This window comes from Gordonia aichiensis NBRC 108223 (genome assembly GCF_000332975.1).
Classification (GTDB): Bacteria; Actinomycetota; Actinomycetes; order Mycobacteriales; family Mycobacteriaceae; genus Gordonia; species Gordonia aichiensis.
Genome location: NZ_BANR01000001.1, coordinates 171801 through 229272 on the forward strand (window position 1 = coordinate 171801; position 57472 = coordinate 229272).

Annotated in this window: 56 protein-coding genes and 2 pseudogenes (2 of these 58 only partly in view); 37 read left to right on the forward strand and 21 right to left on the reverse strand. The window is 65.6% G+C overall.

Translation table 11 applies throughout. The features are described 5' to 3' along the window. Positions 1-637 carry the 3' end of an MDR family MFS transporter gene (locus GOACH_RS00775; RefSeq protein WP_005169150.1) on the forward strand. Its footprint begins 1055 nt before the window's first position, so 637 of the gene's 1692 nt are visible here — the last part of the coding sequence; its start codon lies off the left edge, out of view; its stop codon occupies positions 635-637. Between the two features lie 141 nt (positions 638-778). Here GOACH_RS00775 and GOACH_RS00780 read toward each other — a convergent pair whose 3' ends face one another. Beyond that, entirely contained in the window at positions 779-1261 is a 483-nt protein-coding gene (locus GOACH_RS00780) for an inorganic diphosphatase (RefSeq protein WP_005169151.1), read from the reverse strand. 137 nt (positions 1262-1398) lie between these two features. Here GOACH_RS00780 and dacB point away from each other — a divergent pair, with 137 nt between their 5' ends. Genes dacB through tilS form a run of 3 tightly spaced genes read left to right on the forward strand, consistent with a single transcriptional unit; the run spans position 1399 to position 4870 of the window. Continuing rightward, positions 1399-2805: a D-alanyl-D-alanine carboxypeptidase/D-alanyl-D-alanine endopeptidase gene (gene dacB / locus GOACH_RS00785; protein WP_005169153.1), complete on the forward strand. Its 1407-nt coding sequence runs from the start codon at positions 1399-1401 to the stop codon at positions 2803-2805. Further along, positions 2802-3932: an Rv3626c family coenzyme F420 biosynthesis-associated protein gene (locus GOACH_RS00790; protein WP_005169155.1), complete on the forward strand. Its 1131-nt coding sequence runs from the start codon at positions 2802-2804 to the stop codon at positions 3930-3932. Before dacB ends, GOACH_RS00790 begins: the two co-directional genes overlap by 4 nt. After that, positions 3911-4870, forward strand: coding sequence for a tRNA lysidine(34) synthetase TilS (tilS, locus tag GOACH_RS00795; protein WP_005169157.1), 960 nt, complete (start codon positions 3911-3913; stop codon positions 4868-4870). Before GOACH_RS00790 ends, tilS begins: the two co-directional genes overlap by 22 nt. Before the next feature lie 20 nt (positions 4871-4890). Here tilS and GOACH_RS00805 read toward each other — a convergent pair. From GOACH_RS00805 to GOACH_RS00840, 8 genes and pseudogenes are all read right to left on the reverse strand, one after another. Continuing rightward, a pseudogene (locus tag GOACH_RS00805) lies at positions 4891-5565 on the reverse strand (DUF3159 domain-containing protein). A 36-nt stretch (positions 5566-5601) separates the two neighbouring features. Then, on the reverse strand, positions 5602-7257 hold the full coding sequence (locus GOACH_RS00810; protein WP_005169163.1) for an FAD-binding dehydrogenase: 1656 nt from the start codon (positions 7255-7257) through the stop codon (positions 5602-5604). 73 nt (positions 7258-7330) lie between these two features. Then, on the reverse strand, positions 7331-8764 hold the full coding sequence (locus tag GOACH_RS00815) for a sulfatase family protein (RefSeq protein WP_005169165.1): 1434 nt from the start codon (positions 8762-8764) through the stop codon (positions 7331-7333). Positions 8765-8852: 88 nt separating this feature from the next. Further along, the gene (locus GOACH_RS00820; protein WP_005169167.1) at positions 8853-9836 is read right to left on the reverse strand and encodes a formylglycine-generating enzyme family protein; all 984 of its coding nucleotides are present in this window, start codon (positions 9834-9836) and stop codon (positions 8853-8855) included. Positions 9837-9860: 24 nt separating this feature from the next. After that, positions 9861-10181, reverse strand: coding sequence for a hypothetical protein (locus GOACH_RS00825; RefSeq protein WP_005169169.1), 321 nt, complete (start codon positions 10179-10181; stop codon positions 9861-9863). After that, positions 10178-10558 (reverse strand): YidH family protein, encoded by a 381-nt coding sequence (locus GOACH_RS00830; RefSeq protein ID WP_005169171.1) that lies wholly within the window; start codon positions 10556-10558, stop codon positions 10178-10180. Before GOACH_RS00830 ends, GOACH_RS00825 begins: the two co-directional genes overlap by 4 nt. Before the next feature lie 303 nt (positions 10559-10861). Beyond that, entirely contained in the window at positions 10862-11476 is a 615-nt protein-coding gene (locus tag GOACH_RS00835; protein WP_005169173.1) for a TetR/AcrR family transcriptional regulator, read from the reverse strand. Between the two features lie 329 nt (positions 11477-11805). Further along, a complete protein-coding gene (locus tag GOACH_RS00840; protein ID WP_157227419.1) occupies positions 11806-12459 on the reverse strand; it encodes a DUF8020 domain-containing protein in 654 nt (217 codons plus the stop codon). Between the two features lie 326 nt (positions 12460-12785). Between GOACH_RS00840 and hpt the strand changes: the two genes are divergently transcribed. The 23 genes and pseudogenes from hpt (at position 12786) to lysS (ending at position 35642) form a co-directional block, all read left to right on the forward strand. Beyond that, positions 12786-13394 carry a hypoxanthine phosphoribosyltransferase gene (hpt, locus tag GOACH_RS00845; RefSeq protein ID WP_005169180.1) on the forward strand — a complete coding sequence of 203 codons (609 nt, stop codon included), beginning with the start codon at positions 12786-12788 and terminating at the stop codon, positions 13392-13394. Between the two features lie 183 nt (positions 13395-13577). Continuing rightward, a complete protein-coding gene (gene ftsH / locus GOACH_RS00850; protein ID WP_245551767.1) occupies positions 13578-15992 on the forward strand; it encodes an ATP-dependent zinc metalloprotease FtsH in 2415 nt (804 codons plus the stop codon). 11 nt (positions 15993-16003) lie between these two features. Next, on the forward strand, positions 16004-16642 hold the full coding sequence (gene folE, locus GOACH_RS00855; RefSeq protein WP_005169183.1) for a GTP cyclohydrolase I FolE: 639 nt from the start codon (positions 16004-16006) through the stop codon (positions 16640-16642). Between the two features lie 50 nt (positions 16643-16692). Continuing rightward, complete coding sequence (gene folP / locus GOACH_RS00860; RefSeq protein ID WP_005169184.1) at positions 16693-17559, forward strand: dihydropteroate synthase; 867 nt, start codon at positions 16693-16695, stop codon at positions 17557-17559. Beyond that, positions 17552-17932: a dihydroneopterin aldolase gene (gene folB / locus GOACH_RS00865; protein ID WP_005169186.1), complete on the forward strand. Its 381-nt coding sequence runs from the start codon at positions 17552-17554 to the stop codon at positions 17930-17932. The genes folP and folB overlap by 8 nt, the downstream gene beginning before the upstream one ends. Further along, positions 17929-18465, forward strand: a complete 537-nt coding sequence (gene folK, locus GOACH_RS00870; RefSeq protein ID WP_005169188.1) for a 2-amino-4-hydroxy-6-hydroxymethyldihydropteridine diphosphokinase — start codon at positions 17929-17931, stop codon at positions 18463-18465. Before folB ends, folK begins: the two co-directional genes overlap by 4 nt. Then, the gene (locus tag GOACH_RS00875; protein WP_005169190.1) at positions 18462-19004 is read left to right on the forward strand and encodes a DUF3180 domain-containing protein; all 543 of its coding nucleotides are present in this window, start codon (positions 18462-18464) and stop codon (positions 19002-19004) included. Before folK ends, GOACH_RS00875 begins: the two co-directional genes overlap by 4 nt. 88 nt (positions 19005-19092) lie before the next feature. After that, positions 19093-20556 carry a DUF6779 domain-containing protein gene (locus GOACH_RS00880; protein ID WP_040517309.1) on the forward strand — a complete coding sequence of 488 codons (1464 nt, stop codon included), beginning with the start codon at positions 19093-19095 and terminating at the stop codon, positions 20554-20556. Between the two features lie 127 nt (positions 20557-20683). Further along, entirely contained in the window at positions 20684-21712 is a 1029-nt protein-coding gene (locus tag GOACH_RS00885; protein WP_005169194.1) for a Rossmann-like and DUF2520 domain-containing protein, read from the forward strand. A 68-nt stretch (positions 21713-21780) separates the two neighbouring features. Continuing rightward, positions 21781-22695: a pantoate--beta-alanine ligase gene (gene panC / locus GOACH_RS00890; protein WP_005169196.1), complete on the forward strand. Its 915-nt coding sequence runs from the start codon at positions 21781-21783 to the stop codon at positions 22693-22695. 96 nt (positions 22696-22791) lie between these two features. Further along, complete coding sequence (gene panD / locus GOACH_RS00895; RefSeq protein WP_005169199.1) at positions 22792-23244, forward strand: aspartate 1-decarboxylase; 453 nt, start codon at positions 22792-22794, stop codon at positions 23242-23244. Positions 23245-23254: 10 nt separating this feature from the next. Continuing rightward, the gene (locus GOACH_RS00900; protein WP_005169200.1) at positions 23255-24064 is read left to right on the forward strand and encodes a type III pantothenate kinase; all 810 of its coding nucleotides are present in this window, start codon (positions 23255-23257) and stop codon (positions 24062-24064) included. 237 nt (positions 24065-24301) lie between these two features. Next, positions 24302-24748, forward strand: coding sequence for a hypothetical protein (locus tag GOACH_RS00905; RefSeq protein ID WP_005169201.1), 447 nt, complete (start codon positions 24302-24304; stop codon positions 24746-24748). 187 nt (positions 24749-24935) lie between these two features. Continuing rightward, entirely contained in the window at positions 24936-25883 is a 948-nt protein-coding gene (locus GOACH_RS23060) for a helix-turn-helix domain-containing protein (protein WP_052003862.1), read from the forward strand. 186 nt (positions 25884-26069) lie between these two features. Beyond that, on the forward strand, positions 26070-27317 hold the full coding sequence (locus GOACH_RS00915) for an acyl-CoA dehydrogenase family protein (protein WP_005169205.1): 1248 nt from the start codon (positions 26070-26072) through the stop codon (positions 27315-27317). After that, a complete protein-coding gene (locus GOACH_RS00920) occupies positions 27317-28435 on the forward strand; it encodes a zinc-binding dehydrogenase (protein ID WP_005169207.1) in 1119 nt (372 codons plus the stop codon). The genes GOACH_RS00915 and GOACH_RS00920 overlap by 1 nt, the downstream gene beginning before the upstream one ends. Then, complete coding sequence (locus tag GOACH_RS00925; protein ID WP_005169209.1) at positions 28432-29034, forward strand: flavin reductase family protein; 603 nt, start codon at positions 28432-28434, stop codon at positions 29032-29034. Before GOACH_RS00920 ends, GOACH_RS00925 begins: the two co-directional genes overlap by 4 nt. Further along, positions 29031-29885, forward strand: a pseudogene (locus GOACH_RS24580) (alcohol dehydrogenase catalytic domain-containing protein); the annotation flags it as partial. The gene GOACH_RS00925 and the pseudogene GOACH_RS24580, both read left to right, overlap by 4 nt. Before the next feature lie 118 nt (positions 29886-30003). Continuing rightward, a complete protein-coding gene (locus GOACH_RS24145) occupies positions 30004-30177 on the forward strand; it encodes a hypothetical protein (RefSeq protein WP_245551773.1) in 174 nt (57 codons plus the stop codon). A gap of 109 nt (positions 30178-30286) precedes the next feature. Further along, a complete protein-coding gene (locus GOACH_RS00935) occupies positions 30287-32077 on the forward strand; it encodes an FAD-dependent oxidoreductase (protein WP_005169212.1) in 1791 nt (596 codons plus the stop codon). Continuing rightward, positions 32074-33129 (forward strand): maleylacetate reductase, encoded by a 1056-nt coding sequence (locus GOACH_RS00940; RefSeq protein ID WP_005169213.1) that lies wholly within the window; start codon positions 32074-32076, stop codon positions 33127-33129. Before GOACH_RS00935 ends, GOACH_RS00940 begins: the two co-directional genes overlap by 4 nt. Further along, positions 33126-34040 (forward strand): hydroxyquinol 1,2-dioxygenase, encoded by a 915-nt coding sequence (locus GOACH_RS00945; RefSeq protein ID WP_005169214.1) that lies wholly within the window; start codon positions 33126-33128, stop codon positions 34038-34040. Before GOACH_RS00940 ends, GOACH_RS00945 begins: the two co-directional genes overlap by 4 nt. Positions 34041-34103: 63 nt before the next feature. Next, complete coding sequence (gene lysS, locus GOACH_RS00950) at positions 34104-35642, forward strand: lysine--tRNA ligase (protein WP_005169215.1); 1539 nt, start codon at positions 34104-34106, stop codon at positions 35640-35642. A 47-nt stretch (positions 35643-35689) separates the two neighbouring features. Here the strand turns inward: lysS and GOACH_RS00955 are convergent, their stop codons facing one another. Both GOACH_RS00955 and GOACH_RS00960 read right to left on the reverse strand, forming a co-directional pair. Next, positions 35690-37234, reverse strand: coding sequence for a bifunctional aminoglycoside phosphotransferase/ATP-binding protein (locus GOACH_RS00955; protein ID WP_005169216.1), 1545 nt, complete (start codon positions 37232-37234; stop codon positions 35690-35692). Continuing rightward, on the reverse strand, positions 37231-38049 hold the full coding sequence (locus GOACH_RS00960) for a helix-turn-helix domain-containing protein (protein ID WP_005169217.1): 819 nt from the start codon (positions 38047-38049) through the stop codon (positions 37231-37233). The genes GOACH_RS00955 and GOACH_RS00960 overlap by 4 nt, the downstream gene beginning before the upstream one ends. A 66-nt stretch (positions 38050-38115) precedes the next feature. Between GOACH_RS00960 and GOACH_RS00965 the strand changes: the two genes are divergently transcribed. Then, the gene (locus GOACH_RS00965; RefSeq protein ID WP_005169219.1) at positions 38116-38658 is read left to right on the forward strand and encodes a VOC family protein; all 543 of its coding nucleotides are present in this window, start codon (positions 38116-38118) and stop codon (positions 38656-38658) included. A gap of 31 nt (positions 38659-38689) precedes the next feature. Here the strand turns inward: GOACH_RS00965 and GOACH_RS00970 are convergent, their stop codons facing one another. Then, on the reverse strand, positions 38690-40300 hold the full coding sequence (locus tag GOACH_RS00970; protein ID WP_005169221.1) for a FadD3 family acyl-CoA ligase: 1611 nt from the start codon (positions 40298-40300) through the stop codon (positions 38690-38692). Between the two features lie 42 nt (positions 40301-40342). Here GOACH_RS00970 and GOACH_RS00975 point away from each other — a divergent pair, with 42 nt between their 5' ends. From GOACH_RS00975 to GOACH_RS00995, 5 genes are all read left to right on the forward strand, one after another. Then, entirely contained in the window at positions 40343-41638 is a 1296-nt protein-coding gene (locus GOACH_RS00975; protein WP_005169223.1) for an acyl-CoA dehydrogenase family protein, read from the forward strand. A gap of 157 nt (positions 41639-41795) precedes the next feature. Next, positions 41796-42626: an SDR family oxidoreductase gene (locus tag GOACH_RS00980; protein ID WP_005169226.1), complete on the forward strand. Its 831-nt coding sequence runs from the start codon at positions 41796-41798 to the stop codon at positions 42624-42626. A gap of 34 nt (positions 42627-42660) precedes the next feature. Next, positions 42661-43818: an acetyl-CoA C-acetyltransferase gene (locus GOACH_RS00985; protein ID WP_005169227.1), complete on the forward strand. Its 1158-nt coding sequence runs from the start codon at positions 42661-42663 to the stop codon at positions 43816-43818. 131 nt (positions 43819-43949) lie between these two features. Continuing rightward, positions 43950-45470: an aldehyde dehydrogenase family protein gene (locus GOACH_RS00990; RefSeq protein WP_005169230.1), complete on the forward strand. Its 1521-nt coding sequence runs from the start codon at positions 43950-43952 to the stop codon at positions 45468-45470. Between the two features lie 79 nt (positions 45471-45549). After that, the gene (locus GOACH_RS00995; RefSeq protein ID WP_245551775.1) at positions 45550-45951 is read left to right on the forward strand and encodes a DUF7832 domain-containing protein; all 402 of its coding nucleotides are present in this window, start codon (positions 45550-45552) and stop codon (positions 45949-45951) included. Between the two features lie 3 nt (positions 45952-45954). On the opposite strand, the gene GOACH_RS01000 is transcribed toward GOACH_RS00995, so the two are convergent. From GOACH_RS01000 to GOACH_RS01015, 4 genes are read right to left on the reverse strand one after another with little or no spacing between them, the layout of a single operon-like run. Beyond that, positions 45955-46587, reverse strand: a complete 633-nt coding sequence (locus tag GOACH_RS01000) for a response regulator (protein WP_005169236.1) — start codon at positions 46585-46587, stop codon at positions 45955-45957. Next, entirely contained in the window at positions 46584-47891 is a 1308-nt protein-coding gene (locus tag GOACH_RS01005) for a sensor histidine kinase (protein WP_005169237.1), read from the reverse strand. The genes GOACH_RS01000 and GOACH_RS01005 overlap by 4 nt, the downstream gene beginning before the upstream one ends. Then, positions 47882-48619 (reverse strand): ABC transporter permease, encoded by a 738-nt coding sequence (locus GOACH_RS01010; protein WP_005169238.1) that lies wholly within the window; start codon positions 48617-48619, stop codon positions 47882-47884. Before GOACH_RS01010 ends, GOACH_RS01005 begins: the two co-directional genes overlap by 10 nt. Beyond that, positions 48616-49548, reverse strand: coding sequence for an ABC transporter ATP-binding protein (locus tag GOACH_RS01015; protein WP_005169240.1), 933 nt, complete (start codon positions 49546-49548; stop codon positions 48616-48618). The genes GOACH_RS01010 and GOACH_RS01015 overlap by 4 nt, the downstream gene beginning before the upstream one ends. Positions 49549-49660: 112 nt before the next feature. Here GOACH_RS01015 and GOACH_RS01020 point away from each other — a divergent pair, with 112 nt between their 5' ends. Both GOACH_RS01020 and GOACH_RS01025 read left to right on the forward strand, forming a co-directional pair. Then, the gene (locus GOACH_RS01020) at positions 49661-50251 is read left to right on the forward strand and encodes a TetR/AcrR family transcriptional regulator (protein ID WP_052003866.1); all 591 of its coding nucleotides are present in this window, start codon (positions 49661-49663) and stop codon (positions 50249-50251) included. 97 nt (positions 50252-50348) lie between these two features. Continuing rightward, positions 50349-51950, forward strand: a complete 1602-nt coding sequence (locus GOACH_RS01025) for an acyl-CoA synthetase (RefSeq protein WP_005169244.1) — start codon at positions 50349-50351, stop codon at positions 51948-51950. 44 nt (positions 51951-51994) lie between these two features. Here the strand turns inward: GOACH_RS01025 and GOACH_RS01030 are convergent, their stop codons facing one another. From GOACH_RS01030 to GOACH_RS01050, 5 genes are all read right to left on the reverse strand, one after another. Beyond that, entirely contained in the window at positions 51995-52648 is a 654-nt protein-coding gene (locus GOACH_RS01030; protein ID WP_005169246.1) for an NAD(P)-dependent oxidoreductase, read from the reverse strand. 73 nt (positions 52649-52721) lie between these two features. Continuing rightward, entirely contained in the window at positions 52722-53813 is a 1092-nt protein-coding gene (locus GOACH_RS01035; protein ID WP_005169248.1) for an NAD(P)H-dependent flavin oxidoreductase, read from the reverse strand. Next, a complete protein-coding gene (locus tag GOACH_RS01040) occupies positions 53810-54574 on the reverse strand; it encodes a CoA-transferase subunit beta (RefSeq protein WP_005169249.1) in 765 nt (254 codons plus the stop codon). The genes GOACH_RS01035 and GOACH_RS01040 overlap by 4 nt, the downstream gene beginning before the upstream one ends. After that, a complete protein-coding gene (locus GOACH_RS01045) occupies positions 54571-55512 on the reverse strand; it encodes a CoA transferase subunit A (protein WP_005169250.1) in 942 nt (313 codons plus the stop codon). The genes GOACH_RS01040 and GOACH_RS01045 overlap by 4 nt, the downstream gene beginning before the upstream one ends. 1 nt (position 55513) lies before the next feature. Continuing rightward, the gene (locus GOACH_RS01050) at positions 55514-56284 is read right to left on the reverse strand and encodes an enoyl-CoA hydratase family protein (RefSeq protein WP_005169251.1); all 771 of its coding nucleotides are present in this window, start codon (positions 56282-56284) and stop codon (positions 55514-55516) included. A gap of 92 nt (positions 56285-56376) precedes the next feature. Here GOACH_RS01050 and GOACH_RS01055 point away from each other — a divergent pair, with 92 nt between their 5' ends. Further along, a complete protein-coding gene (locus GOACH_RS01055; protein WP_005169252.1) occupies positions 56377-57204 on the forward strand; it encodes an SDR family oxidoreductase in 828 nt (275 codons plus the stop codon). A 55-nt stretch (positions 57205-57259) separates the two neighbouring features. Beyond that, positions 57260-57472, forward strand: partial view of an SDR family oxidoreductase gene (locus GOACH_RS01060; protein ID WP_005169253.1) — the 5' portion only. The gene runs 672 nt beyond the window's last position; 213 of the gene's 885 nt are visible here — the first part of the coding sequence; its start codon is at positions 57260-57262; the stop codon falls past the right edge of the window.

Below are 57472 nucleotides of genomic sequence, written 5' to 3' on the forward strand. Positions count from 1 at the left end.
GGTGTTCACGATCATCGGTGCCGTGCTGATCGCCGTCGCCACGTTCTTGTTGCACCTGGTTTCGACGTCGACGCCGGTGTGGATCGTGATGCTCATGGCGTTCCTGCTCGGCTTCGGACTCGGCAATCTGATGCAGCCGATCACGCTCGCGATGCAGAACATCCTGCCGCCCAAGGACATGGGTCTGTCGACGGGCACCGCGACCTTCTTCCGTCAGATCGGCGCCACACTCGGTGTCGCGGTGTTCTTCTCGCTGCTCTTCAGCCTCATGGGGCCGAACATCAAGGACGAGATGGTGTCGGCCGCAGGTACTCCCGAGTACCGGGCCGCAGTCGTCAAGGCCGCGGGCAGCGACGACCCGCAGGTCAGTGCTTTTGCCAAGAGCCTTATCGCTGCGTCGCAGAATCCCGACGGCGCGGGCGGGTCGTCGGACACGGTGATGAGCGATACGTCGATCATCGAGAAGCTGCCCGCGGAGCTCGGCGACCCGATCAAGGAGGGCTTCGCCCACTCGATGGACTCGGTGTTCTTGACCGTGTCGATCGTGTCGCTGCTCGCGATCATCGGCACCGTCACGTGGAAGGAACTCCCGCTACGACGCGGGCGGCCCGCCGCTGAGCCTGCCGCCGCCGAGTGAGCTGACCGGCTGGACCCGGCTAAGACAAATCCACCTCATCTGTGACGTTTCACCTTCGGCAGTGCCAAAGGTGTCGCGCAACAGATGAGGTGGATTCGTTTCAGGCTGTGAATTCGTTCTGGCTATGGCGCCCGGTGCCGCTCAGTGTCCCGGGAAGCGTTCGACGGCTGCCTGGGCGACCTTCTCGGCCTCGTCTTTGCCGACCCAGCCGCCCGGCGTGACCTCTTTGCCGGGCTCGAGGTCTTTGTAGTGCTCGAAGAAGTGCGAGATGGCGTTGAGCTCGAACTCCGAGACGTCACCGACGTCCTGGATGTGGTCCCAACGCACGTCCTTCGCCGGAACGCACAGCAGTTTGTCGTCGCCGCCTGCCTCATCGGTCATGGTGTACATGGCGACGACGCGCGCCTTGACCACCACACCCGGATACACCGATTCGGGAAGCAGGACCAGCGCGTCGAGCGGGTCGCCGTCCTCGCCGAGAGTGTTGTCGATGTAGCCGTAGTCGGCGGGGTAACCGAACGCGGTGTAGAGGTAGCGGTCGAGGAAGACCTTGCCGGTCTCGTGGTCGACCTCGTACTTGTTGCGACTTCCCTTGGGGATCTCGATGGTCACATCGAATTCCACGGTTCCTCCTTGATCGTGGCGCCTCCGGCGGGAATCGGTGCGCCTTCGGCGGGTGTCGACAGCCGCGGTCCGGCTGTGCGAATCGCCTCAACGATACTGTGGGGCGTCGGAAGAGATCGGTTGAGACCGGAGGTCGAGTGGGCGAGGGGATTCAGGGCGGTCGGTTGCGCGGGCGTCGTCGGGCGGTCGTGTGGACTCTGGTGTCGGTCATCGTGCTGGCCTTGATCGCGTCGAGCGTGCTGTTCGTGGCGTTGCGTGCGAACAGATCCGACGACCTACCCGCCGGGGTGCCGCCGCGACCCGCACCGATCGCGGCCAAGCCCGAGATCAGCCCGGTGGCGGCGAACGCCCCACTACCGACGGCCGACGGCGTGACCAAGCAGATCTCCGCAGCCTCCCGCGCGCCGCAGCTCGGTGAGTTCACCGGGCAGGTGAGCGACTCGCTGACCGGCGCGATCCTGTGGTCGAAGGGACCGAACACGCCGCGCGTGCCCGCGTCGAACACCAAGATCCTGACCGCGGCAGCGGCGCTGCTCGGCCTGCCGCACGACGCCCGCCTGACGACAAGCGTCGTCGTCGGAGCCGACGGCCAGGTGATAGTCAAGGGCGCCGGGGACCCCACCCTGTCCGCGCAACCGAAGCGCTCGCAGACCTTCTACACCGATCCGGGACGGATCGCCGACCTCGCCGACCAGATCCGCAAGTCGGGAGTTCCGGTCACCTCTGTTGCCGTCGACACCAGCGCATACAGCGGTCCGACGATGGACAGCAGCTGGAGCAAGGAGGACATCGCGGGCGGTGACATCGCGCCGATCGAGTCACTGATGACCGACGGTGCCCGCATCGACCGACTCAACGAGTATTCGCCTCGCGTCAACACACCGGCGATCACAGCGGGAGAACAACTCGCCAAGTCGCTCGACGTCGACGCCCCGGTCAGGCAGGCCACCGCCCCCGCAGGCGCACGGACAGTCGCGTCGGTGCGGTCGGCGCCCCTGGTGACGAGGGTCAACGACATGCTCCGCTACTCCGACAACGTGCTCGCCGAGGCCCTCGGTATCGAACTGTCCGTCGCGCACGGCGGCCCCGCGACCCTGGCGGGCGGGACATCGGCCGTCAAACAGACGCTCGCCGACAACAAGTTCGACGTCTCCAACGTGACGTTGCGCGACACGTCGGGGCTCTCGTATCGCAATCTCGTTCCCGCCGCACTCCTCGACAGACTCATGGCCAGCGCGAGTGGACCCACCGGTGGTGACCAGCCCATCGACACGAAGATTCGCCCCATGCTCGACGGTCTGCCGGTCGCCGGAGGCACGGGCACACTCGCCGACCGCTTCACCGTGGGCGAGAATCCCGGCGCGGGTTGGGTCCGCGCGAAGACCGGAACACTGACCGGTGTCAGTTCGTTGACCGGCATAGTTCAAACGGTCGACGGTCGTGTGTTGTCGTTCGCGCTGATCTCGGGGGGAACATCGCCCGCGGATGCGCGTCCGGCACTCGACACCGTCGCGGGCAAGTTGAGGGAGTGCGGGTGCCGATGACCGAACCGACCGACGACGTGAGAAGTGGCCCTGACGAGCTCGAACCGGTACAGGCCCGGCCGGGCGGCGACTCGATCGGTGCGCGTATCGATTGGTCGCTCGCGGCGACGGTCGGCAAGCGACTGGTCCGTCCGGGACCCAAGACGACCGCCTACACCCTCGACGCCGCGCGTGCGGAGCTTGCTGATGCCGCGGTGCGCGCCGAGGCGCCGGTCCGTGAGGTCACCGGGCTTGCCGATGGTCTGCGCGTGCCGAGCGCGCTCGTGGTCGATCGTCGCGGCTGGGTCGACGCCGCGTCACAGTCGATGCGTTCGATGCTCGACGGCGACGGCGAAAGCGAATCCGGCGGAGGGCTGTCGGGGAAGGTCGGCGGCCTGCAGGCGGGGGGCTTGCTCGCCTTCCTGGCGGGAGCAATCCTGGGCCAGTACGACCCGTTCACACCGCATGATCCCGATGATCCCGGCGCCGGGAGCGGAGCGACTGATCCGGGCGTGCTCATGTTGGTCACGCCGAACATCATTGCGGTCGAGCGCAGTCTGCACGTCGTGCCGTCGGATTTTCGTCTCTGGGTATGTCTGCACGAGGTGACGCACCGGGTGCAGTTCTCGGCCAATCCCTGGCTGCGGCAGTACATGCTCGACAACATCGGCGTCCTCACCAGCGATGCGGGCGAGTCGGTGACAGACGTCGTCGCGCGGATCAACGCGGCAGTTCGTGGCGCCGGCGCCAAGCGAGAAAAGGGCATCATCGGGGTGATGCAGCTGTTGCAGACGCCCGAGCAGTACGAGGCGTTCACCCGCCTGATGATGCTCGGCACCCTGCTCGAGGGGCACGCCGATCACGTCATGGATGCCGTTGGCCCGGCGCAGGTTCCGACGGTCGAGCAGATTCGCGCAGCGTTCGACAAACGACGTACCGCGCCGCGAAATCCTGTGCAGCGCATCATCAGAGCGTTGATCGGGATGGATGCCAAACTGGCGCAGTACATCCGGGGTAAGGCTTTCGTCGACGAGGTGGTCTCGACCGTCGGAATGGAGCGGTTCAACACCATCTGGACCGACGCGGAGACCCTGCCCCGGCCCGACGAGATCGACGAGCCGTCGCGATGGATTGCACGCGTGTTGTGACCCGAGCGGTCGCTGATTTCGCGGCCGTCCACCTCGCCGGGCGCACCGAGGTGTGCGTCGGGTTGTCCGGCGGACCCGACTCGCTTGCGCTCACGGCTGCAGCACTCCGGACAGGGCTGACCGTACGCGCACTTGTCGTCGACCATGCGCTGCAGCCCGGATCGGACGCGGTCGCGGCCGAGGCGGCGCGGACCGCTGTGGGCCTCGGTGCATCTGCGCAAGTGCTGCGCGTGAGCGTCGGAACCGACGGCGGTATGGAGGCGGCGGCGCGCGATGCCCGCTACGCGGCGCTCGACGCCGCGCGCGATGGGCTACCGGTATTGCTGGCACACACGATGGACGACCAGGCCGAGACCGTGTTGCTCGGACTCGGGAGGGGCTCGGGCGCGCGCTCGCTCGCGGGGATGAGGGCGTGGCGCGAACCGTGGGGTCGGCCGCTGTTGGGTGTGCGTCGACGGGTGACGGTCGGCACCTGCACCGAGTTGGCACTACCGGCGCACGCCGACCCGCACAATCGTGACCCGCGGTTCACCCGAGTCCGTCTCCGAGCAGAGGTGATCCCGCTGCTCGACGAAGTGCTGCAGGGAGGCGTCGTCGAAGCCCTGGCGCGCACCGCCGCTTCGCTGCAGTCCGACGTCACAGCACTCGACGAGATCGCCGACGAGACCTACTCGAGAGCGTCACGCGAGAACGGAACGACAATCGAGCTCGACGTCTCAGCGGTCACGGGGTCCCCTGATGCCGTGCGAACACGTGTGGTGCTCCGCTGGCTGCGCGAGGTCGGAGCCACGGAGCCGACGACGCGGGTGATCGTGGCCGTCGACGAGGTGGTTCGAGGGCTGCGCGGAGGACAGGTGGCCATCGGGGGCGGGCCTGGTCACCGGCTGGTGGTGGTTCGGGTCGACGACGTCCTGCGGGTCCGCGGCGTCACCCGGTGACCAGGCGGTCAGCGGGCGTTTCAGTGGGTGTTGCCCGAAACAGACGCCGACTTGACACTGGCCCGCACCCAGATTCCGGTACCTGCCACGGCCACGATGAGCGCGGGCTTGTTCAGGACCAGTGCGAGTGCGCCGAGGAGGACGACGTTGTTCGCCAGGTAGACGGGGCCCATGATCAGCACGTGCGCGAGGCAGAACAGCGCCCACACCAGCGTGAGGCGCCGATGAAATCGAACTCGATCGGCGGGGTCGGGTAGTTGGCCGCTCTGCGGCTCGAGTCGGAGCTAGCGGCAGATGGGCAGCGAGAGTGGTGACGGGGTGGCCAGGCTGATACCGAAGACCACGGTCAGGGCTGTGTACAGGATCAGCGGCGGCAAGAAGAAGTCTCTGCCCTCGCCGGTGGTTGCGGCCATGGCTGAGAACACGAGGATCAGGCCCGCTGAGATGGCGACGGTGAGAGGTTTGTCGCCGTGCCAGAGCCGGAGACCGGCGATGATCGCTGCAGTCACGATGGCTGCGACGATTCCGGCAACGATGTTGCCGAGTTGGTAACCGATGATGAAGGCGAGGATGGGTGCGCCACCGTCGATGAGGTGTCGGACGGCGCCCACTTCGCGGATCTTCGTTCGCATCCGACGTAAGACTCCGATGGTCTCATCAGTGGTGTCCGGTGGCGGGCTTGCTGCGGCAGTCATGTTGTGTCCTAACGATTGTGGGGGAGCGGTGATGGTTCACAGTTGTGCGGCGACCCCGCGGCCTGCGGTCCGTCCGGAGAACAGGCATCCGCCGAGGAAGCTGCCTTCCAGAGCGCGGTAACCGTGCATCCCGCCACCGCCGAACCCCGCGACTTCGCCCGCCGCGTACAGGCCACCGATGGGAGTACCGTCCGCTCGTAGTGCCCGCGCGCTGAGATCGGTATGAATGCCGCCAAGGGTCTTGCGGGTCAACAGATTGAGTCGAACCGCGATGAGCGGACCAGCCTTGGGGTCGAGAAGTCGATGTGGCGACGCGACTCGCGTGATCCTGTCAGGAAGGTATCTGCGCGCGTTGGCGATTGCCGCCATCTGGTGGTCCTTGCTGAATCTGTTGTCGAGTTGACGGTCACGGGCGGTGACCTCGGCTCGCACGGTGTCCACGTCGAGCAATGCCGACCCGGTGAGGTCGTTCATCGCCACGACCAGGTCGTCAAGGTTGTCGCGCACCAGGAAGTCGACGCCTCGTTGGGTGAACGCCTCGACAGGTCCGGGCACCCCACCGCGGGCTCGTGTGGTCAGGAGCTTGAGGTCTTTGCCAGTCAGGTCGGGGTTCTGTTCCTGGCCCGAGAGACCGAACTCCTTCTCGATGATCTTCTCGGTGCAGATGAACCAGCTGTAGTCGTGCCCGGTGGCCAGAATGGCCTCGGTGGTGCCGAGGGTGTCCGAGCCGGGGTAGATCGGGGCGGGTAGACGTTTGCCGGTGGCGTCCAACCAGAGTGACGACGGTCCGGGGAGGATTCGTATCCCGTGGTTCGGCCAGACCGGGTCGTAGTTGGTAATGCCTTCGGTGTAATGCCACATGCGGTCCTGATTGACCAGACGTGCACCCGCTGCTCCACTGATCTCGAGCATTCGTCCGTCCACATGAGCGGGAACGCCCGATAGCATCCGCTCGGGGAAGGGTCCGAGTCGTGCGGGCCAGTGTTTCCGGACCAACTCCGGGTTTCCGCCGATGCCTCCCGACGTGACGACGACGGCGTCGGCACGAAACTCGAACTCCGACACAGTGGTCCGGTTGGATGCAACGCCCCGTGCAGTAGGCGAGTCCGCAAGTACCCGGCCTCGAACGCCGGTCACCGCTCCGTCTCGTGTGGTGATCTCGTCGACGCAATGCCTGTGGGCGAAGCGGATTCGTCCGCCTGACGCCGCGACGCGATTGGTGAACGCCTCGACCAGCGCTGGGCCGGTGCCCCAGGTGATGTGAAAACGGGGGACCGAGTTGCCCGGCCCCAGTGCTGTTGCGCCGCCACGCTCGGCCCAGCCCACGACCGGAAAGAACGATATCCCCAACTCGGAGAGCCACTGTCGCTTCTCCTCGGCGGCGAAGTGGACGTAGGCTTCGGCCCAGCGCCTCGGCCACGCGTCCTCGTCGGGCCTGTCGAAACCGGCCGTGGCTTGCCAATCGGTCCACGCGAGGTCGAACGAGTCGTGGATTCCCACGCGGCGTTGTTCGGGGCTGTCGACGAGGAACAAACCGCCGAACGACCAGAATGCCTGGCCCCCGATGTTGGCTGCGTTCTCCTGATCAAGGATCAGAACGGACTTGCCGGTGGCCGCAATCTCGGTGGCGGTGACCAGACCCGCCAGTCCTGCTCCGACGACGAGGACGTCGGCCTCTGGTGAATGTGTCATGGGATCTCTCTAGGTGTGCTCGGTGGTTGTCTGTGTGTGCGAGTCGGAAGGTCGTCGTGCACACGGTGCGGTGTCAGACCGCGGGCGGCGGGGTCTCGCCGGGGGTACCGAGGGTTGCTGCGACAGCGGGGCCACCGAATCGCTCGACGAGTGCGGCCTGGTCGGCTTTGGCCTGTGCGTCTACATCTGTTGGGTTGCAGATGGACTCGATCTCGGCGAGGAGCGCTGCGAGCGTCTCCCGGTAGGCCGGGTCGTGTGCCAGATCCTTCGTTTGGTTCGGATCGGTTGCGACGTCGTAGAGTTCGTCGTCGTACCCTACATAGTGGTGCAGGACGTAGTCGCCCTTGCGCAACAGGAACGCGCCGCTGGCCGCCCCCATCGCGTGGTACTCGCTCATGACGGCACGCTCGGGATCGGGTGACTCGGCGATCTGTAGGAGCGATGTTCCTGGCCGCGGTGCGCCGGTAGCGGCGACTCCGGCGGCGTCGAGGATCGTCGGGTAGAGATCGAGGAGGCTCGTCGGGGTGGAGTTGACCGTGCCTGCTTCGACGCCTGGTCCCGCGATGATCAGCGGCACTCCGGCTGATTCGGTGTAGAGCAACGACTTTCCCCACAGCCCACGGCTCCCGACCATGTCGCCGTGGTCGCTGGTGTAAATGACCAGTGTGTTCTCGGCCTGCCCGCTGGCATCGAGTGCGTCGAGAATGCGTCCGACGTTGTGGTCGAGATAGCTCACCAAACCGTAGTAGGCGGCAGCGGCGCGTCGACGCTCCTCCTCGGTGTTGGCGTCGTCGAGGCCCGGTAGGACTCCTGCGAAGGCCTCGACCCACGGGTGACGGGCGTGACCGTGCTCGGGCCGCATGGTCGGGGTGGGCATGTCGTCGGGGTTGTAGAGTTCGAAGAACTCGGGTGGTGCGAGGTAGGGGAAGTGCGGTGCGAGCAGTCCCGAGTACAGTACCCACGGTTCGTCGTGGTTGTGCTCGTCGGCGAGCCACTCGCACGTGCGGTCGGTGACCGCGGCGTCGTAGCGTGTGTAGTCGGATTCCGCGCCACCGGAGAAGGACACCATGAGTGGGGCATTGTCTCTGCGCGGCAACGGGTCTCGTACTGATCCCCAGATCTGTCCGACACCGTCCTTGAGGTGCATCGGCAGGTGCTGCACGTCGAATCCGGTCGGGTCGGTCTCGTTGCGATAGTGCAGCTTTCCGATCGACTCGACGCGCCGCCCGGCTCTCTGTAACTCGTGTCCCCAACTCTCGACGGCGCCGTCGTATCCCATGGCGTTGTCCCAATACCGCGTCTGATGCGGGTACAGGCCGGTGGCGACCGAGGCGCGGGACGGCACGCAGATGGGACTTGCGCAGTAGGCATCGCTGAATCTCGTTCCGCGCGCGGCGAGGCGGTCCATGTTCGGCGTTGCGACGAGCGGATTGCCTGCCGACCCCATGATCTTGGGATTGTGCTGGTCGGACATGATCAGCAACACGTTCGTTGGGGTAGAGGACATGGTTGTCTCACTTCCTTTTGTGGGGCGTGGATTGCGGGTTTTCAGGTCTTCGGTGGAATGACCGAACGGAAAGAGAAGTGCGTGTGTATCAGAGGGCGATGCGGAAGCCGATGTTCCCGCTGCTGCCGTCGGCGGAGTTCGAGGTGCGCGCGGAGACTCGGTAGCGATTGCAGTAGCTGTCGTGGCACATGTGTGAGCCGCCGCGCATGGCCTTTCGGGACTCCGGCGCTTCATGTGGAGTGCCGGAGTGGTCGACGCGCCATGCGTCGGCCGTCCATTCCCAGACGTTGCCGACCATGTTGTAGAGGCCGAATCCGTTGGGCTCGAACGCTTCTACCGGCGCCGTCGATCGGTATCCGTCGGCGGCGGTGTTGCGAGCCGGGAAGGAGCCCCGCCAGATGTTGCACCGAAAGCTCTCGTCCTCGTCGAGCTCGTCACCCCACGGATAGCGCGCTCTGCTCAGCCCGCCTCGTGCGGCGTACTCCCACTCGGCTTCGGTCGGCAGGCGCACACCGGCCCATCGGCAGAAGGCGCGGGCATCGTTCCATGAGACGTGCACGACGGGATGGTCGGCTCTCTCGCTGACATCGCTGCCCGGACCTTCTGGTGCCCGCCAGGTGGCATCGGTGACCGCGCACCACCACGGGGTGCCCTCGGGTCGGGGCGAGGCGCGTCTTAGTGCTGCGGGAAGAAAACCGGCGAAGACGAAGGACCACCCGAAACGCTCTGCGTCGGTGACGTATTCGCTGCTCGTCACGAACTCGTCGAACTCGGCGTTGGTGACGGCGTGTGCGGAGATGGCGAACGCGTCGACCCTCACAGATCTCACCGGGCCCTCTCCGTCGGCGGCGTGGCTCGATGGTCCGTCGTCTCCCATCCAGAAGTCTGTGGTGGGCAGGCTGATCATCTGGTCGCCCGAGAGCGCTTGGCTGCTCGCTCGAATCTGTTGTGGGGCTTCGCGATCACTTCCGATGCTCGGAGTGGGCAGGCGCTGTGGGGTGCAACAAGCTCGGGCACCGCCGTCCGGGCTGTCGAATGCCGCGCACGCTTCCGCATCGAGTTCATGAGTCATTTCGAATCTCTTCCGTGTGCTGACCTAGCCGACTGCCGCGGCAATGGCGGTACAGATACAGGCAACGGCAACCAGTGCTGTGATGGTGGTGAAGTGGACATGCGTAGGTTCGGAGATGCGCCTTGCCAGCATGTGACTGCGTCGAAGACAAAGAAACGCCAGCGCGACGACGCACGAGCCGGCTGCGGCGACGCAGAACGTTGCAGCGACCGGCGCCCTGACGACTGCGGCATGTGCGAGCAGTGAGACGGTTACCACTGCGGTCAGCGTCGTTCGGCGCCAGGCGAGCGCGGTGCGCTCAATGGCCAAACCGGGATCTGCGGGCCACGGAGACTGTGTGGTCATGACACAACCAATGCCAGAACCGCCGCGAGTCCGATGACGACGACCCCGACGGCCACGAGCGGGACGACCAGATTGCCGGGGAGTTCGCTTCCGCGGCGCATGGCGTGGTTCACCCGTTTCCACTGTCGAAAAGCCAAGCAACACAACGCAAGAGCTAGGCATGCGCAGGTGAGGGCTATCGCGCGTCGGTAGTCGGTTGTCGCGAACTGGGCTGCGAGCGACTGAAGGGCGACTCCGCCGGCGAGTAGCCCGAGCGAGGTACGGATCCACGCAAGGAACGTTCGTTCATTGGCGAGCGTGAAGCGGTAGTCGACCACGCTGTCTGCGGGTGTACCGGCCGACGTGGCGTCGTCACTGTCGCACTGCTGCGCAACCATGGATGACCTCTTCGAAAACAGACTTTGTGTCTTGAAGCAGACTTGCTGTCTGAAAACATACGTCATGTATTGAAAGGGGACAAGAGGTCCGTGTCACGTAAGGCGATCACTATGGGCCACACCACAGGGATTCTCGGGTCAGTCGGTACCGCGTCGCCTCGCGGCGGCAAGAGTGAACACGCGCGCTGTTCCGCTCTGGCCTGCCGGCGAGGGACGGGCGTCGAGTGGGCGGTGTTGCGGATGCGGGTATTGAGGTCCCGGTATAGAGAGGTCGGGGTTCCTTGGCTCGAGTAACCGCTGCGGTCAGGAGGCCGGCGACTGGGAATTCGCTGCGTCGAACCCTGACGCCCAGTACCGACCATGTAGCGAGAGGTTGAGGAGCTGGTTGATGATGTCATCGAGCGGAAGGCGCGTCTCCGATTCGAGCCACCACGCCAGCACCGTCGCTATCTCGCCGACCCACGCGCGCGCCAGGATGTCGGGGTCGATGCGCATCTGCACGCCCTCGGCGTCGGATCGGCGAGTGAAGTACTCGGTGACGCGGGCGACGCGATCGTCGACGAAGCGTCGCAAGCCCAGGCCGTCACCTTCTCCGCGCAGGATCACACGGTAGGTGTCCCGCTCCTGCGCGGCGTGGTGAAACAAGGCGGTGATCGCCTGGCCGCTGAATCCGCGGCCGTCCGCGGCGAACACCGGTTCCAGACGTGTCTGCATGTCCGCGATCACGTCGTCGACTATCTGCTCGAAGAGTGCGTCTTTGTCGGTGTAGTGCGCGTAGAAGGTGGCGCGACCCAGGTCTGCTCGGCTGGTGATGTCCTCGACGGTGATCGATGAGTAACCCTGCTCGAGTACCAGCGAGATGAAGGCTTCCCGGAGTTGCCGACGGGTGCGTGCGGTCCGGCGATCTTGAGACGCCACGCGGCCACCCTTCTGCTGAAGGCCGCAGGTGCCCCGATGTGGACTCGGGGGATCTTGTCCGTGCGGCTGGTCACCTCCGTCGATGAGGCTGTGGCCATACTAGGACCCCGACAAACGGAAGGTGCGGGTGGCTACCTGTAGCCCACCGCACCTTCCGTTTGTCGAATCAGTGATGTTCTCCGACTCGGACCGACAAGTCGAGCGTCTGGAAGTACTCGAGCACTCGACGCCGGTGAGAATCAGCGTCCCTCTGCCAGCGATTGTGCCGGCATCGCGACCGCCGACACCACGTGGCAGGCGTCAGCAGCCCGGACGGTCAGCCCCGGATGTCAGTAGTACTGGGGTTTGAACGGCGAGTTGATCGTCTTGAAGTACTGCTGTGCGGCAATCGCCAGAGTCGGGCCGCCGGCAACGATGGTGCCAACGACACCGCCGACGCCTGCTCCGATCGTCAGACCGGGAAGGCAGGCGAGTGGAAGGCTCACAATGCAGCCGATCGCCGCGCCGATGGCCGTTCCGACGAACCCGCCGATGGCAAAGGCCAGACTGATCTGTTGCCCGAATCGAGCCGCCGCTTCGTCGTCGCGCTGCTGGCGGGTCTGCGGCCCGCGAATCTGCTTATCGATCTCTGCGCGGTATCGCTTGACACTTGCGCGGTCGACTGGCCGGGACGCACTCGCCGCACGCACCGGTGTCAGTGTGATGGTGTTGCCTGCAGTCCGGGCCTTGATAGGAAATTCCCGATCGTCCACACGGTAAGCGAGCGGAAAGGTGTAAACGGACGCACCGGACGAATTCTTGATGCTCACCGAATCGTTGGATTTCTCGATGGAACCGCCGCGTATCGAGACGGATACCGTGCCACCAGATGATGAGACGGTGTACCCGACGGGGGTCGTGGCCGAGGCCGGTGCGGTTGCTACGAAGAGTGGCAAAAACAATGCTGCACAAGAAAGTATGCAGATGGTGGCGCGGCGGGTCACTCGCCTCATTCCGATCGGTCGCAGGGCGTCGCTGCGGCTGGGTTTCATGGTCGTCCTTGCCTGTGTGGTGGGCGCAGGTGACCGCGACCACGTGGTCTATATAGGACGTCGCGGTCGTCGGCCGAGAATCTGCGGAGTGATTGTGTGAGTGGTCGGACAAAAATGTTGCGAAAACGTTTCAGACCATATGTCAAAGAAGTGCATAACAGGTGAGGCGTGCGGAATTTTTGTGACTGGTGTGACGGAGTTCGCTGAAGTGTTGTCTTTCTGTTATGTATTTGTAGTCCGGTCGGGTTACGCCTCTCGGCGCTAAATGGAGGCTGGCGATGGTGTTCACCCGGTGCGGGCATGACAAGCTAGACGCCGTGGCGAATGAGACGGGACATCACTACGGCGACGACATCGAAGCAGTCCTCATCACCGAGGAACAGATCAAGGCGCGAACGGCGGAGCTGGCGCAGTCGGTGGCCGCGCGCTACACCGATCTGCACGACGACCTTGTCCTGATCGGCGTCCTCAAAGGCGCGATCATGTTCATGACCGACTTCGCCCGAGCGCTGCCTATCCCGTCACAGATGGAGTTCATGGCCGTGTCGAGCTACGGGTCGGCAACGTCGTCGTCGGGCGTCGTGCGCATTCTCAAGGATCTCGACCGCGACATCGCCGGCCGCGACGTGCTGATCGTCGAGGACATCATCGACTCGGGACTCACGCTCTCCTGGTTGATGAAGAACCTCGCCACCAGGCAGCCGCGGTCACTTGCGGTGTGCACACTGCTGCGTAAGCCCGAAGCGGTCCGGTCTCCGGTCGAGGTCGCCGACATCGGCTTCGACATTCCCAACGAGTTCGTCGTCGGGTACGGCCTCGACTACGCCGAGCGTTACCGCGACCTGCCCTTCATCGGCCGTCTGCGCCCGTCGGTCTACCAGAAGTAGCGGTGGCCGCAGGCCGCGCCGACAAAACGGGAACGGTTTCACCTGCGTGATCGTTGACCGGTAGCCTCATATGTGTACGACCGAACCCTTGGGTGGCGTTCACATCGTTGTAGAACCGATGGGAAGGACAGTGGTAACGGCGCCGGGCGGCCCCACGCGTGGCCTGGACCTCCACCAATGCGCATGAACCGAAAGACAGTCTTCCGTAATCTCGCAATCCTGGCGGTGATCGTGCTCGCCCTTTGGGGCTGGAGCGCGATGCGCAGCGGCGATCGCGGCTACACCGGGGTCGACACCTCTGTCGCGTTGACTCAGCTCAACACGAAGAACACCAAGTTCATCCAGATCGACGACCGCGAGCAGCAGTTGCGGATCGAGACCAAAGAGCCGGTCAAGGTCGACGGCCAGGACGTCAGCAAGATCTCGACGAAGTATCCGGCTTCCGCGGGTGAGCAGGTCTTCGATTCGGTCAAGTCGACGGGGGCCGGCTATCAAACGAACGTGACAGAGCAGTCGGTGTTCTGGCAGATCATGATCTTCCTGTTGCCGATGCTGTTGCTGTTCGGACTGTTCTTCTTCGTCATGAACCGCATGCAGGGCGGCGGCAAGGGCGGCGTCATGGGCTTCGGCAAGTCGAAGGCCAAGCAGCTGTCCAAGGACATGCCCAAGACGACGTTCGCCGACGTCGCCGGTGCCGACGAGGCCGTCGAAGAGTTGTACGAGATCAAGGACTTCCTGCAGAATCCTACGCGCTACCAGGCACTCGGCGCGAAGATCCCGAAGGGCGTGCTGCTCTACGGGCCCCCCGGCACCGGCAAGACTCTGCTCGCGCGAGCCGTCGCGGGCGAGGCCGGCGTTCCGTTCTTCACCATCTCCGGTTCCGACTTCGTCGAGATGTTCGTCGGTGTCGGTGCCTCGCGCGTGCGCGACCTCTTCGAGCAGGCCAAGAACAACAGTCCGTGCATCATCTTCGTCGACGAGATCGACGCCGTCGGCCGTCAGCGCGGAGCCGGACTAGGCGGCGGACACGACGAACGCGAGCAGACTCTCAACCAGCTACTCGTCGAGATGGACGGATTCGGCGACCGCTCGGGCGTGATCCTCATCGCTGCGACCAACCGCCCAGACATCCTCGACCCGGCGCTGCTGCGTCCCGGCCGTTTCGACAGGCAGATCCCCGTCGGCAATCCCGACATCGCGGGCCGTCGAGCGATCCTGAAGGTGCACGCCAAGGGCAAGCCCATCGCCGAGGACGCCGATCTCGACGGCCTTGCCAAGCGCACTCCGGGAATGTCGGGAGCCGACCTCGCCAACGTCGTGAACGAGGCGGCGTTGCTCGCCGCCCGCGAGAACAAGACCGTCATCACCGCGGAGATGCTCGAGGAGGCGGTCGACCGCGTGATCGGCGGGCCACGTCGCAAGAGTCGGATCATCAGCGAGCACGAGAAGAAGGTCGTGGCCTATCACGAGAGCGGCCACACCCTCGCCGCCTGGGCGATGCCCGATCTCGATCCGATCTACAAGGTCACGATCCTTGCTCGCGGACGCACCGGCGGTCACGCGCTCGCAGTGCCCGAGCAGGACAAAGACCTGATGACCCGGTCGGAGATGATCGCTCGACTCGTCATGGCCATGGGTGGTCGTGCGTCAGAGGAACTCGTCTTCCACGAGCCGACCACGGGCGCATCGTCGGACATCGACCAGGCCACCAAGATCGCGCGCGCGATGGTCACCGAATACGGCATGAGTGCGAAGCTCGGCGCGGTTCGGTACGGCCAGGAGCAGGGCGATCCGTTCCTGGGCCGCAGCATGGGTGCCCAGAGCGACTACTCGGCCGAGGTCGCAAGCGAGATCGACGACGAGGTGCGTCGCCTGATCGAGGCGGCCCACACCGAGGCGTGGGCCATCCTCTCCGAGTACCGCGACACCCTCGACGTGCTGGCAAGCGACCTCCTCGAGAAGGAGACGCTCACCCGCAAGGACCTCGAGCGAATCCTCGCCGATGTCGAGAAGCGTCCCCGGATCACCACCTTCAACGAGTTCGGCGAGCGGACCCCGAGCGACAAGCCGCCGGTGAAGACCCCAGGCGAGTTGGCCATCGAGCGCGGCGAGCCGTGGCCTCCTCCTCCGCCGGAGCCGGTGCGCGAGCCGGTCGGAGCCGGGAGCGCACCCGGCGGCGGTGCCCCGACGGGTTACGCGGGTGGGCAGCAGCCCTACTACGGAGCGCCTCATCCGGGGCAGGGGTATGGCCAGCCATATCCGCAACAGGGTTACCCACAGGGTCCGCAGAGCGGTGGCACACGACCCGATTACGGCGCCCCGCGCGACTGGTCAGCCCCGGGCTGGCCACCCCAGTCGCAGGGATACCAGCCGGGCGTCAATCAGCCGGGGGCGAACCAGCAGCCGGGATATCCGCAGAACGGAAATCCCAACGGCGCGAACGGAAATCAGCCGAACGGTTATGGCTACGGAAACGGTTCCTACGGGGGGCAACGCGGCGCCGGCCACAACGGTGGCGGGCAGCATCGTGACGATGCGGGCAACGGTTCGCAGCACAACGGTTCACACGGGGCCGGTCAACACGGAGACGGAGCCTGAGGGTCGGATCGATGACTATCAGCGAGGGCCACGACATCGCGGCTCACGACGGAACGTCGCGCGAACTGATGACTGACGGGGGACGCTTCTTCGATCAGGAACGCGCTGAGGCGGCCGTGCGGGAGTTGCTGATCGCAGTCGGCGAGGATCCCGATCGGGAGGGGCTACAGCGCACCCCGACCCGCGTCGCCAACGCGTACCGCGAGATGTTCGCAGGCCTCTACACCGACCCGTCGGAAGTCCTCGCCACGACATTCGACGAGGACCACGACGAGTTCGTGCTGGTCAAAGACATCCCTATGTACTCGACATGCGAGCACCATCTCGTCTCCTTCCACGGCGTCGCGCACGTCGGCTACATCCCGGGGCCGACCGGGCAGGTGACCGGGCTGTCGAAGCTGGCGCGGGTCGTCGACCTCTACGCCAAACGTCCGCAGGTGCAGGAGCGGTTGACCAGCCAGATCGCGGACGCGCTTGTACGTCGGCTCAATCCGCGCGGGGTGATCGTGGTGATCGAGGCCGAGCATCTGTGCATGGCGATGCGCGGTATCCGAAAGCCGGGCGCACGCACGACGACGTCCGCGGTGCGCGGGATCTTCAAGACCAGCGCCGTTTCGCGCGGCGAGGCACTCGACCTCATCACCCGGTGACAGTCCATCCGGTCGGCGCCGACACCGACGATGGCGCGCGCACACAGGTGATGGGCGTCGTCAACGTCACTGCGGATTCGTTCTCCGACGGTGGCCGATATCTCGATCCGCAGCGCGCAGTCGAGCATGGGTTGCGTCTACTCGCCGACGGTGCCGACATCGTCGACGTCGGCGGTGAGTCGACTCGTCCGGGCGCGGTGCGCGTCGACGAGGCGGTCGAGATCAAGCGCGTGGTACCGGTGATCTCCGCACTCGCAGCGAACGGTGTGCAGGTCTCGGTCGACACGATGCGCGCAGGCGTCGCGGCTGCCGCCATCGACGCGGGAGCCACGATCGTCAACGACGTCTCGGGCGGTCGCGCCGATCCCGGCATGGCAGCGCTTCTCGCCGACGCCGGACTGCCCTGGATTCTGATGCACTGGCGACCTGCTGCCGCCGAATCGGATGCAGGTCGACGCTTCACGCACCGCGTCGACGACACGGGTGGTTATCGCGACGTGGTCGCCGAGGTGAGTCGTGAACTCCTCGGACAGGTCGACGCCGCCGTCGCCGCCGGTGTCGACCCGGACAACATCATCCTCGATCCCGGGTTGGGATTCGCCAAGACGGCACAACATAATTGGGCGCTACTCAACGCCCTGCCGACGTTGGTCGGGCTCGGCTTCCCCGTGCTCGTCGGGGCGTCGCGCAAGCGCTTTCTCGGCACTCTGCTCGCCTGCTGCGATGGTCACGACCGTGCGCCGGAGGGCCGCGAGATCGCGACCGCGTCGATCAGCGCGCTCGCCGCGGTCAACGGTGCCTGGGGAGTGCGCGTACACGACGTCGCAGCCAATCGTGATGCGGTGACCGTTGCCGCTGCGTGGCGGACCGGCGGGCGTGACCGGCACACCGTGCGACGGGAGCATCGAGATGGCTGACCGAATCGAACTGCGTGGTCTGCGTGTACGCGGTCACCACGGCGTCTTCGATCACGAGCGCCGCGACGGACAGGATTTCATCATCGACGTCACGCTGTGGGCCGACCTCCGGATCGCGGCGGCATCGGACGACCTCGCCGACACCATCGACTACGGGACGCTCGCGCAGCAGATCCATGACGTCGTCGCCGGCGACCCGCGCAACCTGATCGAGGCCGTCGGCGGCGAGGTCGCCGAACGGATCATGCTCGACGACCGCATCCACGCTTGCGAGGTGGTGGTACACAAGCCGTCGGCGCCCATCCCGCTCGATTTCGCCGACGTCGCCGTCGTGACCCGTCGGTCCCGAAAGTCGGCGGGCGGTGTGCGATGACCCGCGCCGTACTGTCCGCGGGCACGAACCTCGGCGACCGCGAAGCGCGGCTACGCGAGGTCGTCGAGGCGTTTGCCGACGACCTCGTCGCGGTGTCGAGCATCTATTCGACGGCACCATGGGGCGGCGTCGAACAACCCGACTTCTACAACATCACGCTCATCGTCGACGCCCCCGTCTCTCCGCGGGACTGGCTGGAGCGGGGATTCGAACTCGAGCGCGCCGCCGACCGCATCCGTGCGGTGCGGTGGGGTCCGAGGACGCTCGACGTCGACGTGATCTGTGCAACCGACCCTGCGGGGAACCCGATCGTCGACGACGACGCCACGCTGACCCTGCCCCATCCGCGAGCCGCCGAGCGTGCGTTCGTGCTGGTGCCGTGGCTGGAGATCGAGCCCGAGGCGACGTTGTGGACCCCGCACGGTGTGCGGCGGGTCGTCGACCTCGCGGCTGCGCTCCCCGCTGCCGAGCGTGCGGGCGTGCACCGGCTGTCGCCGGAGCGTGAGCGGTTCGGGAGCGAGGTGACACCGTGACCACGCCGCGCCCGTCGACGCCGCCGGAGGACGAGGAGCCCGGCCTCGGCCCGACCCGCCCGCGCGATCTCCTGATCATCGCGGTGTTCGTGGCGGTCGTGGCGTGGATTCTGGTTCGCTACAACTACTCGGCGCTGCCGCCGCTGCCGCTGCTCGCCGGCATCGTCCTGTACGTTCTCGCCGCGATCGAGACGGCGATGGCATTCGTCGTGCGCGCACGCGTCGCCGACCGCCAGGTCGGACGAGCGCGTGGGCAACTGCATCCACTGACGGCTGCCCGGGTGCTGGCGCTCGCCAAGGCGTCGGCGATCCTGGGCGCAGTGGCCGTTGGCGTGTGGGTGGGGATGCTGGTGTTCCTATGGAGTCAGCATGGTGTGACTGCTGCCGAGCACGACAGACCCGGTGCGATCGTCGGGGCGTTCGGCGGACTCGTCCTGGTCGCTGCGGCACTGTGGCTCGAGTACTGCTGCCGTGCACCTGACGACCCGACCGACCAGCCGACTGAGCCGCGTACAAACGGTCATCCCGGGCCCGCGTGAGTCGGCTGAGCGCTTCTTCGCGCGCCAATCGTGACTCTCCGTACCAGCCTCGCGGTCGTGCGGGCTGTCAGAGGGTAAGTTCACGAGCATGACGACCTCGACTGGCCGTGCCGCCGACACACGCCGTTCCGGTCGCGTCGGGCAGTGGTTGGTGGGTCTTCTGATCGTGCTGGCCGTGGTGGCCAGCGTGCTGATGCTCTTCACCGACCAGATCTCGGTGCTCGGATCGCTGGCGGTGATCGCCGCGCTGTGGGCTGCGGTGATCGCTGCGATCCTCGTGACGCGCTACCGCAGGCAGGCAGAGAGCGCCGAGAGCAAGAGTCGTGATCTCCGGCTGGTCTACGAGTTGCAGCTCGAGCGCGAGATCGCGGCGCGCAGACAGTACGAACTCGATGTCGAGTCGACGATTCGTAAAGAGATCAGCGACGAGGCAGGCGTCGAACTCGCGGAACTCAAGGCACAGGTCCTCGCTCTGCGCTCGAGCCTGGAGATGTTGCTCGGCGAGTCGCTGCCCGACCAGCGTGCTGCGCTTCCCAACGAGAAGCTCCGTGAGTTGGCATCGGGACTCGGGGGTGTGGGAGCCCAGACGGATCATGCGCCGACCGGGTACGCTGGCGGATCCGGATATCCCGGCGGCTATGGCGCCACCGACTACACCGCACACGATGACGGGGCTGTGGCCGCCCGCGACTTCGAGCAGACCGCTCCAGGCGCCGAACATCGCCGTCGCGACTCCTATCCGTTCGACGCGCCGCGGCGTTTCGGTACCGATGTCGATCCCAACGAAATGACCGAGGTCCTGCCCATCGTTCCCGGCGACGCACCAATTTCCGGTCGTATCGCCACCGAGGTACCGCTCGACGAGATCCGCGCAGAGGGGATCCGCGCAGAGGAGATTCACGCAGAGGAGATTCACGCGGAGGAGGTCGAGGCCGTCGACGAGCCGTTCAACGCCGAGACCGTCGCGCCGACCGGCATCTCCGCGGAAGAGACCGGCGCAGAGGAGGTCGTCGTCGACGTGGTCGACGATCAGCCGCGCGCGCCGTACTCGGCAGGCTTCGCCGGGGCGCCGGTGGCGTCGGGTCCGACCTCGGCTGCGCCGTTCTCGGGTGGCTTCTACGTGTCCGCGGCGGAGGCGGTTGGGGTGCCGGAGCAGGACTCGGATGCCGAGCCCGCCACACGGGAAGCCTCGGATTCTGCTGTGGAAGAGGCCGGTTCACAAGAGCCCGCTTCGACGGGCTCCAGCCCTGAAGCATCCGGCCCAGAAGTGTTCAGCCCAGAAGGGTCGGGCCCAGAAGGGTCGGGCACAGAAGGGTCGGGCACGGAAGCTGCTATCTCAGAAGACTCGGCGCGCGCGGAGTCGGCCGGACGTCACGAGACCGGCGACGACGGTGCACCCGCGAACTCCTACGGCGGTGGTCGACGTCGTCGCGAGGACGAGGAGGACCACGACGCCGCCCACACCGCGGGGTTGCCCGTCGCGGAGTTGCTCAACCAGCTTCGCCAGTCGCCGCGCGGCAGCGGCGGCGGACGTCGTCGTCGCGAGGACTGACTCCCGGCCACCAGAGGGTGACCCGCCTCACAGGCATTGGCCCGACGCTGCGTCGAGCGCCTAGCATTGCGATGCACGTCCGGTACCCGCGCACCAGTCGGGACTGGAACGATCTGGGAGGACACCGGTGACCTCACCGAACGGCGATCCCGCCGTGTCGAGTCAGCCGCCCCGCGACGCGGGGCGAGCAGGGCATCCCGGATCCTTCTCCACCGAGTTCGCAGGCGTCAGTAATCTTCCCACCCCTGCTCGGCTGACCATCGGGATCATCTCGGCCGGCCGTGTCGGCACCGCGCTCGGCGAGGCGCTCGAACGTGCCGGCCATGTCGTCGGTGCGGTGGTCGCCCGGTCGCAGGACTCCCGGCGCCGTGCTGCGCAACGCCTACCCGAGTCACAGATCCTCGGGCTACCCGATGTGGTCGCACGATCGGAACTCCTGATCATCGCGGTACCCGATGACAGCATCTCCGACGTCGTCGCCGACATCGTGGACAGCGGACGGCTACGCCCGCGCACGCTCGTCCTGCACACAGCGGGTGCACACGGCGTCGACATCTTGGCACCGCTCACCGCGCTCGGTGCCCTTCCGCTCGCCGTCCACCCCGCGATGACGTTCGTCGGCACCGACGACGACACCACCCGGCTGCCGCAGGCCTGTTTCGGTGTCACGGCGTCCGACGAAGTCGGCCTCGCCATCGCATCGGCGCTCGTGCTCGAAATGGGTGGTGAGCCGGTGCGGATCGCCGAGGCCGACCGCACGCTGTATCACGCGGCACTTGCACACGGGGCGAATCATCTTGTCGCGCTTGTCAGCGATGCCGTCGTGGCCATGAACGCGGCAATCGAGGGCAGCGAAGGGGAGTCGGGTCGCGCCACCGCGACGGTCGACGGCACGTCCGAGCGGTTGGCCGAACGCATTCTCGCGCCATTGGTCACCGCGGCGCTGAGCAATGTGCTCGACCTCGGACCCGCAGCCCTGACCGGTCCTGTGGCCAGGGGCGACGCGCAGGCTGTGGCCGACCACCTCGATGCTCTCCGTGCACTGCCCGGCGGGCGACGCCCCTACGCGATCGCCGAGGCCTATCGCATCCTGGCCCGCCGAGCGGCCGACTACACCGATCCTCCCACGTCTCTCCTTGACGTCCTGGAGAGCTGAATGAACACCGAACCGATGCCGCTGCCTGTTGTTGAGCAACGCCTTTCGCGTCAAGTCAGAGGAGAACGATGACCGCGCCGTTGAGTCCGGACGCCTACACCCGAGGTGAGTTGACGGTGCATCGCGACCCCGCCACGCTCCGCCGGGTGAGCCAGGCGTTGCGTCGCGCGGGCAGGCGCGTGGTGCTGGTGCCGACGATGGGTGCCCTGCACGCAGGGCACCTGCAGTTGGTCGACGCCGCAAAGAGCGTCGGTAACGCGGTGGTCATCGTCTCGATTTTCGTCAATCCGCTGCAGTTCGGCGAGAACGAAGACCTCGATGCGTATCCGCGCACCTTCGACAACGACGTCGAGCTATTGCGTTCGGCCGGTGTGGAACTGGTATTCGCGCCGACCGTCGACGACATGTATCCACTCGGCCCGCGCACCACGATCGTGCCGGGACCCGCGGGCGACATCCTCGACGGCGCTGCTCGCCCGGGGCACTTCGCCGGCATGCTCACCGTCGTGTGCAAGCTTCTCAACATCGCTGTTCCGCACGCAGCCTTTTTCGGCGAGAAGGACTATCAGCAGCTGGTGTTGATCGCGCAGATGGTCGCCGACCTCAACCTGGACGTCGACATCGTCGGTGTGCCGACGGTGCGTGAGGCGGACGGTCTCGCGTTGTCGTCGCGCAACCGCTATCTCACGCCGGAGCAGCGCGAGATCGCCACCACGTTGTCGGCAGCGCTCACCGCGGGCGCCCATGCCGCGCCCGGCGGCAAGGACGCGATCCTCGCTGCCGCTCAGGCGGTTCTGTCGACGTCTCCGGACATCGAGCTCGATTACCTCGCACTGCGCGATCGCGCTCTCGGAGAGGCACCGGACAAGGGCGAGGGCCGGCTCCTGGTCGCCGCACGCCTCGGTGCTGCCCGACTGATCGACAACGTCGGGGTGTCGATCGGCATCCAACCGGAGGACATCGGGAGCCCCGATGCGTACTGATCTACCCGACGTCGAGCACCGGATTCACGTCGAGATCACCCCGCCACAGACTCTGCAGCCCGCCCGTCATGCACGCCAACACAGAGGAATGACAGCATGTTTCGCACCATGATGACGTCGAAGATCCACCGGGCGACCGTCACCCAGGCCGATCTGCACTACGTCGGTTCGGTGACCATCGACGCCGATCTGCTCGACGCGGCAGACCTTCTCGAGGGTGAGCAGGTCACCATCGTGGACATCACCAATGGCGCACGCCTGGAGACGTACGCCATCGCTGGTGATCGCGGCACCGGGGTCATCGGGATCAACGGCGCAGCAGCGCATCTCGTTCATCCCGGAGATCTCGTGATCATCATCGCCTACGGCATCCTCGACGAGGCCGAGGTGCGTGAGTACAGCCCTCATGTCGTGTTCGTCGACGAGGCCAATCGGGTGGTCGAGAACGGCACCGATCCCGCGCATGCACCAGACGGTTCGGGACTCCTCGACCCGCGTCACCCCGAAGCGGATTCGGTGCGAACCGATTTCGCCGAGACCGGGGTGTAGGTTCGCGCAGATGTTACTCACCGTCGAGGTCGGGAACACGAACATCCATCTGGGGGTGTTCGCGGGTTCGGGTGATCACGCCACGCTGGTACGCGACTGGCGGATTCACACCGACCCGCACCTGACCGCCGACGAACTGGCCATGACGATCCGCGGATTGCTCGGCACTGACATCGAGCAGATCACCGGCGTAGCAGCGTTGTCGACGGTGCCCTCGCTGTTGCGCGAGCTGCGGGTCATGGTGTCGCGATACTACGAGGGCGTGCATCACGTACTCCTGGAGCCCGGTGTCCGCACGGGTGTGCCGCTCCTGGTCGACAACCCCAAAGAGGTCGGTACCGATCGCGTCGCGAACTGTCTTGCGGCACACCACATCTACGGCGGACCGTGCATCGTCGCGGCGTTCGGTACCGCCACTGTGGTCGACGCGGTGTCGGCGAAGGGGGAGTTTCTCGGCGGAGCCATCGCGCCGGGTGTCAATCTCGGCGTCGAGGCGCTCGCCGAACACACGGTGACCGTACGTCGGGTCGAGCTCATGCCGCCGCGCAGCGTGCTGGGTAAGAACACCGTCGAGGCGTTGCAGTCGGGAATCCTGTACGGATTCGCGGGCCAGGTCGACGGCCTCGTCGACCGGATCCGTGGCGGCGTCGACGGCTTCGGCGGGCGCGACGTCACGGTCGTTGCAACCGGATCACTCGCACCACTGATCTTTCCCGAGAGTCGCACGCTCACCACGCATCACTCATATCTGCCCCTCGAAGGGCTGCGACTGGTGTCCGAGCGCGCGAAGCAGCAGGGACGTGCCCGCGGCAGTCGGTGACGCCCGCGGGTGGAGCAGCCCTCGCCCCTCCGGCATCCACTGTTCGTCGGGCACCCGCGAGGATTTTTGTGCACGCCTGCGCAAAAGCCCTCGCCGATCTGGTCTACAGCCGCGCACTGTGGCACACTTGTCGCCGTGATCAAGAGTTGTCAGGAGTGTTGTCAGGGCTGAGTCCGCGTATGCGGCTGCCCTTCGTCGACGCCCCCGCTCGTTTCGATCATTCCCGAGGTATCTCTCATGACCGCATCGGTCCAGATCCGTACGCTCACCCAGTCATCGGTCACCCAACTGCCGGTCACCCGAACTGTCTCCAACGCCCCGCTCTCGCTCCAGGCCACCGACTACCGCGCGGCGATCGCCGCGGGCGCCGTGCCGGTCGATATCCGCGGTCATCGCAAGCGTCGTCTCGACGGCGCTCTGCTCGGTGCGCTGGCGGTCGACGCAGCTGAGGCCCTCGACCTGCTGACCCCCGGCTCGCCCTCAGCGCTGCGCACGGCGACCGCCGACCGGCGGTGGATTCTGGTCAGCGAGGACGGCCACGAGGCCGAGTGGCTGACGTGGCACCTACAGGCACGCGGCGTCACCAATGCCGTCTTCGTCGTCGGCGGATTCCGGCGATTGCGCCGCGAGGGGATCAACGGCCAGATCAGTGCGGGAGAACTGGCGGTATTTTCCGCGCACTGATTCGGTCGTCTTGTCGAAATCGGCCATCCGGCGTCGTTTACGCCATGCTTTGACGTCCGTTGTTCACACCGTCGTGTGACCTGGATAACATGACAGGTGCGGCGTGGCAGTGCGGTCATCGCGTCTTCTGCCGCGGGCACTGGAGGACGTGGGAGTTGACATGGCACATGGGGCGTCTGGACGACCCGTGGCTCGTGATCCGATCGCCTTCACCACCGATGGCCTCGGCGACGAATCCGCGGTTCGGTGGGAAGAGTTCACCAGCAGAACCTTTCTGCCGCTGCACGCAAAAGTCCTCGGTGACGAGCGGCTCGACGCGACGGGAACGGTGGCCGCGATCGGCTCGCTGCGTATCATGTCGTTGCGAGTGGGGTCGCACATCGTCGAGACATCGGGCAAATTTGTATCCGACGACGGCGTGCCCGCCACGTTGATCACGATCACCCTCAAAGGCCATACGTTTCTGTTCACCGACGGGCGGACCCACTTCGCCACGGACGATCGGCTATTGGTGACGAGCCTCGATCGCCCGTTCGTCAGTGGCTTCGGGGAGGACACCGAAGCTCTGGCTGTCGTCGTTCCGACGCCACTTCTGCGCCGCTCGACGGGTGTGCCCATCGGGGTGACCCCGCACGTCATCGACATCGGAAACAACTTTGCCGGGGCCGCTTTGAGAACGCGTTTGATCGCCGCGACGCGCGATCCGGCGACCGAGTCGCTCGCCGAGGACGACCTGGTGGAACTCATCTCCACTGTCCTCGCGCCACGCCCGGAGCCGGCCGTTTACAACCATTTCGACCGAGCACGTGACTACATTGCGGCCAATCTCTCCGATCCAGGTCTGACTGCACCACATGTGGCACGTGCCGTCGGCATCAGTGAACGGCACCTGTCCCGAATCTTCGCCGACGCGCACACCAGTGTTCCCAAATATGTGCGTGAGCAACGTCTTCTACGCTCCAGGGGGATGCTGCTCGGGGCCCATGACGGGTTGACCGTGGCCCAGATCGCGGTTCGCTGCGGTTTCGGTTCGGTCGGCAGCTTCTCGCGGACGTACCACGCGAGGTTCGGACGTAGACCCGATGACATACTGCGCGACAACGCACGTCGTCGTGCGCTTCGGGGCGAGCGCTGAACGAGGAACTCGTGGAACGGCTTTGGCATCCGGTCTAGTCCTCCGGTGATCAGACATCGTGGCTGATTTCGGCCAACCTCGCCCCATCTCCTTTCACTTTCAATGTGCCCCGCATCACACTCGAGAACAGAAACGAGCTGCCGCCGTCGCCGGCGTCGGCCGGAGGTTTCAATCAGAGGAGTGTCGATGACCGTAATTGATTCCACCAAAACGTCTGTGCGGAAGCAGATTCCGACACCCGAGCCGGGGCTGACCGTTGACGATTTCCTGGAGCGTGCGCGCGGGCTCAGGGATAGGCTGCGCGAGGAACAAGCCGACACCGAGCGACGCACCCGCTGCTCGCAGGAGATGCACGAGGAGTTCATACGGCTCGGCTTCTACCGGATGCTGCAGCCGGCTGCTCTCGGTGGCTACGAACTGTCCATTCAAGATTTCCTACGCGTGATAGTCGAGGTCGGTCGCGGGTGTCCGTCGACCGCATGGTGTCTGTGTCTGGGCTCTGCTCACGTGGTCAACCTCGCGGGGTTGTTCGATGCCGACGTTCAAGCTGAGGTCATGGGGGCCGACGGACATTTCATCGCGCCCTCCCGGGTGGTTCCGTCGGTAACCGCGACCCCGGTCGACGGTGGCTGGGAACTCAACGGACTCTGGGACTATTGCTCGGGCGTTCCCTACTCCACCCACGTCTTCAATGCGGTGATGATCATGCCGACCGACGGTGGCCGCCCGCATCCGGGCCTCGCGCTGGTGCCACGTGACAAGTACGAGATCGTCGACGACTGGGGCACGTTGATCGGTCTCAAGGGTAGTGGTTCCAACTCCGTCATGGTCGACCACTGTGTCGTCGACCATGGATACGTCCTCGATATCGACATCAACGCCATTCGTCCGGATCAGACCTACGGGCTCGAGCTGTACGGCAATCCGATGTACATCGGGCCGATTCAGCCGTTCTTCTTCGCCGAGCTGCTCGCCGTCGCATTGGGTATGACCAAGGCGATGTTCGACGAGTTCGCTGCGACGATGCCGGTGAAGAAGACGATGTGGCCACCGATGGCCGTGCGCGCCGAGGACTCCTTCTACCGGCAGTGGTATGGCGAGGCCACCACGCTGATCGATCAGGCCGAAGCCTGCCTGCTCAGCGTCACCGCAGCCTACGCCCAACTGTGCGACGAGTCGGCGGCAACCGGCCGGCCGATCACCATCGCCGAGAATCAGCGCCTGGTGTCGCTGGCCATCCAGGCGGGCAAGGTGCTCACCGAAGCGATGGATCTGATGGCTCGGGTGACCGGGTCCAGCGCGATGAAAGACGGCACTCGCACGCAACGGTATTGGCGAGACTTCACCATGTACCGCAGTCACGTCGCGCAGACCATTCGCGAAGCCACCGCGAGTGGCTACGCCGTTGCCGCACTCGCCGAGGCGAACGCCTGATGCGCGCGGCACTCTGGCACGGAAACGGCCGTCACGTCGAGGTCGATGATGTGAACCTGCCCGCTCCCGGCCCGCATGAAGTGGTTGTCGACACCACCGCGGTGGTCGCCTGCATCACCGACGTCATCGCCTTCGACAATCCTCCGTTCCCGCCCGGCGCCCACATTCCGCAGATTCCCGGTCACGGGGGAGTGGGCATCGTGTCGGCCGTGGGCTCCGACGTCAGTCGTGTACGGGTAGGTGACACCGTGCTCGCATCAGCCAACCCGTGGTGTGGTGTCTGTTACGCATGTCTACGAGATCGACCGGACATGTGCGGTGAACTGTCCTTCATCGGACCCGAGATCGAGCTCGCCCGAACGGGTTCCACGGTCGCGCACTCTTACCTCGGGTCCTACGCCGAACAGATGTTGACCAGGGAAATCCAGGTGGTCCCGCTGACCACCGGCGTATCCCATCAGGCACTGGCCGTCCTCGCTGACGGCGGCGCAGGTGGCGTGGGTGGAGCGTTCAACGTCGCACCGGTCACCGCGGGAGCCAGCGTCGCGGTTGTCGGGTGTGGCATGACGGGGCTCGCGTACCTGCAGAGCGCCCGTGTTCTCGGCGCAGAAACGATCATCGCCATCGATCCACTCGCGCATCGTCGGGAGCTTGCCGAAAAGTTCGGCGCCACACACACCTTCGACGCCAACGACACCGACCTCGTCGAGAAGGTCAAAGAGGTGGCAGGCAGCTATCCGGCACTCTTCGGTGACAAGCGCGGCGTCGAGTTCGCGTTCGAGGCCGCAGGTGACGCCACCGCCATGGGTACCGCGATGGCCATCACCCGCCCGACGGGTCATGTGGTCCTGGCCAGCGTCACCAAGGATTTCCTCACTGCGACACTGCCGATCAGCGCTTTCGACGCCGCGATGAACGGCAAGCAGATTCACGGCTGCCAGTGGGGGCAGACGAACCTGTTGCGAGACATCCCGGTGTGGACGAGGCTTCTCGAACGCGGTGAACTGGACTTCGATTCGATGGTGTCGACCACCGTGGGCCTCGACGCCATCGACGGAGCCCTCGATCAGGTGGCCGCCTGCGAAGTCGTCGCAGCTGTTGTGGAGCCGCGACGATGACCGCACTCGACGTCCGGGCAGATGCCGCCCGGCCACCTCGCGACCAGTTCGATTCGAACCTGTTCCGCGATGTTCTCGGGCGATTCTGTTCCGGCGTCGTGGTGATCACCGCGTCCAGCAGTGGCGAGAACGTCGGCATGACCTGCCAGTCGTTTATGAGTATGTCGCTGGACCCTCCGCTGGTGGCCTTCGCGCCTGCGGCCACGTCGTCGACCTATCCGACGATTCGGGATAGCGGATCGTTCGCGGTGAACGTGCTGTCCAGCACGCAATCGGCGACCGCCCTGGGCTTCGCACGCCGTGGTATCGACCGATTCGCCGATGCGCGATGGCATCTCGGTGTAACGGGCGCTCCGCTGCTCGATGATGCCGTCGCTCACATCGAGTGCGAGCTGTACGCCGAGCACACCGTCGGTGACCATTACCTGTCCGTCGGACGGGTGTTGGCGCTCGACGGCCACCCCGATGCCGAGCCGTTGTTGTTCTTCCGCAGTGCTTTCGGCGCCTGGAGCGCGACATCTCAGAACGCCGGATCACACAGCGCCACATCACAGAGCGCCACATCACACGGCGCGACATCGCATGAGGAGCGATCATGAGTGTTTCCGTCACCGACCCGGCCGCCGACGAAGCGTGCGGCCCGTCACGCACGGTGCGTGCAGCGGTCGCTGCCACCATCGGCGCGCCGTTGACTGTCGAGGAGGTGGAGGTCGGAGCTCCGGCCGCGGGCGAGCTTCGGATCGAGCTGACCGGCAGCGGTATCTGCCACACGGATCTCAGTGCGCGCGACGGACAGTTTCCGGCACAGTTCCCGATCGTGCTCGGCCACGAGGGAACCGGAACCGTCACGGCGGTGGGAGAGGGCGTCGACGACGTCGGAGTCGGTGATCGGGTGGTGCTGACAATCGATCACTGCGGACAGTGTCGAAGCTGCGACCGCGGTCGGTTCTGGGCGTGCGCCAACGCCTTCGGGATGAACGTCGCGGGTGGTCGAGCCGACGGCACAACGGCGTTCACTCTGGACGGCAACCCGATCCATTCGCACTGGTTCGGTCAATCCTCATTCGCTGCAACGATTCTTGCGCCCCGATCGACTGCGGTGGTCGTGGCCGATGACGTGCCTGCCGAGGTCGCCGCGCCGCTGGGATGTGGCATCATCACCGGCGCCGGACCGGTCCTCTATCCGCAGACCACTCGCCCGATGGACAGCCTGGCGGTATTCGGCTTGGGCACCGTCGGCCTCGGGGCTGTGATGGCGGCCCGTATTCGTGGCGTTGAACAGGTGATCGGCGTCGATCCGGTCGCCTCACGCCGCGAGTTGGCGCGTGAGCTCGGAGCCACAGATGTCGTCGACCCGTCGACGTCGGATGCCGTCGAAGAGATTCAGCGGATCACCGGTGGTGGTGCCGATCAGGCACTGGAAACAAGCGGTGCGGCAGGAGTTCTCGATGTCGCGGTCGCGGCGACGATCACCGGCGGACACTGCGGTGTGATCGGCGCCACCACCGGGCACCACGTTCACCACCGATGTCACCACGTTCATCGCCCGCAACATCTCCATCTCCGGTGTGGCGATCGGCGACTGCGACGCCAACCAGGTGATCCCCGAACTCGTCGACCACTGGCGCACCGGTGCTCTACCTGTGCAACGACTGGTCACCGTCTTCGACATGGACTCGATCAACGACGCGATCGCCGCGGCCAAGAGCGGCCGGGTCATCAAACCGGTCATCGTGTTCTGACGGATTTCTCTCAGCCCACTACAACTCTCGTCTCCCAGCGTCTCTGGGCGAGACGAGCGACCAACAACGTGAACGACCGGCCGCGCCGGTCGTGGAAAGGTGGCCACCAATGCCCGCATTCGACGACGGCATGGCCCAGACCGAGATACCCACCGGCCAGGTGGTCGAAACCGATGTACTCGTCGTCGGATCCGGACCGTCAGGCGCGGCTGCGTCGCTGATGCTCAGCGAACTCGGCATCGATAACATCATGATCACCAAGTACCGCTGGACGGCCAACACGCCGCGTGCGCACATCACCAATCAGCGTGCGATGGAGGTTTTTCGGGATCTGGGCATCGAGGACCAGGTACTGGCCGACGCGACCGCACACGATCTCGTCGGCGACACGGTGTTCTGTACGTCGATCGCAGGCGAGGAGATCGGCAGAATACGAACGTGGGGTACCAGACCTGATCGCGAGGCCGACTATCAGCTCGCGTCGCCGTGCCTGACGGTCGACATCCCGCAGACCTACCTCGAGCCGATTCTGGTGCGCAATGCGACGGTTCGCGGTACGCAGGCCAGGTTCTCCACCGAGTACCTCTCGCACACACAAGACGATGACGGGGTCACTGTCGATGTCCTCGACCGGCTCACCGCTCACCGCTACCGCATCCGCGCAAAGTATCTGATCGGGGCCGACGGCGCCAGGTCGCAGATCGCCGCCGACATCGATCTGCCGTTCGAGGGTGCGATGGACATCGCCGGGTCGATGAACATCACCTTCACCGCCGACATCGCCGCCCTCGTCGATCACCGCCCGAGCGTCCTCTACTGGGTCATCCAGCCCGGCTCCAATGTCGGCGGAATCGGCACCGGTTTGGTCCGGATGGTCCGGCCGTGGAACGAGTGGCTGATCGTCTGGGGATACGACATCAACCAGCCGCCACCAGTTCTCGACGATGCCGCCGCCACCGCGATCGTTCGCGATCTGCTCGGCATGCCAGATCTCGAACCGGAGATCACCGGCTACAGCCTCTGGGGTGTCAACGAAATGTACGCGACGAGTCTGCACCGAGGACGGGTCTTCTGCGTGGGCGACGCCATCCACCGTCATCCGCCCAGCAACGGATTGGGCTCGAACACAAGCATTCAGGATTCTTACAACCTGGTGTGGAAAATTGCCGCCGTGCTTTCCGGCCAGGCCGGGCCGGCGCTGCTCGACACCTACACCGCAGAACGTGCTCCGGTCGCCGAACGCATCGTCACACGGGCGAATCGGTCCGCACGGGAGTTCGCCGACATCTTCACCGCACTCGATATCGAGGGACTGACCGACCCGGACGAGATGGCCGCGACCATGGACCGTCGCAAGGAGAACACCCCAGAAGGTGCAGCGATGCGTGCCGCACTGGTCGACGCCTTGGAGACCAAGAACTACGAGTTCAACGCTCACGGAGTGGAACTCGGTCAGTTCTATGAGTCCGACGCGATCATCTCCGATGGCACGGTGCCACCACCGAGCCGCGATCCGGACCTCTATCACGTCATGTCGACCAGCCCTGGTGCCCACCTGCCGCACGCGTGGGTCGGAGATCAGAACACCAAGCTCGCCACGATGGATCTTGCACCCTACCGCCGCTGGACCCTGATCACCGGCGTGGCGGGGGAGCAGTGGGAGGAGGCCGCCGCGAAGGTGTCGGCGACCATGGGAATCCCTTTGGAGGCCATCGTGATCGGACCCGGTCGCGAGGTGACCGACCTCTACTTCGACTGGGCGAGGTTGCGCGAAGTCGGCGAGGCCGGTGCGCTGCTGATCCGACCGGACAAACACGTGGCCTGGCGTTCGCACGACCTCCCGACCGACCCGGAGGCCGAACTGCGTACGGCCATGACTCGATTGCTGTGCCGCACATGACGATGAGATTCGTGCACGTCAGCAACCCTCAGCGCGTGGTGTTCGCGCCCGGGGATGCGGCCCGTGCGTTGTCCGACGAGATCGACGAACTCGGCGTCAGGCGGACGATGCTGATCGCTTCGCCCAGCGGTCCGGGGGACCGGCTTGCCCGGAGCCTGCCCGTCGCTCTGCGCCACAGTGAGATCACGATGCACGTACCCGTCGAACTCGCCGAGACCGCACGAAAGCGCGCCACGGTGGCCGACGTCGATGCGGTGGTGAGTGTCGGCGGCGGTTCGGCGACGGGACTGGCGAAAGCGGTGGCGTTGACCACTGGGTTGCCGATCATCGCGGTTCCCACCACCTACGCCGGGTCGGAGGCCACCGATATGTGGGGGATGACGCAGGACGCCACGAAGAGCACCGGCGTCGATCCGCGGGTGCTGCCGCGCGCGGTGATCTACGACGCAACGCTGACAGCGTCGATGCCGTCGGACATGGCGATGGCTAGCGGGCTGAACGCACTGGCCCACGGCGTGGATTCCATGTGGGCACCGCGGTCGGATCCGATCGACCGGGCGTTGGCCGAGGAATCGATCCGCTCACTCGCGGGTGGACTGAGGGATATCGTCGACGACCCCGGCGCACTCTCCGGGCGCGAGCGCACCCTGTACGGCGCGTATCTGGCCGCGGTCGCGTTCGCATCGGCGGGTTCCGGCCTGCACCACAAGGTCTGTCACGTCGTGGGTGGCATGTTCAACCTGCCCCATGCGCAGACCCATGCCGTGGTGCTGCCACACGTCGTGGCGCTCAACGCACCCGCCGACGATGCCGCGGACACCCGCATCGCCAGAGCACTGGGTTCGTCCACAGCCAGTGACGGACTGGCCGACCTGTATCAACGGGTAGGTGCGCCGCGCTCCCTCGCCGAACTGGGTATGCCCGAAGCCGGAATCGAACGCGCAACCCACGCCATCCTTGACGTCATGCCCGTCGGGAATCCGGTCGAGCTGACCGAAGACAACCTCGCGGCGCTGCTTCGCCGTGCATGGAAAGGAACACCGATCACATGAGTACCACCGACTCCACCGTGGACCCTGCCGTCGAGACAGTCGACGAGCAGCAGCGCCGAGAAGCGCAACTCGTCGCCGACGTCGTGGCTTCGTTCGACGACTGCGCCGATCCGCGGCTGCGCGAACTGATGACCGGCATCGTCGAACACGTGCACGCGTTCATCCGGGAGACCCGCCTCACCGAGGCCGAATGGAGCACCGCGATCGACTTTCTCACCCGTGCCGGGCACATCACCGACGATCGTCGCCAGGAGTTCATCCTGCTCTCCGACGTGTTGGGCGCGTCGATGCAGACAATTGCCGTGAACAACGCCGCGTACGGCGACGCGACCGAGGCGACGGTGTTCGGGCCGTTCTTCGTCGATGACTCACCGCAGATACCTCTTGGCGGCGACATCGCGGGCGGCGCGTCTGGTCAACCGTGCTGGGTTGAGGGGACCGTGCGCGATGACCTCGGGAACCCGCTCAGCGGCGCGCGGGTGGAGGTGTGGGAGGCCGACGAGGACGGCTTCTACGACGTGCAGTACGGCGACGATCGGGTTGCCGGTCGCGCGCATCTGTTTACCGACGCCGATGGTTCGTACCGGTTCTGGGGCGTGACACCCACGCCGTATCCGATCCCGGCCGACGGTCCGGTCGGTGAGATGCTCGCCGCGGTCGGGCGTTCCCCGATGCGGGCATCTCACCTGCACTTCATGGTGTCGCACGAGGGATGTCGCACACTCGTGACGCACATCTTCGTCCGCGGCGATCGTCTGCTGGGCTCCGATTCGGTGTTCGGGGTGAAGGATTCCCTGGTGCACGATTTCGTCGAACAGCCCGCCGGATCGCCGACACCCGACGGCAGGGTGGTGACCGGTGGCTGGTCGCGCACTCGATTCGACATCGTGCTGGCGCCTGCCGGGGTGTGAGCGCAGGGCAGGGCCACGTCGGTCCCGCACCGCCCGAAAAATCAGATCCGATAGGGTTCGGGTGTGAGTGACCACCCCTCGACCACGGAAAACGACGACCAGACGCCCGAGCAATTGCGTATCCGTCGGGAGAAGCGCGACCGCATCCTCGACGAGGGACGCGAGGCCTACCCGGTGTCGATCGGGCGCACGCACAGTCTTGCCGAGATCCGCGCTGCTCACCCCGACCTCGAGGCGGGCACCGAGACCGGACACCAGGTCGGCGTCGCCGGTCGGGTGATCTTCCTGCGCAACAAGGGCAAGCTCTGCTTCGCCACGTTGCAGGAGGGCGACGGAACCCAGCTTCAGGCGATGATCAGTCTCAACGGTGTGGGTGAGGAGTCGCTTGCCCGGTGGAAGTCCGACGTCGACCTCGGCGACATCGTCTACGTGCACGGCGAGGTCATCAGCTCGCGCACCGGCGAGCTGTCGGTGATGGCGGACGAGTGGTCGATGGCGTCGAAGGCCTTGCGGCCGTTGCCGGTTGCGCACAAGGAGATGAACGAGGAGACGCGCGTCCGCCAGCGTTACGTCGACCTCATCATGCGTCCCGAGGCCCGCGAGATCGCGCGCACGCGCATCGCGGTGATCGCCGAGTTGCGCAAGGCGCTCGTGACGCGCGGGTTCCTCGAGGTCGAGACCCCGATGCTGCAGACACTGCACGGTGGCGCAGCTGCTCGCCCCTTCGTGACTCATTCCAACGCCTTCGACATCGACCTCTATCTGCGAATCGCACCGGAACTGTTCCTCAAGCGTGCCGTGGTCGGTGGTATCGAGCGCGTCTTCGAGATCAACCGCAACTTCCGCAACGAGGGCGCCGACTCGACGCACTCGCCTGAATTCGCGATGCTCGAGACCTACCAGGCCTACGGCACCTACGACGACGCAGCGACCATGACCCGCGAGATCGTCCAGGAGGTCGCGCTCGGCGCGCTCGGCACACTCACGCCGGAGATGCCCGACGGCACCACCTACGACCTCTCGGGCGAGTGGACCTCCCTGCAGATGTACCCATCGTTGTCGGAGGCGCTCGGTCAGGAGATCGTGCCCGACGGCGGGCCGGAGCATCCCGGCACAACCGTCGACGAACTGCTGGCGATCGCCAACCGCGTCGGCCTCGAGGTGCCGAAGGACAAGGGGTACGGCCACGGCAAGCTCGTCGAGGAACTGTGGGAGCACATGGTCGGCGAGAAGCTCTCGCAGCCGGTGTTCGTTCGCGACTTCCCCGTCGAGACGTCGCCGCTCGTGCGCGCTCATCGCAGCGTGCCGGGCGTTGTCGAGAAGTGGGACCTCTACGTTCGCGGATTCGAGCTGGCCACCGGCTACTCGGAGCTCGTCGACCCGGTCATCCAGCGCGAACGGTTCGTCGACCAGGCGCGTCTGGCGGCCGCAGGTGACGACGAGGCCATGCGGCTCGACGAGGAGTTCCTCGCCGCGATGGAGTACGGCATGCCTCCGACCGCGGGAACCGGCATGGGCATCGACCGACTGCTGATGGCGCTGACGGGCCTGGGCATCCGCGAGACGATTCTGTTCCCGCTGGTCAAGCCGCTGCGCGACTGACACCGGTTATAGGCGTCGCTGTGCGCCCGAATCCGAGAGCGCGGCTGTCAATCGGCCTCGGTGTCGAGTCCGCTCGCTGCGACCACGGCGTCGAGTCCGCTCGCTGCGACCACGGCGTCGACACCGCCCGCGGCATCGACGCGGCGCCAGCGGCGGCCGGGCAGTTCGAGAGTCTCGGTCTGTCGGCGCGCAACCGCGGCGTCGGCGTCCGACGCGTCGGGTCCGCGGTGTTCGATCCGTGAGATGCGCTCTGTCTCAGACAGTTCCAGCCATACTCCGCTGAAGTCGACGCCTGCGTCCTCTGCGAGGTCGGAGATCGTGGTGGATTGATCGGTCTGACCGAACACGGCGTCGGCGATCACGCTCATCCCGGCGGTGAGATCGGCGGCAGTGAGACGGAACAATTCGGCGTAGACCGCGGCGCGGGCGGAGTCGCTGTACGCCGATCGCGGGAGTTCGTCGTCCATGCTCACTCCGGAGAGCCGTTTGCGGAGCACGTCGGTCCGCAGGATGCGCGCGCCGGGTGCGGGATCGATGCTGCCGCCGATCGCTCGCGCGATCGTCGACTTCCCGGTTCCGGAGCCACCTCCGATCGCGATGAGTCGGGGCGTGTGGGAATCTGTGAATCCCCGTGCGAGAGAAAAGTACTCGCGCGATTGCACGACGTCTCCCTCGGCGGCCGCGACGTGTGCACGAACCGTCGCGCGCACCGCGAGCATCACCGGCAAGAGGCAGAACGCGCGCTCGTCGTCGGTTCGACCGTCGACGTCCGCGTGGTCGAAGTATGTGTTGACGACGACGTTGGCCTCGTGGCGCAGCCCGCGCGCCCAGAGGTCCATCGCGAGAAATGCAAGGTCGTACAGGACATCGGTGGTGGCCATCTCGGCGTCGAATTCCAAGCAGTCGAACGGGGTCGGTTCGCCGTCGATGATCGCAACGTTCGCGAGGTGCAGGTCGCCGTGGCAGCGGCGTACTCGACCGGCACGCGCCCGTTCATCGAGCAGTTCGCGGTGCTCGGTGACCAATGCCGTGATGCGGTCGGTGAGTTCGATTGCCGCAGCGGGGTCGATGATCTGCGGGAACACCGTCATGCTCGCGAGATTTCCGTCAACGACCTCCTGTAGCCGTTGCGCCCCAAGCGGATCCGCACTGACCTTCGACGTGCGATGGAGCGCGACGATCCGCACCGCGAGCCGCTGCAGCAACTCGTCACTGAGACCCCCTGGATGCGCGTGCGTGATGAGCAACGCATCGTCGTCGAATCGTTTCATCTCGAGCACGTGGTCAACGACCTCGCCGGAACCGTCGAGGGAGAGCGCACCGTTCGCGCTCCGGCGGATGGTGTGCACCGCCGCGTAGAGATCAGGTGCGAAGCGGCGGTTGAGCCGGAGCTCGTCGTCGAGCGCGTCTCGACGACGTCGTGGGGTGCTGAAGTCGAAGTAGCGCAGCCGAACCGGCCGTTTGAACTTCCATGCGCGGTCGCCGTTGAGAATGATCACGGCACCATGCGTGACAATTCTCCGCGTGGGAGTGGCCGGGTCGAGGACGCCGACCCCGGCGAGCAGTTCCTCGGTCGGGTCCGTGTCGGTCACGAGTCCACAGCCTTCTCGACGCTGCGTCGGTACTCGCCGGGAGGCAGTCCGAGCGTGTGGCGAAAGTCGGCCGAGAAGTGCGCCTGGTCGGTGTACGCGAGATCGGCGGCGACCTCGGCGATGGTGATCTCGGGTTCGGCACGCAGACGCTCAGCGGCCTCCTGCAATCGGTATCGCCGGATCACCGCGAGCGGCGAGAGTCCGATGTACCTGTCGGCCAGACGCTGGACGCTGCGCACGGACATCGACAACCGGCGGGCGAGGTCGTCGACGCGAATGATGCTGCGGTCGGCCGCTATCAGGTCCACCATCTCATTGGCGAGTAGCGCCGAATCCGGCGCTCTCGTCGTCCGCTCGCGCAGCCACGACGAGAAGCGAGACGCGGCTTCGGCGATGGCTGGCGACTCGACACTCATTGCGGCAGAGATGGATTCGAACAGTTCGGTGGCGTGGTACTGGCGGGCGTCGTCGCGCAGCTCCCGCGGGGATATGTCGAGCGCCGCAGCGCCTGCCGGCCGCAGCAGCGCACCCACTGCCCACCCCGTTCCCGTCAGATCCCGATGCGAGCATCGCATCGTCGGGCCGACGATCGTGACACCATCGGGTTCGACGACGAGGTTGCATGCGGGAAACGGCAGGATGTTCTGCCGCGAGGTCCTGCCCGGCGCGAGATTCCACTGCGGTATCCAGAACCAGGCGACAATCGGTGCGAGATCGTCCGGCGCGGCGATGCGATCGAAGGTGGGGAGGCGGGCGGGGTAGAGCACCCCGCGCGTGTCGGGGCCGCCGGTGTGGTGCTCTCCGCGGGCGGGCATGGACTCCACGATAGTCGTCGCAAATCTACAAGCCTTGTGGCGCGCGCCATCCCTACCGTGACGAGCATGACATCACACGAGAACACCACCGGACAAGAGGACACCGCCGGCTCCACTGTGCACGGCGCCACCGGCGCGCACACCACCGACGGCATTCCGCACGGGCTCACGAGCCTGACCCCGTTCCTCGTCGTACCGCGCGCTCAGCAGGCAATCGACTTCTACGCAGGCGTGTTCGGTGCACGTGTCGTCGACGTAACCGAATTCGACGGTGTGGTCGCACATGCCGACCTCGACTTCGGTACGGGCCACCTGCAACTCGGTGAACCCAACGAAGCGTACGGGCTGATACCGGCACCCGACGGTCCCGCGGCCTGCTATTCGCTGGGGTTCTACTGTGCCGATGCCGACGACGTGGTCGCCAGGGCAGAGGCCGCCGGCGCGACGATTCGCGAACCGCTCGCGACGTTCGTCTCGGGCGATAGGTTCGCGTCGATCCTCGACCCCTTCGGCGTGCGATGGTCGGTGATGACACGCGTCGAGGATCTCTCCGAGGAGGAAAGCGCCCGCCGCGTCGCGGAATGGGCTGCCGCGCAAGCGACGCCATGATCCGGGGACACGTCTCGGTCCCGACCCCGTGTCAGTGCAGTTCGCGTTTGAGGATCTTGCCAGACGCGTTGCGTGGGAATCCGTCGACGAACACCACCGAGCGCGGCACTTTGAAGTTGGCCAAATGTGTGCGGGCGTAGGTGAGTACGTCGTCCTCGGTGAGCGTGGCGCCCTCGCGAAGGGCTACGAATGCACGGCCGACCTCTCCGAGTCTGTCGTCGTGCACCCCGATGACAGCGGTTTCGGTCACCCCTTCGAGGCGGGCGAGCGTCTGCTCGACCTCGGCGGGGTAGACGTTGAAGCCGCCGCAGATGTACATGTCCTTGAGTCGGTCGGTGATCCGGAGATTCCCGCGTTCGTCGATGACCCCGACGTCACCGGTGTGCAGCCAGCCGTCGGCGTCTATGGTCGCGGTGGTTGCTGCTGGATCGTCGAGGTATCCACCCATGACCATCGCTCCGCGGGCGAGTACCTCGCCCTGATCTGATAGCGCGATCTCCATGCCGTCGAACGCGCGCCCGCACGTCGTGGCCACGGTGACGTCATCGTCGTCGGGAGTGCATGTGGAGATGAACCCGCTTGACTCGGTCTGCCCGTATGCGGTGATCACCGTGTCGACGCCGAGGTCGCGTTGAATGCGTTCGACCAGTACCACCGGCACGATGGCGGCACCGGTCACCACCAGCCGCAGTGAAGACAGGTCGTGATCGGCGCGGGCAGGGTCGTCGAGGATGGTCTGGAAGATCGTCGGCGCTCCGGGGAACACGGTCGCGCGTTCGGATTCGATGAGCCGCATGGCGTCGGCGGGGGAGTAGATAGCAAGCGGAATCATGGTCGCGCCGAACAGGATCGACGGCAGGATGCCCGCCTTGTACCCGAACGTGTGGAAGTACGGATTGACCATCAGGTAGCGATCGGTTGGGCTCAGGCGCCCGTTGGCTCCCCATGCGCGCGAACCTGCGATGGTCTGCTGATGCTCTGCCAGAACGCCTTTCGACTTCCCGGTGGTTCCCGACGTGAACAGGATGTCGGAGATGTCTTCTGGTGCAACAACTGCTGCTCGACGATCCGCCTCCGCGCCGCTCTGCGCACTGCTACGCGCCAGGAAAGATGGCCAGTCGACGGCTCCCTCGGGTGCATTCGTCGACTCCCCGAGAGGCACGCGGACGACGAGTTCCGGCAGCGATCGACGATGCCCGGCGAGCAGATCGTCGGCATGGTCGACTCCGAGGAAATCTCCTGACACGACGACTGCCGCGACCTTCGACCTCTCGATCACGTCGACCGCCTCGGTGGTCGTGTACCGGGTGTTGAGGGGCACAAGCACCCCGCCCGCGTACTGGATACCGAGCGCCGCGATGGGCCAGTGGTAGCTGTTGGGCGACCAGATCGCCGCGCGGTCGCCTGGCGCGAATCCCGATGCGACGAGCGCCGCGGCGAAGTCGCGTACCCGTTCCAGCAGTTCAGCGTAGGTCAGCTCGACCGTCTCGCCCCACTGGGTGTCGACGATCGCCCGCTGCGTCGGCCACGTTCGCGCCGCGTACGCCAGCGCCGCCGGTGTCGTCTGTGCGCTCTCTGCCGTCGACTGGGCGCCTTCGACCGTCGACTGGGCGCTGCCACCGTTCGTCACTGTCGCCTCCATGTCTCAAACCTAGCAAATGCTTGGTAGGTTATGCTAGCGACCATGACGTCGATCAACCTTGCCGATCGGGCCGTTGACCTGGGTGAATGGGCTCGACGCACCCCGGACGCCACGTCTGAGTTCACCCGGGCTGTTCGCGAGTGGCTCGCGCAGAATCTTGTCGACGAGTTTGCGCTCCTCATGGGCAAGGGCGGTCCCGGGAGCGAGCACGAGTTCTTCGCCGAGCGCCTGGCGTGGGACCGGCACCTCGCGGCGTCGGGATGGACATGCCTCGGGTGGCCCACGAGGTACGGGGGCCGGGGCGCGACACTCGAGCAACGGATCATCTTTCATCAGGAGTATGCGCGTGCGAATGCGCCTGCGCGGGTGAATCACCTCGGAGAGGAACTTCTCGGGCCGACGCTGATCGAGTTCGGCACCGAGGAACAGAAGCAGCGGTTCCTCCCCGGCATCGTCGACGTCACCGAACTGTGGGCGCAGGGATACTCCGAGCCGGGCGCGGGGTCTGATCTCGCAGGCGTGTCCACGACTGCGCGACTCGACGACGATGGCAACCGTTGGCATATCAACGGACAGAAGATCTGGACCTCGCTCGCCCATGTCGCACAGTGGGTGTTCGTCGTAGCGCGCAGCGAGCCGGGCTCGTCGCGGCACAAGGGTCTGAGCTTTCTCCTCGTGCCGCTCGATCAGTCGGGCGTCACGGTTCGTCCTATCCAACAGTTGACTGGGACGTCGGAGTTCAACGAGGTCTTCTTCGATGACGCGACCACCGAGGCCGACTTGATCGTCGGCGCGCCGGGCGAGGGGTGGGCTGTCGCCATGGGACTGCTGCAGTTCGAGCGCGGCGTCTCGACACTCGGTCAGCAGGTGGGATTTGCCCGCGAACTCGACGCGCTGACCGAGATGGCAAGGGCCAACGGCACGCTCGGCGATCCCGAGATCGCCACACGTCTCGTCCGAGCACGAATCCGACTACGGGCGATGAGGGCCAACGCGCAGCGGACGCTCGACGGGGACGCGGCCTCGTCCGGAGGCACGTGGGGTGCGGCCGCGGCCGCAGGCGTCGCGTCGGTCGCAAAACTGTTGTGGGCCAATTGGCATCGCGACCTTGGTGAGCTGGCAATGGCCGTGGCGGGCCCCGCGTCGCTGATCGGGCCAACGGAAACGGTCGAGGGGCGCCGAAACGAGATCGCCGATCCGGAGCATGTCGAACTCGACGAGTGGCAGCGGTTGTTCCTGTTCACCCGCGCCGACACCATCTACGGCGGCTCGAACGAAGTGCAGCGCAACATCATCGCCGAGCGTGTTCTCGGCCTTCCCCGCGAGGCACGAGCATGAGATCGGCACAGCGAGGCACGAGCATGAGATCGGCACAGCGAGGCACGAGCATGAGATCGGCACAGCGAGGCACGAGCATGAGATCGGCACAGCGAGGCACGAGCATGAGATCGGCACAGCGAGGCACGAGCGTGCCGACAGAGGAGGTTCACGCGCAATGACGCAGACGACATCGGGATCGCTCGATCGGACACGATCGCCGTTGGGTACGCCTCCCGAGGAAACACCCGGCCACGGATTGTTGTTGGGGCGCAAGGTGGTCGTGACGGCTGCGGCGGGTACCGGTATCGGGTTCGCGACGGCACGTCGAGCACTGCTCGAGGGCGCCGACGTCGTACTCAGCGACTGGCATGAGCGTCGACTCGGCGAGGCGGCGGACGAGCTCCGCAGAGAGTTCGACGGTCAGACCGTCGAGCAGGTGGTGTGCAACGTGCAGTCCACCGACGACGTCGACGCGTTGATCTCGGGTGCTGCGGACAGGCTCGGACGTATCGACGTGTTGGTCAACAATGCGGGTCTCGGTGGCGAGACGCCGGTCGCCGACATGACCGACGAGGAGTGGGACCGCGTCCTCGACATCACGCTCACGGGCACCTTTCGCGCCACCCGCGCGGCGTTGCGTTACTTCCGCGCGGTCGAGCACGGCGGTGTGATCGTCAACAACGCGTCGGTCCTCGGCTGGAGAGCCCAACGCGGACAGGCGCATTACGCAGCAGCCAAGGCGGGGGTGATGGCGCTGACGCGGTGCTCGGCCGTCGAAGCCGCCGACGTCGGTGTGCGCATCAACGCCGTTGCACCGTCGATCGCGAAGCATCCGTTCCTCGCAAAGGTCACCAGCGACGAGTTGCTCGACGAACTCGAGCAGCGCGAGGCCTACGGCCGTGCGGCCGAGGTCTGGGAGATCGCTGCCACGATCGCGATGCTCGCCAGCGACTACACCACGTATCTCACCGGCGAGGTGGTGTCCATCTCCAGTCAGCGCGCCTGAGCGGCGTCAACCTTTCATCACCACAGGAGTTTTCATGAGCACACCGCAGGCATACATCGTGGACGCGATCCGCACACCGGTCGGCAAACGCAACGGGTCGCTGGCGAAGACGCACCCGGCCGACATGGGCGCGCACGTCATCCGCGCGTTGGTCGAGCGCACGGGAATCGACCCGGCAGTTGTCGACGACGTCGTCTTCGGGTGCGTCGACGCCATCGGTCCGCAGGCCGGCAACATCGCACGCACCGCGTGGCTCGCGGCCGGGATGCCCCTCGAGGTGCCCGGGACGACCGTCGACCGGCAGTGCGGCTCGAGTCAGCAGGCGATTCATTTCGCGGCGCAGGGCGTGATGAGCGGGACCCAGGACGTCGTGGTGGTCGGCGGCGTGCAGAACATGAGCGCAATCCCCATCTCGCAGGCGATGATCGCAGGTCAGGAGTTCGGATTCACCACGCCGACAGCGGAATCCGTGGGCTGGCGCGAACGATTCGGCGATGCCGAGGTCTCCCAGTTCGTCGGCGCAGACCAGATGGCACGCACGTGGGACATCAGCCGCGAGGACATGGAGGCCTGGGCGCTGCAGTCTCATCAGCGCGCGAAGGCCGCCATCGCCGCAGGGCGGTTCGACGACGAGACTGTCGCCCTGGGCGATTGTGTGGTCGACGAATGCCCGCGGGAGACGTCACTGGAGAAGATGGCCGGACTGGCTCCCCTCGCCGAGGGGTCGCGGCTGACGGCAGCGGTCGCGTCGCAGATCTCCGACGGGGCGTCGGCCGCTCTGGTGGTCAGCGAGAAGGCACTTGCCGAGTACGGACTGACACCGCGCGCCCGCATCCATCACATCTCGGTCCGCGGTGACGACCCGGTGATGATGCTGTCGGCTCCCATTCCCGCGACCAAGTACGCCCTTGCCAAGGCTGGCCTGAGCATCGACGACATCGACGTCGTCGAGATCAACGAGGCATTTGCCTCGGTGGTCCTTGCCTGGTTGAAGGAGACCGGTGCCGACCCTGCGAGGGTCAACCCGAACGGTGGTGCGATCGCGCTCGGACATCCACTCGGCGCCACGGGTGCGAAGCTCTTCGCGACTCTGCTGAGTGAACTGGAGCGCACCGGCGGTCGGTACGGTCTGCAGACCATGTGCGAGGGCGGCGGCACCGCGAACGTCACGATCATCGAGCGTTTGGGCTGACAGAACTGACAGGGAGGCCCGGACCCCACTCTCGCCAAGATGTGACCGACGACATAGCATGGTGATACGCATGTCGGGTGTCGTCTCACGCGACGGTGCCCCGACCATCAGTGAACCGGCAAGGAGCCATCATGACCAAGCCTGCGGATGCGACGACCGGAGCCGGAAGGCGCATCGAGAAGGGGGTCTCGTCCGAGGCTCACTCGATGACCGAACTGCTCGAGATCCAGCAGGCCGCATTCCTGCGTGACGGCATCCCGGACGCCAATACGCGCATCGACCGCATCACCCGACTCGGGTCGCTGCTGCTCGACAACTCTGATGAGATCTGCGCCGCTCTGACAGCCGACTTCGGCACTCGTCCAGCCGAATTGAGCGTCACGGCTGATGTCGCGGGATGCCTGATCGACATCACACATCAGCGGCGTGGCGTGAAGGAGTGGATGAAAGAGACGCCGTCGGCGCGAGTGCAGGGGTTGATCGGATTCAAGCAGCGCGTACGCCACGATCCGCTGGGGGTCGTCGGCATCATGGGGCCGTGGAACTTTCCGCTCCAGCTGACGTTTGTGCCTGCCGCATCGGCGTTCGCAGCGGGTAATCGGGTGCTGATGCGGCCCTCGTCGATCACTGCCCGCACCACCGAGCTGATCGCACGACTCGCGACCGACTACTTCTCGATCGAAGAGCTCGCGGTCATCACACCAACGCACGGTTCGGGCTCCGACTTCGCGAAACTCACCGTCGACCACATGTTCTTCACCGGTTCACCCGAGGTCGGTTCGTCGGTGGCGCAGGAGGCTGCCAAGAACCTCGTCCCGGTGACGCTCGAACTCGGCGGCAAGAACCCTGCGGTCGTCGACGTCTCCGCCGACATCGGCAAGGCCGCGAAGATGCTCGCCGACGCCCGTATGGCCAACGGTGGTCAGGTGTGCCTGTGCCCGGACTACGTTTTCGTGCCCGAGGCGAAGCTCGGTGAGTTCACCGACACCGTCATCGCCCACTGGACCGAGAACTTCCCGACGATCTACGACAACCCCGACTACACCTCGACGATCAACCAGAAGAACTACGACCGCATCGTCGGCCTGATCGACGACGCCGTTGAGCTGGGGGCGCAGAAGCGGCAGGTCATCCCGGGCGGGGAGCAACTTCCGTCCGCGGAGCGTCGCAAGATCCCGCCGACACTGCTGACCGGGGTGAAGGCGGGCATGAAGATCGCCGAGGACGAGGTCTTCGGACCCGTGTTGAGTGTCTACCCGTACCGTGATCTGACGGAAGCGATCACGCACATCGCGTCGAACCCGCATCCGCTGACGATGTACTGGTGCGGCGACGACAACGACAACTTCAAGCGCCTCGCCGACAACACCAGGAGCGGCTCGATCAACGGCAACGATTTCGCGCTGCACATGTTCGGTGCGGAGTTGCCGTTCGGTGGCGTCGGCCGCAGCGGCATGGGTGCCTACCACGGCAAGACCGGCTTCGAGACCTTCAGTCATGCACGCGCAGTGGCATTCTCGACGATGCCGGTCACGGTCGCGGAGATGATCTCGCCACCGTTCACCGCGCGCGACAAGCGCATGGCGAAGGGGCAACTGAAGATGTGGAGCGCGCTCACCAAGCGCGCGCAGAAGAAGGCGCGCAAGCGCTGAGAGCGCGGTGCGCCGACGCGCAGTGGTCGGGCGCGCCGATTGTCATCGATCGTCGGTGCGAATGGGTACCCTCGCCGACGTGACTTACGACGATGCGACTTATCACAGCGACGACACCGAGGAATACGGCTTGCCCGAGGAGTCGTCTGTGACGCACATACTGGCCTTCCTTGCGTGGTGTGCGCAGCGACGTCTGCTGGCCGATTACCATGCCACGGAATCGATTGCGCTGATCGAACGGACATCGAGTCCTGTGGAGATCGCGGATACGTACTTCGATCGCCAGATCGACCCGTCGATGCTCACCGAGGAGGGAAACCGGTTCGCGCAAGAGCGGTACGGCGACTACCTCGACCGGATCGAAGCCTTACCGGCGGTCGCGGAGTACGAGTCGCTCTACCACCTTCCGACGACGTGGCAGACCGTCGACCTCTACCTTCCTGTTCTCGACGATCTCTTTGCGCGGTGGAGCCGGACGTGATGCTCAGCGGATGAGCCCGCGCTCGAACGCAACCCGCACCGCTGCGGCGCGATCGGTGACGCCGAGTTTCGGGTAGAGCCGCAACAGGTGCGTTTTGACCGTCGCCTCGCTGATCATGAGTTCGGCGGCCACCTGTCGGTTGGTGCCGCCACCGGCGATGGCACGCAACACTTCTCGCTCTCGTGCGGTGAGGGTGTCGGCTCGGTTGCGGCCCATCAGGCTGCCGGCGACCCTCGGGTCGAGGACGCTATGCCCTGCTGCCGCGCGGCGCACCGCCGCGATCAGTTCGTCGCGGGGCGTCGCTTTGAGGAGGTAGCCGTCGGCGCCCGCATCGACTGCGGCGTGGATGTCGGTGTCGGTGTCGTAGGTCGTCAGCACCAGGATGCGCGGCCACTGTGAATCGGCGGCGCGCAGAGCGCGAATTGCGTCGACACCGTCGGAGCCCGGCATCCGCAGATCCATGAGCACCACATCAGGTGTCGCTGCCGCGATTCTGGCGAGCGCCTCGTCGCCGCTCGAGGCCTCGCCGACGACGGCCATGTCGGGCTCGCGCTCGAGCATCCCCCGGATGCCGTCACGGACGACCGGATGATCGTCGACGACGACGATGCTGATGGTTCTCGGACCCGAATTCATGCGCGTACTCCCGGCGTTGCGATCGGAATCGATACCGACACCACACAACCCGACGTCGGCTCGGACTCGACGACGACACTCCCGCCGAGAAGTTCGGCGCGCTCGCACATGCCGGTCAGCCCGAACCCGCCGTGTATCGAACGCTGCACCGCACCGACGTCGAATCCGCATCCGTCGTCACGGATGTCGAGGAGCAGCATGTCGTCGAGATAGGTGAGCGTCACCACGACATGCCGGGCGCCCGAGTGCCTCGCGATGTTCGCGAGGGATTCCTGGAGGATGCGCAGTACGGAGTCGTCACTGCCCGCGAGTTCGCGGGCATCGCCGTCGACCCGTAGGACCGCCGAGATCCGAGTGCGTTGCGAGAACGCGGAGAGCTGCTCGTGTACGGCGGTCGGCAGCGACTGTGCGTCGAGTGTCACCGGGCGGAGAGCGTTCACCGCGCGTCTCGCCTCACCGAGACCCTCACGCGCAAGGGCTTTCGCGTTCTCCAACCGGTCGTGCGTTGCGCGCGACAATTCGTTCTCGTCGACGGACTCCAATTGGGTGACCACGGCGACGAAGCCCTGTGCGACGGTGTCGTGCAACTCGCGGGCGAGTCGGGAACGCTCGTCGCGGATACCGGCCAGGCGCGCCTGTTCGACGAGCTCGGACTGCAGGTGTGCGCTGCGCGAACGCTCCGCGAGTAGTTCGTCGGTGAGATGATTGCGGCGGATCACCGACGTCTCGCGTGCCTCGATCACGGCCACGAAGGCGACGCCGATCACCACGTTCAGGATCCACGCGAGGATCGACGCCCATAACGGGTCGGCCAGGTTCTGCCAGCCATAGCGCTGTGTCGCGGTCATGAGCACGCAGGACACGCTGATGGACAACAACATCGGGATGCCGGTGAACAACGACGCGTAGAGCATGTAGCCGGCCCAGGAGGCGATACCTGCTATCGGTGTCGCGGCGATGGCTGTCGCGATCAGGGCCGTGTTGACGATGACGATCGCCACGCGCCGCCACATGGCGCCGATGTCGACGCGAATCCAGAACTCGGTGAAGACGATCAGCGCGAGCATCGCCGACGCGCTCACCAGATGTCGAGTCAACGACGCCGGGACGAGCTGTGCCACGACCAGCGATACGCCATAGAGGGCGCGCAGGGTCCACACCTCGGCGGCCGGTGGCACGATGGTGTCGGGCCAGGTCAGCTCGGGTCGGTTGTCGCGCCAGAGACCCTGCGGTTCGCGCCCTGGGTCACGCCGGAACAGCCCGCGTGTGAGCGCCGTGGTGGTGAACGGGCTGGTCACTCCCACTTGAAGGTCCGGATCGCGATTGCGGTGGTCACTACGCCCCACACCAGTAGTGTGCCGAAGTACCCGACCGGGGGCCACCCCGTCGTCGCGGTGTCGACAAGGGTCTGCGTCCCTGCGCCCGAGGGGGTCAGGTTCGAGATGACGTGCATCCACCCCGGCATCGTCGACCGCGGAATCCACAGTCCGGCGAAGAACATCAACACGAAGAACACCGCGGTGCCGAACCCGGCCGCGACCTTCGCGTTCCGGAACAGCGAGGCGATCACCATCCCCAGACCGAGAAATGCCGAGCCGGTGAGCACGTAACTCACGACGAATCCGACGGGATGTCGCGGCCACTGGCCCGAAATGATGCCGGGCACCACGACGATCACGGCGAGACAGACGATCGAGACGGCTGAGATCAGCACGAACTGAGCGATCAGCAGCAGTCCTGGTGACGCAGGAGTGGTGCGTAACCGCTTGAGAATCCCCATTTCTCGGTACCGCGTCAGTACATCGGGCAACGCCTGGACGGCGAGCATCGCGAGCACGAAGAGTACGAGTATCGGTTGGTACACCTGGAACACGCTCAATCCGCCGAAATCGTCGACCGGCTCGCGGGCCGCGGGAATCGAGGCGAGCACGATCGACGCGACGACCGGTAGCAACACCGTCCAGATCACGACACCCGGATTGCGGGCCAACAGTCGCGCCTCGGAACCGATCATCGCTGTTGTGGCGCTCATCGTCGTACTCCTTCTGTGTCGTCGGTGTCGGCTTCTGCATGTGTGAGCGCGAGGAACGCGTCGTCGAGGTTCGGTTGGTCGACGCGTAGTTTGCGGCACGCGACACCGCGCTCGTGCAGCGCGATGATGACCGCCGAGGCGACGTTGTCGCTGCCCGTGACCAGAACCCGCTCGCCGGACCGCTCGACGCGGTGGACGTCGGGCAGCGTGGCGAGTGCCGCGACGTCGACTGCAGAGGTCGGGATGAACGACATCCGCTGGTCGGCCTGGACCGATGTAGCCAGGTCAGCGGGGGTGTCGAGCGCGACGACACGTCCCGAGTCGATCACGGCGACGCGGTCACACAGACGTTCGGCCTCCTCCATGAAGTGGCTGACCAGGAGGAGGGTCACGCCGGTGTCCTTGAGGTCTTCGAGGAGGCCCCATACCTCGCGACGGGCAGTCGGGTCGAGCCCGGTCGTCAGCTCGTCCAGGATGGCCACCTTCGGATTGCCGATGAGCGCCAGGGCCACCGAGAGCCGCTGCTTCTGTCCGCCGGACAATCTGGCGAAAGAGGTGCGTTCGTGTCCACTCATGCCCAGGCGATCGAGCAGTTCACGCCAGTCGCGTGGGTGAGAGTAGAAACCGGCATACAGCCGCATGGCCTCCCCGACGGTCTGCTTGTCGGGCAGGCGCGACTCCTGCAGTTGGACGCCGAGCGATTCCCGCAGCCCCCGCTCCTGAGCAGCGGGGTCGAAACCCGCGACGCGCACACGGCCGCCGTCACGCATGCGAAGGCCACCGATACATTCGACCGTGGTGGTCTTGCCCGCACCGTTGGGGCCGAGGATGCCGAAGATCTCGCCTTCTGCGACCTCGAAGTCGACGCCCCGCACGACCTGTGTGTCGCCGTAGCTCTTTGTCAGTCCCGCAACCTCGATCATTGCCATGCATACAACGATCGCGGTCGGCCGCCGCGAACGAATCCACCGCTCGACTACTTCTTCGTCAGCCGATCGGTGGACTCCGCGAGATCAGCCAAGCGCTTGCTAGGCTGAGCGGGTGGCGACGCGTAACGGGTCAACCAGGCGGGACGAGTTGTTGGCGACGGCCGGCCGCATGTTCGCGGAGCAGGGATTACGGTCGACGACGGTTCGCGACATCGCCGACGCCGCGGGAATACTCTCCGGCAGCCTCTATCACCATTTCGATTCAAAGGAGTCGATGGTCGACGAGATCCTGCGCAGTTTTCTCGATTCGCTGTTCACGCGGTACCAGGAGATCGCCGGGGCGGACATGTCGGCAACCGAGACGTTGCGCGAACTCGTTGTGACGTCATTCGAATCGATAGGCGCACAGCGCAATGCGGTCGCGATCTATCAGGATGAGGCGAAACGTCTTGCAGGACAAGAGCGTTTCGCGTACATCAACGAGCGCAACGTCGAATTCCGCGAACTGTGGCATTCGGTGCTGGCCCGCGGAGTTGCCGACGGCGAGTTCCGCGCAGACCTCGACATCGAGCTGGCCTATCGCTTCCTGCGCGACACGGTCTGGGTAGCTGTGCGGTGGTACCGCCCTGGCGGCTCGCTCTCCGTCGACGACATCGCCAAGCAGTATCTCTCCATCGTGCTCGACGGCATCCTTCCACGCTGAGCCCATCCCTTCCGCGTTGCGTCGCCATCGGGGGCCTTCCACTTACTTGGACGACCTAGTAATTTGAGGTGCAGCCAGTTGTAGGAAGGGAAGCACCGTGAGTTCAGGATTCAGTGAGTCCACCCAGGCGGCAGTTGCGAGTGCGCGCAGCAACACGATCAGCGACATGCTGCACCGGACGGCCGCGCGCACCCCGGACAAGACGGCGATCATCGACGGCGACGTGCGCCTCACCTACAGCGAATTCGACGCCGCAGTCAACCGTTGCACCCATGCGCTGACCGCGCGCGGACTCGGACGAGGCGACCGACTCGCGCTGATCAGCCACAATTCATGGCAGTTCGCGGTGCTCAATTTCGCGTGCGCACGGATCGGCGCGATCCTGGTACCCATCAACTTCGGGCTCGGTGTCCCCGAGATCGCCTACATCCTCGACCACAGCGGAGCGTCGGGCATCGTCGCAGAGGACGGGCTCGGAGAGACCGTCATCGAGGCGATCTCTGCAGCCGGTACCCCGGTCGAGATCCGCGGGTGGATCGCACTCGCCGGAACGCAGGCACCCGACGGGTGGGAACACGTCGAGGAGTGGATGACCACGGGCGATGCCACACCACCCGGTGTCCTCGTCGACGACGACGAGCCGGTCCGCATGATGTATACGTCTGGTACCGAATCACGCCCCAAAGGTGTTCTGCTGTCCAGCAAGTCGCTGATGACGCAGTACATGTCGTGCATCGTCGACGGTGGGATGGAGGAATCCGACGTCGAGATCCATGCACTGCCGATGTACCACTGCGCGCAGTTGGACTGCTTCTTCTCCACCGACATCTATCTCGGTGCGACGAGCATCATCTTACCCGCACCCGACGCGGCAACCATCCTCGCGACCATCGAATCCGAGCGCGTGACCAAGCTGTTCTGTCCGCCGACAGTGTGGATCTCGTTGTTGCGACATCCTGATTTCGATACCCGCGATCTGTCCTCGCTGCGCAAGGGGTACTACGGTGCCGCCGCCATGCCCGTCGAAGTGTTACGTGAACTCGCGCGCCGCCTACCGGACGTTCGGCTGTGGAACTTCTACGGACAGACCGAGATGTCTCCGCTGGCAACGATTCTCCAGCCCCATGAACAGCTCGATCGCGCCGGTTCCGCGGGCCGAGCCTCACTCAACGTCGAGACGCGGGTCGTCGACGACGACGACAATCCGGTGCCCGTAGGAGAGGTGGGCGAGATCGTTCACCGCAGCCCGCATGCGGCGCTGGGTTACTACGGCGACGACGACAAGACCGCCGAGGCGTTCCGCAACGGCTGGTTCCATTCGGGAGATCTCGGTGTCATCGACAAGGACGGCTACCTGTCGGTCGTCGACCGCAAGAAGGACATGATCAAGACGGGCGGCGAGAACGTCGCGTCCCGTGAGGTCGAGGAGGCGATCTATCTTCTCGATGGTGTCGCCGAGGTCGCCGTCTTCGGAGTGCCGCACCCCAAGTGGATCGAGGCCGTCACCGCGGTGGTCGTGCCCAAGGACGGCGTAAAACTATCGGAAGCCGCTGTGACAGAGCATCTGTCACCGATTCTCGCACCGTACAAACGGCCGAAGTTCGTGGTCTTCGCTGACGCGTTGCCGAAGAACCCCTCGGGCAAGATCTTGAAGAAGAACCTGCGGGTCGAACACGCCGACATCGCCGCCGACTCGTGATCGGCGGCGACGTCGCGGGCGTCGGTGCGGGTCCTCGCGAATCGTCAGTGTCCGGTGGTGAACCGCTGGCGGTGATGCTTGGGATCGTCGATCTCGTCGACGAAGGCGAGCGCGAAGTCGGCGCCGGAGATCTCCGAGCTGCCGTCGTCCTTCGTCACGAGGAGGTCGCCACCTGTTCGATATGAGCCGGTGGCCTCGCCCGGCGCGAACGAACCGAACAACGCGGCGGGGGAGACGTAGAACCAGTCCAGTTCATCCGGGCTCGTGCGCAACGCCTCGAGGACCTTGGCGTGCGAGAGCGCTTCGGGCTTCCAGTCGTCGTGGAAGTCGGGCGTGTCGACGAGTCGGGGACCACCGTCGCTGACCAACGCACTGCCCGCACCACCGACGACGCCGACCCGGGTTCCGTGGGCGATTGCCGCCTTGGTGATCTCGGGAACGAGCTCGACCAGCGATTTTCCGTCGACGTCAGCACCGTGGACGGCGATGACGAGGACGTCTGCATCGCTTGCAGCCTTGTCGACGGTCGACGCGTCGGCGAGTGAACCGGTCTCGTAGGTGACACCCTCCACGGGCTCGGCGGGGGCGCCGCTGCGGCTGTACGACGTGACGTGGTGCCCGCGCTTGGCCGCCTGCGCCGCGATGTGTCCACCGGCGTACCCGGTGCCTCCGAAGATGACGATGTTCTGTGTGGTCATATTCGGGCCAACCGCCGGACCGCCGTCCGGTATTCCCGAGGCATGATCTTTTTGCGCCGCCTGATCGTAGACATCAGCCCAGCGTGCCGAGCGCTTTCAACCGTTCGTGTGTCTGGTGCATGATCGACTGCACGAGCGCGTCGCACGTCGGCAGGTCGTCGATCATGCCGACCACCTGACCGGAGGCAAGAACGCCTGCACGCGTATCTCCCTCGACGAGCCCCGCGCGCAACAGCATCGGGGTGTTACCGGCCATGATGATCTGTTGCCAGCTACGGTCACCCGACTTGCGCATCGCGCGGCCGTCACGCAGCATCGTGGTCCACTTCATGCCCGTCAACCGCTTGAACTCGTTGGCGTTGCGCGCTGCCGCATACAGCGCGCGGATCGGACTGCCGCTCTCGAGCGCCTCGACCAGTGGTGTGCGCAGCACGCGATGCGGCATGCCGTCGACCTTTACAGAGACGACGGTGTCGTTCAGCGTGCGCGTCAGGTACTCCTGCTTCACCGCGTCGGGTACGGCCGAATCCGAGGTCAGCAGGAAGCGGGTGCCCATCGCGACTCCCTCGGCTCCGTATGCGAGTGCTGCGGCGAGACCGCGACCGTCGAAGAATCCCCCCGCCGCGACGACCGGCATGTCGGAACCGTTCTCGCGCAGTGCATCCAGTACCGATGGCAGTAACAGCGTAGTGGCGACCGGCCCCGTGTGCCCACCGCCCTCTCCACCCTGCACGATCACCGCGTCCGCGCCCCACGAGGCGACCTTGACCGCATGTTTCGCCGCGCCGATCGACGGGATCACCACCACGCCGTTGTCCTTGAGCTTGGCGATCAGTTCCTTCTTGGGTGCGAGCGCGAAGGACGCCACCCGCACCCCCTCGCGGATCAGCAGATCGATGCGTTCTGCGGCGTCGGTGGCGTCGGCCCGGATGTTCACTCCGAAAGGCTTGTCGGTCAACGACTTCGTCTTCGCCACCGCGGCAGCGAGTTCGTCGTAGGTCATCGTCGCGGACGCCAGGATGCCGAGTCCTCCGGCATTCGACGTCGCCGACGTCAGAGCCGGTCCCGACACCCAGCCCATGCCGGTCTGCACGACGGGGTACTCGACGCCGACGAGTTCGGTGAACCGGGTCGTCAGTGCCGCGGCGCGGGCCGTCGAGCTCATTTCACCTCCCGATCACGGACACCCCTGGGGTCGAGGACATCTCGGATGATCGCGAGTTCGTTCTCCGCGGGCAGTCTGGTCGGCGGCGCATCGGCAAGGCCCGCGATCTCGAACGACGTATTCTCGGCCACCTCGTTCGCGTCGACGCCGGGATGCAGCGACAGAGCCCGCATCGTGTGGCCGGGGCCGCCGAAGTCGAAGACGCCGAGGTTGGTGACCACGCGTCGGATGTCGAGGTCGTCGAAAGCCGGATTGTCGGGATCGACCTTGTCGTAGCCGATTCCGCTGACAACGTCGACAGTCTCGCAGAACACGCGGGCCGAATGTCGGGGTACCCAGTAGCTCGTCGGGTGGTTGATGGTGTTGCCGGGCGCCCCCCGCACGCCGAACATCTGGCGCGTGGGGTGTTGCAGTGGGCCGAATGCCGAGAGGTTCTGATTGCCGTGCCGGTCGATTTGGTTGGCGCCCATGATGACATGTCGGCGACCCGACGCCACGACGTCGAACACCTTGGAGAACGGCATCCATCCCTCGATGGGTCCCGACTTCCCGATCGGCGGTGTATCGGAAAGGATCAATGCCTCGCCGTCGGTGATCAGCAGATCGGGGGAGAACGTCAGCCGTGCGAGTCGGGCGCCGAGCAGCGGCACCGGGGCCATCGGCGATGCCATGATCTCGCCGGCATCGCGGAAGATCTCAGCGCACGCGACGACACAGATCTCTCCACGCGTGACGTCGGTGTGGGTTGCTGCAGTGGTCATTTCGAACTCTCCTGCTCGCTGTGCCAGGCGTGGACCTCGCGCTGGTAGGTCTCCTCGTCGACCTCGAGAAAGCGACGACGGAACGTCGACCACATCTGGGAGTCCTTGGCGGATTCGACGTAGAAACGCTGGAACCGTTCATCGCGCGCGTAGTCGCTCGTCGCGTTCGGCCCGCTCGCCTCGCTCGCTGTTCCCGCAAAGGTGAAGTGGGCACCGTTTGGGGTGTGGACGACCTTGTCGACCTGCATCCTGTTGAGCAGAAGTCGTTGCGTGGGAACCGACTTCGCGAGCACCTCGGTCGAGACGATCTGGTCGGTCTCGAGGTAGCGGCGGTCGGCTGCGGCGCAGAACATGTCGTCCATGTACGGGTCGACGCCGGTATAGGCCGCGTTGCCGCGCGAGTCGGCGAGGTCGAGATGTACGAACGCGGCGTCGAGCCGTAATGCAGGCATGGCGATCAGCATCTGCGTGCGGCCGTCGGGGTCGGGATAGGGAGAGGTGACGGTCTTGAGTTCGCCCTGCCAGAAGTCGGGTACCGACGATCCGAGGCCCGCGCGCGTCGGTAGGAACGGAAGACGTGCCGCTGCGGCCTGCAGTCCGCTCCTGACCATGCCCTCGTCCATCTCGCGGGACTCGATCGCGCCGCTGGTGCGCGTCGTCGCGAACCACGGGTCGTAGAAGGGTGCGGAGTCCAGCGAGACGAAGCCGTAGTACGCCCGGCGGACCTTTCCTGCAGCGCAGAGCAATCCGAGATCGGGGCCGCCGTAGGTGACGATGGTGAGGTCTTCGACATCGGATCGGGCGAGTGCCCGCACGAGTGCCATGGGCTTGCGTCGCGAGCCCCATCCGCCGATACCGATGGTCATGCCGTCGCGGAGTTCGCCGATGATCTCGTCGAGTGTTGCGGTCTTGTCGGTTGGTGTGTCGCCCTCGGCCATGTCAGCGGCTCCCCTGTGAGGTTTTCGGCTGGCCTGTCGCGACGAAGGCATCGCGATGTTCATCGGCGACGCCGGCCAGGTTGAGTTCGAAGGTGTATCCCTGCTCGAGGCGATAGCTGGCCTTCACGTCGACCGGGTCGATGTGGTTGATGGCCGCTTTCGCCGCGCGGATGACCCTGGTGTCCTTGGCTGCGATCTGCTCGGCGACATCTGTTGCGGTCGCGTCGAGTTCGGCTGCGGGGACCACCTTGTACACCGATCCGAAGTGCAGCAGCTGTTCTGCGGTGACATTGCTCGCCGTGTAGTACAGCGTGCGCATCATGTGCTGAGGAACGAGTCGCGCAAGATGTGTCGCTGCCCCGAGCGCGCCGCGGTCGACCTCGGGCAATCCGAAGACGGCGCCCTCGGACGCGACGATCACGTCGGCGTTGCCCACCAGACCGATTCCGCCCCCGACGCAGAACCCGTTGACAGCGATGACAACAGGAACCTTGCAGTCATAGACAGCGGAGAATGCTGCGGCGCAACCATGGTTGGCCCCGATCAGTGCGTCGAACCCCTCGGTTGCCTGCATCTCCTTGATGTCGACGCCCGCGTTGAATCCACGACCTTCCGCCCGCAGCACCACCACATGGGTGTCGAGATCGTCACCCGCGGCGAGGACCGCATCGGCCAGCTCGAACCACGCGGCCGACGGCAGCGCGTTGACCGGCGGGTAGTCGACGGTGATGGTCGTGACACCACTCGCCGAGCGCGTACTGGTGATCGGCACGCCATGCCCTCCTCTCGGGACGGATCCCGCATCGGTAGTCAGCAACACAGTGACACCAAGCAAATGCTTGGTTGTTTGGTAGGGTAGCACCCATGGGCTTGCGGTCACAGATCACAGGTCTCGACCCCAGGGTGGAGACGACTCCCCACGTGGAGGCGAGTCTCGGCGTGGAGAAGAAGGTCGTTCTCGTCACCGGTGGCGCACGTGGCGTCGGGCTGGGAGTTGCGCGGGCGTTGGCCGATCTCGGCGCAGTACCGGTGACCTGCGCTCGTAACCGGACTGACGAGGCCGAGGCGCTCGGGCAGTTCATCACGTGCGACGTGCGCGACGAGGATGCGGTGAGAGTGATGATCGAGCGGATCGTCGAGACACACGGCACGCTCGATGGTGTGGTCAACAACGCCGGGGGGTCTCCGTTCGCGCTGGCCGCCGACGCGTCGTCGTCCTTCGCCGGCAAGATCGTCGAGTTGAATCTCCTCGCGCCGCTGTTGGTCGCACGAGCCGCGAACGCGGTGATGCAGCAACAGGAGTCTGGCGGTGCGATCGTCAATGTGTCGAGCGTGAGCGGACACCGCCCCTCGCCGGGGACGTCGGCATATGGCGCGGCAAAAGCGGGACTCGACAACGCCACGACGTCGCTCGCGGTGGAGTGGGCGCCACGTGTGCGTATCAATTCGGTTGTCGCCGGACCGGTGGAAACCGAACTGGCACACATGCATTACGGCGACGATGACGGCGTCGCTGCGGTGGGTCGCACGATCCCGATGGGGCGGATGGCCACGCCGGAAGATGTCGGCAATGCTGTTGCGTTTCTGTTGTCGCCGCTGTCGGCGTACATCACCGGTTCGACGCTCACCGTCCACGGCGGTGGGGAGAAACCCGCATTCCTCGACGCCGCCAACGCGGGTAACGACCTGTGAGCCAACCGAACTCGAAGCTATCGAAAGGGCTGAGTTGAGCGACAACGGACATCCCATGAACACGGATCGCGTGGCGATCGTGACAGGGGCCGGCCAGGGGATCGGGCGCGCCCACGCGTTGGCGTTCGCCGCCGACGGCGCCGCCGTCGTGGTGAACGACTACGCGAAGGACGCCGCAGCCGCGGTAGTCGAGGAGATCACGACTGCCGGTGGCCGAGCTGTTGCGTCGGTGGGCGACGTTGCGGACTGGGACGCCGGCGCCGCTATG

Bases quoted from the DNA above. Each gene is read 5' to 3' on its own strand.
- GOACH_RS00790 (WP_005169155.1), top strand. From the start codon at position 2,802: ATGACCGAACCGACCGACGACGTGAGAAGTGGCCCTGACGAGCTCGAA.
- tilS (WP_005169157.1), top strand. From the start codon at position 3,911: ATGGATTGCACGCGTGTTGTGACCCGAGCGGTCGCTGATTTCGCGGCC.
- GOACH_RS00810 (WP_005169163.1), bottom strand. From the start codon at position 7,257: ATGACACATTCACCAGAGGCCGACGTCCTCGTCGTCGGAGCAGGACTG.
- GOACH_RS00815 (WP_005169165.1), bottom strand. From the start codon at position 8,764: ATGTCCTCTACCCCAACGAACGTGTTGCTGATCATGTCCGACCAGCAC.
- GOACH_RS00820 (WP_005169167.1), bottom strand. From the start codon at position 9,836: ATGACTCATGAACTCGATGCGGAAGCGTGCGCGGCATTCGACAGCCCG.
- GOACH_RS00825 (WP_005169169.1), bottom strand. From the start codon at position 10,181: ATGACCACACAGTCTCCGTGGCCCGCAGATCCCGGTTTGGCCATTGAG.
- GOACH_RS00830 (WP_005169171.1), bottom strand. From the start codon at position 10,558: ATGGTTGCGCAGCAGTGCGACAGTGACGACGCCACGTCGGCCGGTACA.
- hpt (WP_005169180.1), top strand. From the start codon at position 12,786: ATGGTGTTCACCCGGTGCGGGCATGACAAGCTAGACGCCGTGGCGAAT.
- ftsH (WP_245551767.1), top strand. From the start codon at position 13,578: ATGAACCGAAAGACAGTCTTCCGTAATCTCGCAATCCTGGCGGTGATC.
- folE (WP_005169183.1), top strand. From the start codon at position 16,004: ATGACTATCAGCGAGGGCCACGACATCGCGGCTCACGACGGAACGTCG.
- folP (WP_005169184.1), top strand. From the start codon at position 16,693: ATGGGCGTCGTCAACGTCACTGCGGATTCGTTCTCCGACGGTGGCCGA.
- folB (WP_005169186.1), top strand. From the start codon at position 17,552: ATGGCTGACCGAATCGAACTGCGTGGTCTGCGTGTACGCGGTCACCAC.
- folK (WP_005169188.1), top strand. From the start codon at position 17,929: ATGACCCGCGCCGTACTGTCCGCGGGCACGAACCTCGGCGACCGCGAA.
- GOACH_RS00880 (WP_040517309.1), top strand. From the start codon at position 19,093: ATGACGACCTCGACTGGCCGTGCCGCCGACACACGCCGTTCCGGTCGC.
- panC (WP_005169196.1), top strand. From the start codon at position 21,781: ATGACCGCGCCGTTGAGTCCGGACGCCTACACCCGAGGTGAGTTGACG.
- panD (WP_005169199.1), top strand. From the start codon at position 22,792: ATGTTTCGCACCATGATGACGTCGAAGATCCACCGGGCGACCGTCACC.
- GOACH_RS00900 (WP_005169200.1), top strand. From the start codon at position 23,255: ATGTTACTCACCGTCGAGGTCGGGAACACGAACATCCATCTGGGGGTG.
- GOACH_RS00905 (WP_005169201.1), top strand. From the start codon at position 24,302: ATGACCGCATCGGTCCAGATCCGTACGCTCACCCAGTCATCGGTCACC.
- GOACH_RS00915 (WP_005169205.1), top strand. From the start codon at position 26,070: ATGACCGTAATTGATTCCACCAAAACGTCTGTGCGGAAGCAGATTCCG.
- GOACH_RS00920 (WP_005169207.1), top strand. From the start codon at position 27,317: ATGCGCGCGGCACTCTGGCACGGAAACGGCCGTCACGTCGAGGTCGAT.
- GOACH_RS00925 (WP_005169209.1), top strand. From the start codon at position 28,432: ATGACCGCACTCGACGTCCGGGCAGATGCCGCCCGGCCACCTCGCGAC.
- GOACH_RS00935 (WP_005169212.1), top strand. From the start codon at position 30,287: ATGCCCGCATTCGACGACGGCATGGCCCAGACCGAGATACCCACCGGC.
- GOACH_RS00940 (WP_005169213.1), top strand. From the start codon at position 32,074: ATGACGATGAGATTCGTGCACGTCAGCAACCCTCAGCGCGTGGTGTTC.
- GOACH_RS00945 (WP_005169214.1), top strand. From the start codon at position 33,126: ATGAGTACCACCGACTCCACCGTGGACCCTGCCGTCGAGACAGTCGAC.
- GOACH_RS00960 (WP_005169217.1), bottom strand. From the start codon at position 38,049: ATGCCCGCCCGCGGAGAGCACCACACCGGCGGCCCCGACACGCGCGGG.
- GOACH_RS00965 (WP_005169219.1), top strand. From the start codon at position 38,116: ATGACATCACACGAGAACACCACCGGACAAGAGGACACCGCCGGCTCC.
- GOACH_RS00970 (WP_005169221.1), bottom strand. From the start codon at position 40,300: ATGGAGGCGACAGTGACGAACGGTGGCAGCGCCCAGTCGACGGTCGAA.
- GOACH_RS00975 (WP_005169223.1), top strand. From the start codon at position 40,343: ATGACGTCGATCAACCTTGCCGATCGGGCCGTTGACCTGGGTGAATGG.
- GOACH_RS00980 (WP_005169226.1), top strand. From the start codon at position 41,796: ATGACGCAGACGACATCGGGATCGCTCGATCGGACACGATCGCCGTTG.
- GOACH_RS00985 (WP_005169227.1), top strand. From the start codon at position 42,661: ATGAGCACACCGCAGGCATACATCGTGGACGCGATCCGCACACCGGTC.
- GOACH_RS00990 (WP_005169230.1), top strand. From the start codon at position 43,950: ATGACCAAGCCTGCGGATGCGACGACCGGAGCCGGAAGGCGCATCGAG.
- GOACH_RS01000 (WP_005169236.1), bottom strand. From the start codon at position 46,587: ATGAATTCGGGTCCGAGAACCATCAGCATCGTCGTCGTCGACGATCAT.
- GOACH_RS01010 (WP_005169238.1), bottom strand. From the start codon at position 48,619: ATGAGCGCCACAACAGCGATGATCGGTTCCGAGGCGCGACTGTTGGCC.
- GOACH_RS01015 (WP_005169240.1), bottom strand. From the start codon at position 49,548: ATGGCAATGATCGAGGTTGCGGGACTGACAAAGAGCTACGGCGACACA.
- GOACH_RS01030 (WP_005169246.1), bottom strand. From the start codon at position 52,648: ATGACCACACAGAACATCGTCATCTTCGGAGGCACCGGGTACGCCGGT.
- GOACH_RS01035 (WP_005169248.1), bottom strand. From the start codon at position 53,813: ATGAGCTCGACGGCCCGCGCCGCGGCACTGACGACCCGGTTCACCGAA.
- GOACH_RS01040 (WP_005169249.1), bottom strand. From the start codon at position 54,574: ATGACCACTGCAGCAACCCACACCGACGTCACGCGTGGAGAGATCTGT.
- GOACH_RS01045 (WP_005169250.1), bottom strand. From the start codon at position 55,512: ATGGCCGAGGGCGACACACCAACCGACAAGACCGCAACACTCGACGAG.
- GOACH_RS01055 (WP_005169252.1), top strand. From the start codon at position 56,377: ATGGGCTTGCGGTCACAGATCACAGGTCTCGACCCCAGGGTGGAGACG.